Here is a 52,586-nt window from a genome sequence, read left to right on the forward strand (position 1 = left end):
CGAAACACCTGCTTATGAAGATGTAGAATACACATCTGCACAAGGTTGGGTAGGCGTTAATGCCTGGTCGTATCCGAGTCTTCCTACCGATGAAAACGGTTATCCATATTACACAATTTCAGAGAATACATCATTTGACGGACTAAGCGTTCAAGGAGGTAAGGTTGTTATCGACACAACAAACGGTCCGGTATATGTAAAAGTTAATCAATTATCATTCTCTACTGCTAATGATAAGAAAGGTTATATTGAAGTAGTAGGCGACAATCCTGCATATCTTATTTCACAAGCTCCGGGTGAGGTTATGGTAAACGTAGTTGACACAGGTGACGGTACATTTGATTTCGGTACAGGCGATTTGAAATGGATTATCGTTCCGAGTCAATGGGGTGACAGCTGGGTTTCAATCGGCAGTACAAGTGCAAACTCTATGATTTGCGCGGATATTTACTATGACGGTGAACCGCAGAATCTATCATTCAATGCTCCGACAAAGGGTGATATAGTTCTTGGCAGCGCACCTGTATCATTCGGTAATACATTTACTCTTGAGGGTGACATTTATTCTTACGGAACATCAAAGTTTGACTTTGACGGTAAGATTACAGGTGACATTGTAACAAAGGCTGAAACGGTAAGATTTGCAAACAGCGGTCAGTATGCTGACGAAAGAGTTACAGGTAATGTAAACGCAATCAATGCAACTTCATATGAAGTATCTTGCCATATGATAGGTAACACTGTAACAAGTGCGGAAACATTCAACATTTACGGCGGCGGTGCTAATATTGAAGGTACAGTATATGCTCCGAAAGCCGATGTAAAGATTGGTACAACATTAGGTAACGGTATTAACCGCGGTCAACTAATCTGTAATTCACTTGATATTTACGGTGATGGTGCGGTAATTTGGGGTCATGCAGGTAATACAACTCCTGACGTAACACCTGTACCGTCAGAAGAACCAACACCGGAACCAACTGAAGAGCCTACACCGGCTCCGACTGTTACACCGGGCGAAGAAGTGGATCTTCAAGGTCTTGGCTATGCGTATATATTCGGTTATGAACCTGCTATTCAAAGAGTAGACGTAACTGACGAAGAAGGTAATGTAGTCGGCGGTAAATGGGTTGCAGAAGTTAAGATGGCTCCTGACGACGCTGTTACAAGAGAACAGGTTGCAGCTATGATTACAAGAATGGTTGACCAAAAGTACGGTACAACAGATACAGTTTATCCTGTAACAGATAACATTGCAAAGCATGAGGGTACATGGTATGTAAGAGGTCTTGCATATCTTGCTCAAAAGGGTGCATTTGACGGTGTTGATTCAGTTGAAATCGGTGCAGTTACAAGAGGCGAAGTTGCAAAACTTCTTGCATACGGTTTGGGACTGACAAAGACAGGTGAAACTGAATTTACTGATATTGCTGATTCACAGTATAAGTCATATATCGAAACAGTAGTTGCTTACGGTTATATGAGCGGTACAAGTGATACAACATTTGAAGCTGACAGAGTTATGACAAGAGCAGAATTCTGTCAAATGTTCAATAATGTTATCGGACGTACAGATATGGGTCTTGTAGCTCAAGACGGTACAACAGTAACTCCTGAATTGTATTCAATCGTAGACCTTGACGGTCACTGGGCAGAAGAAGCTATGCTAAAGGCAACAAGTGCTTATGACGATAACGGTCTTATTGATACAGAAACAAGAATAGCTAATATCAGAAACGTACTTGATAAGTATGATTCACAAACTTGGTATTAATTAGATTAAAAACTCCGACTTCGGTCGGAGTTTTTTGTGTGGAAATATATTTTGTTGGAATGGTATCACAAAACACATTGTAGGGGCGATCATCGGTCGCCCAAAACGGAGAGTAGTGGACGGCACCATGACATCCTACAAAAGCCACCCATCAGACGGCTATGCCGCCGGCTCCCCTCAAGATGAGCCTTGTGAAATATGGCGGACAACGAAAAGTCTCTCCTTGAGTAGAGGTGTCACGATAGTGACGGAGTGGTGGCGAATCATACTATTTAAACTGTAAAAATAAAAACTTATTCCTATAAATCAAAAATGCACTATGTGTAATATTGACATAGTATTTTATTTAATGTATAATATATTTAGTAAAATTTATTTTTAAGAAAAGAGGAAAGAATATGGGTAAAAAGTATAAATTTTTAGCATTTGACTTTGGTGCGTCATCGGGACGTGCAATGCTTGCCACATTTGACGGTGAAAAAATCACTCTTGAAGAAAAGCGCCGTTTTTCAAACGACCCTGTTAACATAAACGGAGATTTGCATTGGGACGTTCTTAGATTATTCTTTGAAATCAAGCAAGGTATCTTAAAGTGTGCAAATTCGGGTGACAGAGATATTGACTGTATCGGTATCGACACATGGGGCGTTGACTATGGTTTGCTTGACGAAAATGACAAGCTTATCGGCAATCCTTATCACTATCGTGATACAAGAACAGAGGGTATGTATGACGAGGCATTTAAACTTGTTCCGAAAGAAGAAATTTTCAAGGAAACAGGTATTGCTTTTAACTGGTTCAATACAATATATCAGCTTTTGTCAGCAAAGCTATCGGGTGATACTTCACTAAAAAATGCAAAAACTTTGCTTATGATGCCTGACTTATTCAACTTCTTCTTAACAGGTGTTAAAAAGACTGAATACACAAATGCGTCAACAACACAGATGTACAACAGTGAAAAGTACGAATGGTCATACGATTTGTTAAAGAAACTCGGTATTCCGACAGATATTTTAACAGATGTTATATTCCCAGGTGAAATTGTCGGCAAAGTAAAACCGGAACTTGCAGAAGAACTTGGTATTGAACAAGTGCCTGTTGTTGCGGTTGCTTCACACGATACGGGAAGTGCCGTTGCTTCAGTACCGGTTGTTGACCAAAAAGACTTTATTTACATATCTTCGGGTACATGGTCACTTATGGGTGTTGAACTTGACAAGCCTAATACTTCGGACGGTGCATTCAACCATAACTTTACAAACGAGGGCGGAGTTAATAAGACAATCCGTTTCTTGAAGAACATTATGGGACTATGGCTAATCCAAGAATCAAGACGTCAATGGGACAGAGAAGGCGAACTTCTAAGCTTTGACGAACTTGAAAGACAGGCAAATGCGGCAGAACCTTTTGCAAGTCTTGTTGATCCGGATTATGCAGAGTTCCAAACACCGGGTAATATGCCTAAGCGTATAAAGGAATACTGTAAAAAGACAGGTCAGAAAGTGCCTGAAACAAAGGGCGAAGTTGTAAGATGTATCGCAGAAAGTCTTGCGTTCAAGTATCGTCAAACTGTTGAGGGTATGGAGGACGTTACAGGCAACAAGTACAATGTTGTTAATATTGTCGGCGGCGGTATCAAGGACAAGATGATTTGTCAATTTACCGCAAACGCAACAAAGCGTGTTGTTAGCACAGGCCCTGTTGAGGCTACAAGTATCGGTAACGTAATTGTACAGGCAATGGCTATGGGTGCGATTAAGGACATCAATGAAGGCAGAAAAGTTGTTCGCAATTCATTCGATATTAAAACATACGAGCCTCAGGATTCAGAAAAGTGGGATGCTGCTTACGAAAAGTGGAAAGAAATTATTAAAAACGCATAATTAAGAATAATTCATAAAAATTCTCATAGTATTTACTATGAGAATTTTTTTATTAGAAAAGTTTGAATAAAGTTGTACACAGAAATGTGAACAATTTTTTTAGATTTTTATTTAACGAAAGGAGAGAATTATATTAATTATGGAATTAGTAAAGGAGAATGTAACTGTAAATCAAGTTTCGTGCAAGGGCGACACGCAGGTACTTGTTGATGAGGACATAATCGTACCCGATGTGAAACCCGATATACTAAAAATTTTGCAGCTTGACGCAGTATCGTGTATTACGAACAAGGAAATTACAAACGGACGAGTAAATGTCACAGGCAGAGTTGATTTGAAAATTTTGTACATACCCGACAGTGACAGAGAAAAGGTAAAAAGTATTATAACGTCGTTTGACTTTACGCAAAATGTGGACAGCAAAAATATAACCGACGATATGACTGCAATTATAATGGCAAACGTGGATAGAGCCGAATTTTCGCTTATAAACAGTCGTAAACTGAGAATTAAGGTGATTGTGGGTTTGGACTATGAGGTTGTAGCCGAAAAGAATGTTGAGATAGCGGTTGAGGCGGAGGACTGCGATAATGCGGAATTGCTCAAGGAAAACGTAAAACTGCAAAATTGTATCGGACTGACGGAAACTGAATTTTCTGTAAAGGAATCAATAGAAGTTCCGAACGGTCAGACATCAATCAACGAGATATTGAAAGTCGATACAAAAATATCCGATTCGGAATATAAAGCGGTTACGGGAAAGATTGTTGTAAAAGGGGAAATAAGTGTATGCGTTCTGTATACCGACAGTGACTGTTGTATTCAGTTTATGGAAAGCGAAGTGCCTTTTACGGAAATTATTGATTGCGACGACGCCGGTGACGAAACGATATGCGATATTGATTACAGCATATCGGACGTAAGGTATCAGATTGCTGAGGATAATGACGGCGATAACAGAATTGTTGATATTGACGTAACCGTTACGGCACAGGTCAAGGCAACGGAAAATGTGGCGGTGGATATGATATGCGATTGCTATGAGCCGTTTACGAAAACTCAGCTTTTAAAGGAAGAAGTGGAACTTGAAGAAGTTGTGTCACGTCCGTCATCACAGAACACAATTCGTGAAATGGTGGAAATGGGCACGGGTACACCGTCCGTTTCCGGAGTGTATGACGTGATAACAAGACCGTATATCACAAAGGCACAGATACAACGCGGTAAACTTTTGGCAGAGGGTAAAATCGAGGCATATATTTTATATTTGACAGACAGCAACGAAAGCCCCGTTTACAGTATGAAAAAAGAATTGCCGTTCAGCTATATGCTTGACTGCGAAAGTACGTACAGTGACCTTATTCCGGAAATAAAAGCGGAAGTAAAGCACACTGCATATAATTTGAACGTGGCGGGTGAAATTGAAATCAGATGTATTTTATCGCTTAACGCAAATATAATCAGAAAAAGAAAAATCGAACTTGTGAATGAAGTGGTGACAGAACCGCTTGAAAACGGTGACAAAAACGGTATAGTGATTTACTTTGTTCAAAAAGGGGATAATCTTTGGGAGATTGCAAAACGATATGCAGTACCGCAAAGTGAAATTTTGAGGTTTAACAATATGGAGGAATCCGACAAACTTGAAATAGGAAACAGATTATTTATTCCGAGCATATAAAAACATAAATACAACTTCTATTTTTTAAAAATAGAGGTTGTATTTTCTTTTATTTTGCGATATAATTAAAGTTAGAATGGAAAAAGGAAGTAGTGCTTATGAAAATTTATAACACATTAACAAGACAAAAACAGGAGTTTGTCCCTATAAATAAAGGTGAAGTTAAAATGTATTCATGCGGTCCTACTGTATATGACTATTTTCATATAGGAAATGCAAGACCGTTTATCGTTTTTGATACAATGCGCCGTTATCTTGAATATCAAGGATATAAGGTGACATTTGTACAGAATTTTACAGATATAGACGATAAGATGATAAAACGTGCAAACGAAGAAGGTATAACGGTAAAAGAGCTTGGTGAAAGATTTATTGCGGAATATTTTAAGGACGCACAGGCAATCGGTATTCACAAAGCCACAATTCACCCGAAAGCAACGGAAAATATTGATGCGATTATCAATGTTGTAAAGAAACTTGTTGATAACGGTTATGCTTACGATGTTGACGGAAACGTGTATTTCTCTACAAAGAAATTTAACGAATACGGCAAGCTTTCAAAACAGCCATTGGAAGATTTGGAGGCAGGTGCAAGAATTGACGTAAACGAACATAAAAAAGACGTTATGGACTTTGCGCTTTGGAAAAAGCAAAAAGAGGGCGAACCTGCTTGGGAAAGCCCGTGGGGAATGGGCAGACCCGGTTGGCACATCGAGTGTAGTGCAATGGTGAACAAGTATCTTGGCGAAACGATAGACATTCATTCGGGCGGTCAAGACTTGATTTTCCCGCATCACGAAAACGAAATTGCACAGAGCGAATGTGCAAATGGAAAGCCTTTTGCAAATTATTGGATGCACAACGGATATATTAATATAAATAACAGGAAAATGAGTAAGTCACTCGGAAACTTCTTTACTGTTCGTGACATACTTAAACAGTATGACGGTGAAGTGGTACGTTTCTTTATGCTTTCGGCTCATTACAGAAATCCTATTAATTTTGATAATGAATTAATGGAACAGGCAAAATCTGCTGTTGAAAGAGTTTACACTTGCATAGACAATCTTGAATTTTTACTTCAAAACAGTGAGGACAGAGAACTTACAGACAGCGAAAAGGAGTATTCAAAAACTCTTGATGACTGCAAGACTAAATTTATTGCGGCAATGGACGACGACTTGAATACAGCCGACGCAATCGCGGCAATATTTGATATAGTTTATGCGTCAAACACCGCATTGTCAAATGAAAATAAGAATGCGAAAGTTGTTGTTGAAAAGACGCTTGACCTTATACATGAGCTTGGCGGTGTACTCGGTTTATTCCAAAAGACACAGGAAAAGTCGATAGACGCAGAGGTTGAAGAATTAATCGAAAAGCGTAACAAGGCAAGAAGTGAGAAGAATTGGGCTGAAGCTGACGCAATTCGTGATAAGCTTAAAGCTATGAATATTGAGTTAAAGGATACGCCGATGGGTGTAAAGTGGAACTACATCTCAGAATAAAAATTAGCCCACAGCGCTATTTTTTACTCGGGCTGGTCGCAGACCAAAGGTCTGCTGCTCGCCATGCAACCGGGGCGGTATCAAGTATACAGCACCCGAGTTTCAAAACAGCACTGTGAACAAATTAATCCACAGCACTTGCTGAAAAAATCCTTAAACTTGGGGAGGTAACTATGCTTACAACTAAAAAGCCGTCACAGTTTTCGCCTTTGGCGCTTGCCTATATAGGTGACGGAGTGTATGAACTTTTTGTTCGTACACGAATTATAGAAGAACACGAAAATCTTCCTGCCAACAAACTGCATAAAAAGACCGTTCAGTATGTCAAAGCACACGCACAGTCAAACAGTATAGACGCAATGCTTGAACATATGACAGATGATGAAACGGCGGTATACAAGCGAGGAAGAAACGCAAAATCGAATACAGTGCCGAAAAACGCAAATATGACGGAATACCGCAGAGCAACGGGATTTGAGGCACTTATAGGATTTCTGTATCTTTCGGGAGAAACGGAAAGACTTGACACACTTATGAATATCGCGTATGAAAATGCGTTAGATAATAATTAATTTAAGGGAGGAAATACGACACATGGATAAGAAAAGAGTCACAGAGCTGTCAATCATTGCAAACAATGTTCGTAAGCACGCTCTTACAGCCGTATACAGTGCGGCATCGGGACATCCGGGAGGTTCATTATCTGTAGCAGATGTTTTGACATTGCTTTACTTTGAGGTAATGAACGTAGATCCGAAAAATCCTAAAATGGAGGACAGAGACAGATTTGTTCTTTCAAAGGGTCACACAGCACCTGCACTATACGGTGTACTTGCAGAAAAAGGATTTATACCAAAAGAGGATATTAAGACATTCAGAAATGTAAACAGCTATCTTCAAGGACATCCTGATATGAACAAAGTACCCGGCGTTGATATGTCAACAGGTTCATTGGGACAAGGTGTGTCAGCCGCAGGCGGTATGGCACTTGCCGCAAAGCTTGACAACAAGGATTACAGAGTATATTCTGTTCTTGGTGACGGTGAGCTTGAGGAAGGACAGGTTTGGGAGCAAGCTATGTTTGCCGCTCATTACAAACTTGACAACTTTACGATTTTCGTTGATAACAACGGCTTACAGATAGACGGTGACATTTCTAAGGTAATGAATCCTAATCCTATCGATAAGAAATTTGAGGCATTCGGTTGGCACGTTATAAAGGTAAGTGCTCATAATTTTGAAGAACTTATGGCTGCTGTTGACGAGGCAAAGGCTACAAAGGGACAGCCTACCGCTATTATAATGAAGTCTGTTAAAGGCAAGAATGTTTCATTTATGGAAAATAACGCAGGCTGGCACGGTTCTGCACCTAATGAAGAACAGTACAATCAAGCAATCGCAGAGCTTGATAAAATAATCAAAGGATTGGAGGCGAGTCTGTAATGGCAAAGAAAGCTACAAGAGAATCATACGGAGCGGCGCTTGTAAAGTACGGTGAAAACCCTAACATAGTTGTGCTTGACGCTGACCTTTCAAAATCAACAAAAACAGAAATGTTCAAGAAAGCATATCCTGAAAGATTTATAAATATGGGTATTGCAGAAAGTAATATGATGTGCGTGGCAGCAGGACTTGCCGCAAGCGGAAAAATCGCTTTTGCGTCAACATTTGCAATGTTTGCCGCCGGCAGAGCCTTTGAACAGGTTAGAAACTCAATCGGCTATACAAAGCTTAATGTTAAAATCGGTGCTACTCACGCAGGCATTTCTGTCGGTGAGGACGGTGCGTCACATCAATGTCTTGAGGACATCGCTTTAATGCGTTCAATTCCTAATATGGTTGTTATAAACCCTGCCGATGATATTGAGGCTATGCAAGCTGTTAAGGCGGCTATTGACCACGACGGTCCTGTATATATGAGATTCGGTCGTCTTGCCGTTGAGGACGTAAACAGTGAGGACTACAAGTTTGAACTTGGCAAGGGCGTTCAACTAAAGGATGGTAAGGACGCAACAATTATTGCAACCGGTCTTATGGTAGGTATGGCACTTGAAGCGGCAAAAATGCTTGAAGAAGAAGGCATTTCCGCAAGAGTAATCAATATCCATACAATCAAGCCTATAGACGAAGAAATAATAACAAAGGCTGCTAAGGAAACAGGCGCTATCGTAACAGCTGAAGAGCATTACATTATGGGCGGTCTTGGAAGTGCCGTTACGGAAGTGGTATGTGCAAATGCTCCTGTACCTGTTAAGATTATCGGTACTGACAGATTCGGTAAATCGGGTAAACCGGCTGAATTATTTAAGGAATACGGTTTAACTCCTGAAAATATCGTTAAAAATGTAAAAGATGCCATTGCAATGAAATAATCATTGGAGGTAAAATTATGAAAAAGTTATTGCTTGTGTTAGCAAGCTTGGCTATGATAATAGGTTTGTGTGCTTGCGGCGGTGGCGGCGGACTTTTTGCAAAGCCGACACCTACACCGATACCTGAAATCGACCCGGCGACACTTATCACAACTGATGATGTTGCACTAAATGCCGGATATACACCTGTTATTGAGGAATCAGGTACAAGTCGTAACGGTAATGTTGCGACAGTGCTTTACAGAAGTGAGCCTATAGGTCAAAATGATACTGTAACGGTTAAGGTTACACAGTTCACAGATACTATTGATTATCAAATGCTTTTCGACCAGTACGAACAGGAAAAGTCAAAACGTTCTTCTGCTGAATTGGTTGAGGGTATAGGACAGGAATCGTATATAGCGTTTCCGACTATCCATGTGTACGACAGAGGCTGTATAATTGAGATTACAGCCGGTTCGGGCAGTGACGATAATCAAAAGACTTTGCTTAAAAATCTTGCGATTACTGCGGCGGGTCGCTTGGAAAGCATAATTCCCGACAACACAGGTCAAAATAAAGAATAAAAACGAAAAGGATATTACTTTAGAGTGGTATCCTTTTTATTTTGACAATTTATAAAAAAAATTACACAAAAGGGGTTGATTTTTTTTGGTAACTATGATATAATCAAAAAATTTGACATTTGGGGCGTTTTGTGTTATAATTATGTTGTTAAGATAGTGGTTAATGAGAAAGGCGGTAAGTAAAGATGTATAGTGTCGGCGATAAAGTTGTACATCCTATGCACGGTGCAGGTACAATAGAAGAAATCAAAGAAATAGAGATTGTCGGCAAAAAACGTCAATACTATGTTCTAAAGTTTGCCATAGGCAATATGGTAACAAATGTACCGATAGAAAACAGTGAAGAAATCGGTATTCGTCCTGTTATAGAAAAGCAGGAGGCAAAAAAGGCACTTCAATATTTTCGTGACGCGGAGCTTGAAGATGACGCGAATTGGAATAAACGTCAGAGAGATAATCTTATTAAGATTAAGTCGGGAGATATTTATCAAGTGATTTTGGTATTGAAAGAACTGATGTACCGTGAAAAAATAAAAGGTCTTTCAACAAGTGAAAGAAAGACTCTTACCAGTGCAAAACAGATTGTTGTAAGCGAACTTGTCCTGTCGGAAGTTGCCGATGTTAGTGACATTGAAAGCATTTTAAACGATACTGTTGACGCGTTGGTTTGATATGTGATTAAAAGTGCAGAGCTATGTTTTATGGCTCTGCTTTTATTTTGAAAGGATATATTATGAAAATAACAGCGGTTATAGTTGCAGGAGGCAAAGGCACAAGAATGGGTGCCGATAAAAATAAGGTTTTTCTTAAAATATTAGGACGTGAAGTGCTTTATTATACAATTTCGGCATTTGAAAAAAATGATAAAATTGATGATATTATAGTTGTCACAGGCAAAAATGATATAGAAGAATGTCAAATACTTGTTGACAAATACGATATAAAAAAGGTATCATATATAACAGAAGGCGGTGCGACACGTCAGGAGTCTGTTATGAACGGACTGAAAAAAGCCGAAGGTGATATTGTGCTTATACACGACGGCGCAAGAGCGCTTGTGACAGATGATGAAATTAATAATTCTGTTGCGGATTGTATAAAATTCGGTGCGGCGGCGGTTGGTGTTAAATGCAAGGACACGCTGAAAAGTGCGGACAGTGACGGTTTTATAGCAGGAACTGTTGACAGAGAAAAAACATTTATGATTCAAACTCCGCAGGTGTTTTATCTGGATAAGATACTTGATATGCACCAAAAAGCACTTGACGAAAATTTTGTCGCTACTGACGATTGTATGATTGCCGAACATTACGGTGTTAAGATAAAAATAAGTGACGGAAATTATGATAATATAAAGCTCACAACTCCCGAAGATATGATAATCGGTGAAAGAATACTCAGAAAGCGAGGTATTACGGAATGAGAATAGGACAGGGATATGACGTTCATAAGCTTGTAGAGGACAGAGATTGTATAATTTGCGGTGTTAAAATACCGTATGAAAAGGGACTTTTGGGACATAGCGACGCAGACGTGGCACTTCACGCACTTGCAGACGCAATTCTCGGTGCGGCGGCACTCGGAGATATAGGAAAGCATTTTCCCGACACAGATGAAAAGTATAAGGGTGCGGACAGCCGTATGCTTTTGAGAGAAGTCGTAAAGAAAGTGGCTGAAAAGGGATATTCCGTGGGTAATGCAGATGTTACGATAGTGGCACAAAGACCGAAGATGTTACCGTATATTGAGCAAATGAGAAAAAATGTTGCAGATGATTTGAATGTCGGTATTGATGATGTCAATATCAAGGCGACAACAACCGAAAAACTCGGCTTTGAGGGCAGAGGTGAGGGCATTTCCGCAACGGCGGTTGTATTATTGAAATAGGGGGATATATGGCTTGAATATTTACGATTTTGATGAAACAATTTATGACAGTGACAGTACAAAGGATTTCTATTTTTACTGCTTGAAGAAATACCCTAAAATATTGCTTAGTGTGCCGATTATGGCATGGACATTCTTTTTGTACATTTTGGGAGTTAAAACGAAAACGCAGTTTAAGGAAAAAATGTATAGATTTTTGACATATGTACCTGACATAGACAGTGCGTTAAACGATTTTTGGAATATAAATGAACACAAGGTTAAATCTTGGTACAAGGACAGACAAAAGGACGATGATATAATAATTTCCGCGTCACCCGAATTTTTATTGAAACCGATATGCGAAAGATTGGGTATAAAAAATCTTATGGCTTCAAAGGTTGATAAGCATACGGGATTGTATGACGGTGAAAACTGTTGGGGAGAAGAAAAGGTTAAACGTCTTTATGAGAAATTTCCAAATGCTAAATGTGAGGAATTTTATTCCGATTCGCTTTCCGATACACCGCTTGCCGAACTTGCGGATAAAGCAATGATTATAAGAGGAAATGAACTTATTGAGTGGAATGAGTATAAACCGTCAAAATTAAAAATGTTCTTGTCAAGAGAATTTTTGTCGTTCCTTATTGTCGGCGGAATTAATACGGTGAGCAATGTAATTTTTTCAACAATATATTCATTGTTTATTCCGAATACCACACTTGCATTTTTTCCCGGATATATAACGTCAAATGTGGTGTCGTATTTGCTGAACAGTAAGCTTACATTTAAAGAACGTTTGGGATTTGTTAAGTTTATAAAATTCTTTATATCGTATATTCCGAACTTCATAATACAGACAATTATCGTTTGGCTGTTTGATAATTTCATTCACGGTCCAAGCGTCATCGCTTACGCAATCGCCGCCATTATCGGCGTGCCTGTGACGTTTGTGTTTATGAAGATATTTACGTTTAAGAAAAATGATTGATATTGTAGGGGCGACCATTGGTCGCCTTTTTTGGTGGACGGTAATTCAAAAAAATATTATTCGTAGGGGCGACCATTGGTCGCCTTTTTTGTATGGTTGTTAAAAATATAAAACAGCCACCACTCTGTCACTGCGTGACACCTCTCCTCAAGGAGAGGCTTGTTGGCTCCCATCGAGGGGAGCTGTCAACGCAGTTGACTGAGGGGTGGCTTAAAATTTTATTTCCCTAATTTATAAAAATCATCAAAGAAAGTCGGGTATGACACGCACGCGCAATCGCTGTCGTCAAGTGTTGATTCACCGTCGGCGAGTTGTGCAAGCACTGTAAGGCTCATAGCCATTCTGTGGTCGCCATATGTTTTGAAATCAGCACCGTGAATACTCTTACCGCCGTTTATAATCATACCGTCATCGGTTTCGGTAATATCGATACCGCATTTATTAAATTCGTCAACTACCGCACGAATTCTGTTTGTTTCTTTCACCTTTAATTCCTGTGCGTCTTTAATAACCGTTTGACCGTCTGCAAAAACTGCCGCAACTGCGATAATAGGAAGTTCGTCAATAAGTCGAGGGATAATATCGCCGCCGACTGTTGTGCCTTTTAATGACGAAGAACGCACTGTAATATCCGCAACGGTTTCACCTGCCGAAGTATGTACATTTTCAAGTGTAATATCTGCACCCATATCCTTTAAAACGTCAATAATACCTGTTCTTGTAGGGTTTATACCGACATTTGTTACTGTAATTTGCGAGTTCGGCATAATTGCACCAAGTACCAAAAAGAATGCGGCTGAAGAAATATCGCCCGGAACATCAACATTAACTGCCGTAAGGTCGTTTGTGGGTTTTACGGTAATATCAAGATTATCAACTGTTAAATCCGCACCCATAGCACTTAACATAAGTTCTGTATGGTCACGTGATTTTTCAATTTCGTGAATAACCGTTTCACCGTCTGCATAAAGTCCTGCAAGGATTATCGCAGTCTTAACCTGTGCGGACGCAACAGGCATTTTGTAGTCTATACCGTGCAATTTTGTACCTGTAATATAAAGCGGACAATATTCATTTTCGATTTTTGCACCCATCATTGAAAGTGGTTGTACGACTCTGCCCATAGGACGTTTTTGAATAGACGCGTCACCCGTAATTGACGTATCAAAATTTTGGCCTGCCAAAATACCGCACAAAAGACGTGTCGTAGTACCGCTGTTGCCTGTATAAAGCATTTCATCAGGCTTTAAAAGACCTCTTAGACCGTTACCGTGAACGGTTACGTTTTCACCGTTTATATCTATATCAATTCCCATTTTTCTGAAACAGTCAATAGTTGAAAGACAGTCCGCACCCTTTAGAAAACCGCTTATTTCGGTTACGCCGTTTGCAAGCGAGCCAAGCATAACGGCACGGTGTGAGATTGATTTATCGCCGGGAACTTTAATTTGTCCAACGGCTTTTTTTATTTTCTGAATTACCATTTCTTATCCTCCGTATATTCCCGATAACAAGACAAGGAACATCTTAATTTAGTTATAAAATAATTATATCATAAATAGGATATAAAGACAAGTTAAAATGCGTGGAGGGAGTTATGAAAAAGCAGAGTTTTCTTACCGGTGCGGTAATACTTATGATAGCAAATGCAATATCAAAAATACTCGGTGCGGTATTTAAGATACCTCTTACATATATACTTAACGAGGACGGAATGGCGGTGTTTAATATCGCATTTGAGGTTTACATAATGTTTTTATCGTTTATCATTTCGGGTTTGCCGTTTGCAATATCGAAAATGGTTGCGGAATCAAATTCAAGAGGAGAATACAGTAAAACCCACAGAATAGTGAAAATTTCAACAATATTGCTTGTGTGTATAGGCATTGTCGGAAGTGTCGCGCTTTATTTCGGCTCACCGTTTTTTGCACTTGCAATGAAAGAAGAAAAGGCGATATATGCAATACAAATGATTGCACCGTCAATATTTTTCGTTGCACTCGGTACGGCATATAAAAGTTATTATCAAGGCGTTTCAAATATGATACCGACCGCACTTTCACAAGTAACAGAAGCGATTGTTAAACTTGCGGCAGGATATTATTTAGCTGTACTTTTTTTGAATTACGGCGTTGAAAAAACAGCCGGCGGTGCAATAATGGGTGTAACGGCAGGTGAGATTATCGCAACGGCGATACTTATGATTATGTATTTTTACGGCAGAGATAAAAAGTATGTAAAGTCCGAAAAGAGCGATACTGCGGAAATATTAAAAGAGCTTATGTCAATCGCATTGCCGCTTTTATGTGCGTCGGTGGTGGCGAATGCAATAAATGTGGCAGATACAACGCTTGTGCGGTCAAGACTGCTTGACGGCGGTTTTTCAAGTGATGAGGCAAGATTTTTGTACGGTGCGTACACCGGTTACGCACTTACCGTTTTTCATCTGCCTGTCGGAATACTTGCAACATTGGGTGTAAGCATACTCCCTGTAATAGCCGGAGCGATAGCCGTAAACAACACAAAAAAAGCACAAACCGCGACCGATATAGGAATACGTCTTGCGGTTATGCTTTCAATGCCTTGTGCGGTTATAATGTACTTGATGAGTAATGAAATACTTACTGTATTATTTCATAACAGTTCATCGTCCGCTATGCTTACGGCGATAGCACCGTGCGTTATTATGATGTGTGTGACGCAGATAACGTCCGCGATATTACAGTCGGCAGGGAAAATAATGCTGCCGTTTTTTACGGCACTTTGCGGAAGTGCGGTAAAGCTTTCAATGAGTTGGTATCTTATAGCTATGCCCGAAATTAATATATATGGTTCTGCGATAAGCTCAAATGCAGCATATATTCTTGTAATGATATTAAATTTAATTGCAATTCGTAAATGTTTGAGTTTAAAATTGAATATTACGGCAATAATTATAAAGCCCGCAATAGCGACGGTGCTTATGTTCGGTGTTATGTACATTTCATCGAACTATATTTCGGCGATATTGGGGGACGGATTCGTATATCTTGCCGTAATGTGCGGTATCGGTATGAGTGCGTATGTGCTTATGCTGTTTCTTACAAATGCAATATCGGTTAAAGAAGTACGAAAAATACTTAAAGGATAGACTTGTAAAAAATAATGCGGGGTGATATAATACAAGAGATTGAAGAAAATATGAAAGGGATTTGTTACTTATGAAAAAATATTCTATTGATGATTTACGCGATATAATGGTACAGCTAAGGGGCGAAAACGGTTGTCCGTGGGATAAGGTACAGACACATCAGAGCATAAAGAAAAGTATGATAGAGGAATGTTACGAGGCGATTGACGCGCTTGACAGCGGTGACGACCACGCATTCGCAAATGAACTCGGTGATGTGCTTTTGCAGGTTGTGTTCCACGCAAGAATTGCGGAAGAAAGAGGAGCATTTGACTTTGATGATGTGGTAAACGAAATCTGTACAAAGCTTATTACACGTCATACTCACGTTTTCGGCAAGGATAATGCGGTATCGGCAGAAGAAGCACTTGGACAGTGGGAGAAGAACAAGAAAAAAGAGAAAAATCTTGATTCATATACGGCGATGCTTGAGGACGTACCGCACTATCTTCCGGCACTTATGAGAAGTGAAAAAATACAGAAAAAAGCCGGCAGTGTAGGTTTTGATTGGGAAGAAACAGAACCGATATATGATAAGATTGCGGAAGAAACGGCGGAAGTTAAAGAGGCGGTTAAAAACGGTAATGCTGATGAAATCGAAGAAGAATACGGCGATTTGTTGTTTGCGGTAGTGAATTTGGGACGTCATTTGAAGGTTACACCTGAAATTGCACTTACAAAAGCATCTGATAAATTCGTAAATCGTTTCAAGGAAATGGAAGAAAAAGCAGTTTCGGACGGTAAGGATATGGCAGAACTTTCGGCAAAAGAGCTTGATGAATTATGGGAATTTGTAAAAAAGGCATAAATCTGCGAAAAAAAATAGGTGAAATTGGCTTAAAATGGTGCAAAGCTATTGACAGAACTGAAAAAATGTAATAGAATTAGTCAATGAACAGCCGATTAACAAAATTATGAAAAACGGCTGAATGAAACTTTTGAAAATTTTAGGAGGAAAAATCATGAACAAAACAGAACTTGTAGCAGCAGTAGCTCAAAAGGCTGAACTATCAAAGAAGGACGCTGAAAAGGCAGTTGCAGCTGTAACAGCAGCTATTACAGACGCTCTATGTGCAGGTGATAAAGTACAACTTGTTGGTTTTGGTACATTTGAAGTAAGAAACAGAGAAGCAAGAACAGGTAAGAACCCTCGTACAGGCGAAGCTATTCAAATCGCTGCATCAAAGGTTCCTGCATTCAAGGCAGGTAAGGCTCTTAAGGACGTTGTAAACAACTAATTTAAGCGGTTTTATGATTTTATTACAGGGGTGTCGCATATGCGGTACTCCTGTTTTGTTTTTCAAAAGGTAATTAGAATTTTCTGAATTTAATAAAAAAGGGAGAATAATATATGAGAATAGATAAATATTTAAAGGTTACACGACTTATAAAAAGACGTTCGGTTGCAAACGAGGCTTGCGACCAAGGCAGAATAACCGTAAACGGCAGAGTGGTAAAGGCATCATATGATGTCAAGGAAAATGATATTATCGAAATCAAGATGGGCGAAAGAATTATAAAAGTACAGGTTATGGCGATAGCCGAACACGTTTTGAAAAATGACGCGTCATCACTTTACAAGCCGTTGTCATAAATTAAAAACGAGGGACATATATTTAGTCAGAAACTAAAATCAGATTAAATATATGGAGGCGGTTTAAATGGCTCAAATGTCTAAAATCGAAAAAAGTATTTCTGAAAGCTTTGCGGAAAAGGAACACTCAATATCGCTTGTGAACAGGTCTAAAATGTCGCTTTCCGGAGTGAATGACGTATCTGAATTTTCGGACAGTCAGGTTATGCTGAAAACAAGTATGGGCGGACTTTGTATAAAAGGTAAAAATCTAAGTATAAATCAGCTTAATACCGATACGGGAATGCTTGACGTTAAAGGCGAGATACATTCGATACAGTATGTAAACAAAGGCAAGGACGGATTTTTTGCGGGTCTGTTCAAATGATAAGCCGAGAAGTATATGTATTTCTTGCGATGATTATATGCGGCGGTGCGCTGGCGGTTGTATTTGATATGCTCAGGGCAATGCGAATGGTTTTAAATCCGTCTGCGGTAATAGTTTCTGCAAGCGATATATTGTTTTGGATATTTGCGGCATTTGTCATAAGTGCGGCGGCGTGGAATTTCAACAGCGGAATATTTAGATTTTACGAACCGCTTGGGATAATTTTAGGCACTGTTTTCTACTTTTTGCTGTTTAGTAAATGGATTTTAAAGCTTTTTTTGTTTATATTTGAAAATATTTTGAAATTTACTAAGTTTATTTTCAAAATACTCTTGACACCGCCGAAGTTTTTGTATAAAATTTTAATAGTGCCTATAATTGGAGTTATAAAAAATAAACGACGGAAAGGTCATGATACCCATGATGAATGAATACAAAAACTTAATAATAAATTTTGTAAAGGAACATCAAAAGGGACTAAAAATAGCATTACTTGTATTTTTGGTAGGCGGAATGATATTTAAAGGTCTTATGCAAATTCCGCAGATAAATGCAAGTAAAGCGGAAGTTGCAAAGCTGACAAACCAAATCGAATACGAACAGGAACGTCAGAAGGAAATTGAAGAATTAAAAGGCAAAGTTAATACCGATGAGTACATAGAAAAAATGGCGAGCGAAAAACTTGGTTTAATAAAGAGCAACGCTAAGGTTTTTGTGGACGTATCAGGTGAACAACAATAAACAGAGAGGAAAAACAAAATAATATGGTTTCAGTAGGTAGTATATTAGAGGGCAAGGTTGTAAGTGTAATGCCGTTCGGTGCATTCGTGGATATCGGAAATAAACAGTCCGGTCTTGTTCACATATCCGAACTTTCTTCAAGATATGTTAAGGATATAAATGACTGCGTAAAGAAAGGCGATACTGTAAAAGTAAAGGTCATCAAAATTGATGAGTCGGGAAAAATCAGTCTTTCAATGAAACAGGCAGAAGAAAAAAAGGAAAGAGCTCCAAGACACAGACAAGAGAACAAAGGTCCTATACGTCCTGCTGATATAGATTGGAGTGCGTCATCATCGGACAGTTTGTCGTTTGAAGATAAACTTTCAAAGTTCAAACAGGACAGTGATGAAAAAATGCAGACATTAAGACGTAATAACGATTCAAAGCGTTCAGGCGGCTACAGCAGAAAGAACACTCATTCATTTTAATAGAATTTTGTAGGCGGAAAGGGTATTTTCCGCCTATTTTGCTATAAAAGCAAATAAGGAGATTCAGATGGAATTATTGAAAAACAACAAGAGAATATTTCCGCTTATTGGTGCGATTATAGTTTTTATACTTTCTTTTTCTGTACTTTATATGGGTGATAATATCGGACTTTCCGATAACGGCGATTTCAGGAGAGTACTGCTTGTAAATAATATGGAATATGAAAATGACAGCAATTATTATTATCTGTTCAAACAGGATTATAAGATGAAAGTCGAGGGCGCGGAATTTTGGGACAAGATAACGTATCTTTGTGAGTCTAACAACGAAGAAGATATATATTCATCACCGCAGTTTATAATCATAAAAGCGTCTAAGGTTATGAACTTTGTCGCAAACAAAATAACTTCGCGTGATGAAACAACATACAATATTGCGTATTTGGCATTTATATACATACTTATGCTGTCAACGGCGGCATGGGGAATATTTACGTTTTTTGCGGATGAACCGAGAAAAATGCAGATAGCTGTATTTCTGATATTTATATTTATATTTTGTGACGCGGGGTATTTGCTGTACTTCAATTCGCTGTACGGAGAACCGCTGCAATACGTGTCGCTTATGATACTTATTGCGTTGGGGCTTTTGATATACAAACGACCGACTATACCGAAAATAGCTTGCTTTTTTGTGGCACTGTACTTTTTCGCAGGTTCAAAACTTGCGAATGTGCCGTATTCGGTTATAGTTTCGGTGCTTGCACTTTCTTTTGCGTATTTGCGTAAGGGCAAGCTTTACAGAATCGGCGTGCTTATATGCGTTATTTTGGCGGCGGTTTGTATAACGAATTTGTATATGAGTATTCCGTCATGGATGCACTATGATACAACGTATCAGTCGGTATTTTTCGGTGCGGTCAAGGAAAGTGAAACGCCCGAAAAGGATTTAAAACAGCTAGGTATTGACGAAAAGTATTTACCGCTTGTTAATACTCATGCTTATATGGGTGACGGTGAATATCCGATTGATATAACAACAGACGAATTTCAGCACGATTTTTACGACAGAATATCAAAAGCGAATATTGTGTTTTTCTATTTAAGACACCCTGTAAGGTTCGTAAAGAAAATCGCTTTTTCGATAGAAAACGCGTCATGCTTGAGACCGCTTAATTCGGGTAATTCAGAAACGGTACTAATGCAGTATTCAAACCGTTTCAGTTTGTGGAGTAACCTGCGAGTGGCGACAAAGTTTTTGTATAATCCGTATATCGTGTTTGCAATGGCGATTATAATGACGTTGTATGTTATATTTGTACACATATATCTTGTTAAAAATCATAAAGAAACCGATGAAAAAAGGTTGTATATGATTATGGCAATGTATGTGCTTATAGTCGGATTGTGGATTAATATGTGTCTTCCGATTGTCGGAAACGGTGAGGCGGATATTATGAAACATATGTTCCTTTTTGCAAATTGTATGGACGTGCTTTTTGCGGTAATTATTTTAGGAATAGTAAATATGCAGCTGCGTAACAGGATTGCATCGATAGCGGCACTTGCCGTTGCGGTAGGAGTATTGCAGATTGAGCCGCCTAAGGAAACTATTGAATTCGGAACATATAACGGTCAGCCGCTTAAGTGGGAAGTAATGCAGGAATATGATGACGGCAGTAAGGTTATTGTTACCAAGGATTGCGTTACCGAAAGAATTTTTGATGACGAAAATAATATGTGGGAAACAAGCGATTTAAGACAGTGGCTTAATTCCGACTTTATAAGCGAGTTCACAATGGACGAACTTGCAAGAATTGAGCCGAAGGAAAACGAAGTTATGCTTACTTATAACGACAGAGGACTTGCGGTGAGCGGTGATCATACTCATTATTGGAGTGCTACAAGAAGTGAGGTTGCAGACCTTTCGGAAAGTGCGTATAAGTATTACGTTGATGATATGGTTTATATTCCGACACTTGATATGATGAAAACGATAGATGTACGCGGTTCGTATTGGATTTTATGCCCATACGGCTATAATGACAAAATGCAGAGATATATGAAGAATGACGGGTTTATTCTTCATACAAACGTAGATAATATAGATGGAGTGCGTGCGGCAGTAAGAATAAAAGCGGAGTAAATACAGAGGTAACATATATGAAAAATGAAATGAATTTGACAATGCTCACGGATTTTTATGAGTTTACAATGATGAATGGCTTTTTTGCCGAGGGATATAAGGATAAAATTGCATATTTCGATATGTTTTTCAGACGAGTTCCCGAAGACGGCGGTTTTGCCATAATGGCGGGCGTTGAGCAGATTATTGAATATATAAAAGAGATTAACTTTACAGCGGAAGATATTGAATATCTTCGGAGTAAAGGAATTTTTAAAGAGGAATTTCTTAAATATTTGGAGAATTTTAAGTTTGAATGTGACGTATGGGCAGTGCCTGACGGTACACCGATATTTCCTGGCGAGCCGATTATTACGGTAAGAGGTCCTGTAATACAGGCGCAGTTTGTCGAAACGATGATTTTGCTTACGATAAACCACCAGAGCCTTATTGCGACTAAGGCAAACAGAATTGTAAGAGCCGCACAGGGCAGAGCTGTTATGGAGTTCGGCTCAAGACGCGCTCAGGGTTACAGTGCCGCAACTATCGGTGCAAGAGCCGCGTATATAGGCGGTGTTGCAGGTACGGCTTGTACTATTTCCGATGAACTTTACGGAGTGCCGGCACTTGGAACAATGGCACATAGTTGGGTACAGCTTTTTGACAGTGAATATGAGGCGTTTTATGCGTATGCGAAGAATTATCCGACAGGCTGTACTTTGCTTGTTGATACTTATAATGTGCTGAAATCGGGTATACCGAACGCAATTAAGGTTTTTGATGAAGTATTAAAACCCATGGGAGCAAGACCTAAGGGTGTAAGAATTGATTCGGGCGATATAACGTATTTGTCTAAAAAGTGCCGTAAAATGCTTGACGACGCAGGTTATCCGGATTGTCAGATAGTTGCGTCAAATTCACTTGACGAGTATATAATTCGTGATATGCTTTTGCAGGGTGCTAAGATTGATATGTTCGGTGTGGGTGAAAGACTTATAACGTCTAAGTCAGAGCCTGTATTCGGCGGTGTGTATAAACTTGTGGCGGTTGAAGATAATGACGAAAATATTATTCCGAAGATTAAGATTAGTGAAAATGTTGTAAAGATTACAACACCGGGATTTAAACAGGTGCATAGATTATATTCAAAGAGCGACAGCCGTGCGATTGCGGACGTTATTACAATGCACGGTGAAACTATCGATAACAACAAACCGTACACAATATTTGATCCCGAACATACGTGGAAGAAGAAAACTGTTACGGACTTTTATTCACGAGAATTGCTAAAACCTATATTTGAAAAGGGTAAGTGCGTGTATGAATGTCCCGACCTTAATGTACTTCGCGAATATTGTAAAATGGAGATTGACGGACTTTGGGACGAGGTTAAGAGATTTGAAAATCCTCATACTTATTACGTTGATTTGTCGGAGAAATTGTGGAATTTAAAGCATACAATGCTTGAAGAATATCAAGATTGACAGAGGTTAAGAAAATAATGGATACGAAATTATTTCATACAGATGATAACGAAATTGCCGAGGCTGGCGAAATATTGAGAAACGGCGGACTGGTCGCATTTCCGACTGAAACAGTTTACGGTTTGGGTGCGTCAGCTTTTGATTCGGACGCAGCTAAGAAAATTTATGCCGCAAAGGGCAGACCATCCGATAATCCGCTTATAGTGCATATATGCGATAAAGGGCAGATAAAAGATATTGCGGAGGAAATACCGGAAAGTGCAAAGAAAGTTATAGATAATTTTATGCCGGGACCCGTGACAATTATTTTAAAGAAAAAATCGGTTGTACCCAATGATGTTACGGCAGGACTTAATACTGTTGCAATACGTTTTCCGTTACATGAAACGGCTCAGAAACTTATAAAAGCGGCAGGTGTTCCGATTGCCGCACCGAGTGCAAATCTTTCGGGAAAACCGAGTCCGACAAAGGCAAAGCACGTTGTAAAGGATATGACGGGAAGAATTGACGCTATAATTGACGGTGGCGAATGTAATGTGGGTGTGGAGTCGACAATCGTTGATTTTACAGGTGAAAAGCCGGTTATATTAAGACCGGGCGGCGTGACGTATGACGATTTGAAAGGCATAGGTCTTGACGTTGAAATAGATAAAAATATATTACATTCCATTGCGGCAGATGAAGTGCCGAAATGTCCGGGTATGAAGTATAAACATTATGCGCCTAATGCGGAAGTAACCGTTGTTGAGGGTGAAAAAGACGCGGTGCAGAGTAAGATAAAGGAACTTCTTGAACAGACTGAGGGGAAAGTAACGGGAGTGCTTACAATGTACGGTGCAGTGTATGATAAAGCAGTGATGCTTTCGGCAGGAAGTACAAATAAAGAGTATGCAAAAAACTTGTTTGCGGCATTGCGTGAATTTGATGAACTTGGCGTTGAAGTGGTATTTGCCGAATTTTCCGAAAAAGACGGCTACGGACTTGCAGTGAAAAACAGATTGTATAAAGCGGCGGCTCAGAGAGTAATCCACGTCTAAAACCGAAAAATCGCCCACAGCACCACTTTTGCTTGGGGCGGTACAATTAGTAGGGGCGATCATTGGTCGCCCGCAAGAAACACCCCACAGTCGACGTTGTCGACAGCTCCCCTCAATGGGAGCCTTGCGGAAATTAGCGAATACCCAAAAGCCTCTCCTTGAGGAGAGGTGTCACGAAGTGACGGAGTGGTGGCATGGCGGTACAATATGTAGGGGCGATCATCGGTTGCCCGCAAGAAACACCCCACAGTCGACGTTGTTGACAGTTCCCCTCAATGGGAGCCTTGTGAAAGTCAGCGAATACCAAAAAGCCTCTCCTTGAGGAGAGGTGTCACGATAGTGACGGAGTGGTGGCAAAGCGAGATACGTAGAGGCAATCATCGATTGCCCGAACAAGTGTGGTGGCATACCAAAATACGAAAGGAGATACGAAATTTATGAATATATTATTTGTATGTACAGGCAACACGTGCCGAAGTGCGATGGCGGCAGCGATAATGGACAAAATCGCTGTTGAAAACGACCTTGATGTATTTATCGAATCAGCCGGAATATTTGCCGAGGACGGTCAAGGTGCAAGTGAAAATGCGATTAAAGCACTTATGAAATACGGCATAGACTTATCAGGCCACAGAACACAGCCTGTAACGGAGGACCTTATAAAGCAATGCGATTTAATCCTAACAATGACAGAGGGACACAAGCAAATACTTGAGCCTTTGGCAAAAGGCAAGGTATACACATTACTTGAATATGCAGGTTCAAGCGGTGACATATCCGATCCTTACGGCGGTGACCTTGAAGAATATGAAGAAGTTGCACAAGAGATTTATGACGCGCTTGTAGACGTTGCGGAAAAAATCGCAGATATGCAAAGTAAAAAGTGATATGAAAAATATTACGATAACACGAATGACAGATGATGACGTTTCGGAAATTGCGGAGCTTGAAAAAAAGTGCTTTGCAGTTCCGTGGTCGGAAAAATCTTTTCGCGACGAAATGCAAAACAAACTTGCGGTGTATTTTGTCGCAAAGGATAACGGTAAGTGTATCGGCTATGCAGGGTTTTGGAACGTGTCGGGTGAGGGTGATATAACAAATGTCGCGGTACTTCCCGAATACAGAAAAAACGGAATAGGCAGTATGCTTATCAGTGAAATGATAAAAACAGCCGTTACATTAAAGCTGGAGCTTTTAACTCTTGAAGTCCGCAAAAGTAATATAGCGGCACAAGGGCTTTACAAAAAATACGGTTTTGATATAATAGGCGAGAGAAAAAGATATTACAGTGATAACGGTGAGGACGCTTGGATAATGACGAAAAGCTTTGAACCGTGTGAGGAGTGATAACGTGCTTATACTTGGAATTGAAAGTTCATGTGACGAAACTGCGGCAGCTGTCGTAAAAGACGGCAGAGAGGTTTTGTCTAACGTAATAAATACGCAGATAGCATTGCATAAAAAATTCGGCGGTGTTGTACCGGAGGTTGCGTCAAGACGACACATTGAAACGATTGACGCGGTTATAGACGGGGCATTGGAGGAGGCAAACGTAACATTTGACGATATTGACGCGATTGCGGTTACATACGGTCCGGGTCTTGTCGGTGCGTTGCTTGTCGGAGTATCAACGGCAAAAGCACTTGCGTTTGCACTTAACAAACCGCTTGTGCCGGTACATCACATAAAGGGACACATAATGGCTAATTTTGTGGCACACAAAGATTTAGAACCGCCGTTTGTATGTCTTGTTGCGTCAGGCGGACACAGTCATATTGTGAGCGTTGAGGATTACACGCATCTTGAAATAATGGGCAGAACACGTGACGATGCGGCAGGTGAGGCGTTTGACAAAATAGCTCGTGTGCTTGGTTTGGGTTATCCGGGCGGTCCGCTTATTGATAAACTTGCCAAAGAGGGTAATCCGAAAGCGGTTGATTTCCCACGCGTGAGAATGGATAAAAATTCGCTTGATTTCTCATTCAGCGGTGTTAAAACAGCGGTCATAAATTATCTTCACAAACTTGAACAAAACGGTGAAGAATATAATAAAGCCGACATTGCCGCAAGCTTTCAGGATGCGGTTACGGACGTTTTGTGTGAACACACGATAGAGGCGGCAGAACAGAAAAACAGCAAGATTATCGCACTTGCAGGCGGTGTTGCGTCAAACAGTGCGTTGCGTGAAAAAATGACAAAACTTGCAGGCGAAAAGGGCATAAAAGTTGTATATCCGGAGCCTATACTTTGTACGGATAATGCAGTAATGATAGCCTGTGCGGGATATTACGGTTATCTTGAAAAGAATTTTGCGGATATGACGCTTAATGCGATACCGTCACTTTCATTATAAGGGGACACTAAAAACAGGGACACTAAAAGGAATATTGAATATGGAAAAATTATTTGTTGATTTAGGAAAAAAATCATACGATATACTTTTTTCGGATAGCTTTAACGGCTTTGCAAAAGCAATGTCGGATATAAATGCACCGAAAAAATTACTTGTTGTAACGGACAGTAACGTAGAAAAACTATATGCCGACGAAGTAAACGATTTACTTATAAAAAACGGCTACGATTCAAAAATATACGCATTTACGGCAGGTGAAGAAAACAAGGGTATGGATACAATACTCGGCATATGCGGTGCGTGTATCGAACACGAAATGGACAGAAAAAGTATGATTGTTGCACTTGGCGGCGGCGTGGTAGGAGATATGGCAGGATTTGCCGCGGCAATATTTATGCGCGGTATTGATTTTGTGCAAGTGCCTACAACACTACTTTCACAGTCGGACAGCTCTGTCGGCGGAAAAACAGGTATTGACTTTATGGAAAGCAAGAATATTTTAGGTGCTTTTCATCAGCCGAAACTTGTGTACATAAATGTGGCAACTTTGAAATCACTTCCGAACGAACAATTCGTTTCGGGTATGGGAGAGGTTATCAAGCACGGAATTATAAGAGACAGCGAGTTCTTTGATTATATCGAGAAAAACAGCGACAAGATAAAAACACTTGACAATGAAACGCTTATAAAGATGGATAAGATAAATTGTTCGATTAAGGCTGACGTTGTTGAGCAGGACGAAAAAGAAAACGGACTTCGTGCAATTCTCAATTTCGGTCATACAATCGGTCACGCGGTCGAATCGGCATATGATTTTAAGATGACTCACGGTGAGTGTGTCGGAATCGGTATGGTCGGTGCATCGTATATTGCGTATAAACGAAATATGATTGATGAAAGTACATTAAATCGTATTGAGAACGTACTTGATATGTACGGTTTTAAAATTCGCGTTGATTTGCCTGAAAAAGAGGTTGTTTACGGCTATATGCAGAAGGACAAAAAGAAAATTGCAGGTAAATTAAAATTTGTTTTGCCGACAAAAGTCGGCGAGGTTATGCAGACGACTGATGTTTCAAAGACCGAAATATTCGCTGCATTCGATTATATTACAAAATAAGGAGATTATATATGCTTTGGCTTATTATTGCGGTGCTTATAATTATAGCCGATCAAGCGGTAAAATACTTGGTTGTTTCGGGTATGAATGTAGGCGATACCGCATTTTCGATACTGAATTTATTTGATATAACATATATTCAAAATAAGGGCGCGGCATTTTCATTACTTTCGGGAAAACTCTCGCTTTTGAGTATTATTTCGGTTGCATTTTGTATCTGTGCGGTAATATACTGGATAAAGAAAAAGCCGACACATCCGCTTTTGTGTACATCGATTACAATGATGTTTGCGGGTGCATTCGGCAATGCAATAGACAGAATTTTCAGAGGTTTTGTTATTGACTATATACAGACGTCATTTATAAACTTTCCGGTATTCAATATTGCCGATATAGGTATAACAGTCGGTGCGATATTGCTTGTGGTTTATTTTATTTGGTTTGATAAAGAGGATAAAAATGCAGACGTTAAAAATTAATGCGGCAGAGAAAAACAAAGGCGAAAGACTTGATAAATTCATTGCAGACAATTCGAATATTTCGAGAAGTTATGCGGCAAAATTATGCGAGGACGGTTTTGTGCTTTGCGGAGAAAAACAGCTTTTAAAGAAATATAAGATTTTGGGTACGGAGGAAATAACGATAAATGTACCCGAACCCGAAGAACTTTCTATTGAGCCTGAAAATATACCGCTTAATATCGTATATGAGGACAGTGATGTTATTGTTGTGAACAAACCGCAGGGACTTTGCGTTCACCCTGCACCGGGTAACGAGAGCGGTACGCTTGTAAACGGTCTTGTCTACCATTGCGGTGACGAACTTTCGGCAATTAACGGTGTGATCCGTCCAGGGATTGTGCATAGAATTGATAAGGACACGTCGGGACTTTTGATAGTCGCAAAAAATAATGAGGCACATTTGAAGTTGTCGGAACAGCTTAAAGAACGCAAAGCGATGCGTAAATATGTTGCACTTGTAAACGGCAATATAAAAGAGGACAGCGGCACAATAAATAAGCCTATCGGCAGAAATCCGTCTGACAGAAAGAAAATGGCTGTTGTATTCGACGGACGTGAGGCGGTTACGCATTTTAACGTACTTGAACGGTTCGGACAATATACACTTGTCGAATGTATCCTTGAAACAGGCAGAACACATCAGATAAGAGTGCATATGGCGTCAATCGGTCACAGCATAGTAGGCGACCCGCTTTACGGAATTAAAAAAGAAAAGTTCAATTTAAACGGTCAGTTGCTTCACGCAAAAACGATTGGTTTTGTACACCCGCGGACAGGCGAAATGATGGAATTTACAAGTGATATACCGGAGTATTTTGAAAATGTACTCGAAAAGTTGAGAAAAAGATAAACTTTTAATAAATACACTTGCAATTTAGTGACGAAAAAGGTATTATAATATTATATAAAGTTTTAGGAGTGATTACATAATGTTAGAATTGTGTGTTATTTTCGGCGGACAGTCACCGGAACACGAAATTTCAAGAAAATCGGTTACATCGGTTTTAAATAACCTTAATAAAGATAAATACAATATTTCAACAATAGGAATTACAAAAAACGGTGCATGGTATCTGTACACAGGTGACTATGCAAAGATTGAAAGCGGAGAATGGGAACAGGATACGGAAAACAAGAAGAAGGCAATTCTTTCTCCTGATGCAGAGGATAAGGCTATACTTGTTTTTGACGGCGATAAGGTTACGAAAATTCATCCTGACGTTATTTTCCCTGTACTTCACGGTGAGTTCGGCGAGGACGGAACAATTCAAGGTCTTTTTGAACTTTCGGGAATACCTTATGTCGGTATGGGCGTAATGGCGTCTGCAAACGGTATGGATAAGACTTCATCAAAAATCGTGTTTGCAAGTGCAGATATTCCGCAGGCTGATTGGGTTGTTGTAAATAAAACAGACAACTTTGAAGATAAGATGGATGAAATCGAAAACAAGCTTGGTTATCCTTGCTTTGTTAAGCCTGCAAGAACAGGTTCGTCTGTCGGAGTGGGTAAGGCTCACGACAGAAAAGAATTAAAAGCCGCACTTGAAAATGCCGCACAGTTTGACAGAAAAATACTTGTAGAAGAAAATATCGACGGTCATGAGGTTGAATGTGCCGTACTTGGTAATGAGGACGTAAAAGCCGCAACAGTAGGTGAAATTATGCCGACTGTTGAATTTTATGACTTTGACGCAAAGTACAACGACAACTCAACAGAACTTCAAATTCCTGCCGATCTGCCTAAGGAAACAATCGAGCAAATCAGAGAGTATGCCGTAAGAGCGTTTAAGGCACTTGACGGCAGCGGACTTTCAAGAGTTGACTTTTTTGTTAAGCACAGTGACGGAAGTGTTGTATTAAATGAAATCAACACACTTCCGGGATTTACAAACATAAGTATGTATCCGAAACTATGGGGTGCTGTCGGTATAGAATACAGCGAGCTTTTAGACAAACTTATCGAGCTTGCGGAAAAGAGAGTAAAATAATGGATAACAAATGTATAGGTGTTTTTGATTCAGGACTTGGAGGACTTACTGCCGTAAAGCAGATAATAAATGAGTTACCGAAAGAGGACATTATATATTTTGGTGATACGGGCAGAGTTCCTTACGGCTCGCGTTCAAAAGAAACGTTGCTTAAATATACAAGAGGTGACATACGTTTTCTTAACACATTTGATGTGAAAATTATAGTTATCGCTTGCGGAACTGCAAGTTCTGCGGCATTGCCTGCGATTAAGGACGAATTTGACGTGCCGATTATCGGCGTAATTGACGCGGCTGTTTATGCGGCGGTAAGAGCGACAAAGAACAAGAAAATCGGCGTTATAGGTACGGCGGGAACAATCAAAAGCGGTGAATACGAAAAGCAGATAAAGGCATATGACAGCGAGATGCAGACTTTTGCAAAGGCTTGCCCTATGTTTGTACCGCTTGTTGAAAACGGATATTTCGATACGGAGGTTACGAGAATTATCGTGGCGGAATATCTTGAAGAAATAAGAAATCAAGGTGTTGATACACTTATTTTGGGCTGTACGCATTATCCTTTGATTGAAAAGGTTATAAGAGAATATATGGGTGATGACGTTACACTTATAAATTCGGGCGCAGAGGTTGCAAAGTATTTAAAAAAGAAACTTACAAAAGAAAACCTTTTGCATGACGGCAAGTGTGACGAAAATCAATACAGATATTATGTAAGCGATGATATATCAAGCTTTGAGGAGCTTGGCGGAATTTTCCTTGAAAGAGAAATTAACGGACAGGTGAATAAGATTGACATTGAAAAATACTGATAACGAATATCGTATAACGGTCAGCAACAGACAGACGATTGATTCGGAAACCGACACAATAGAAGAAACGGCTTACGGAAATTACACCGAAAAAAACGGTAAGCAGTATATAACGTACAAAACAGAAAATGACGGAGATAAAATTTCGTCTATGATAAAAATAGACGGCAACGAGATACTTATAAAACGTACGGGAAGTGTAAATTCGTCAATGACGTATAAGGTTGATACAAAGAAAGAGTTTTTGTATCATTTGCCTTACGGCACAGTGCCGATGGAGATTGAAACGCAAAGAATAGTATCAAAACTTGACGAGAACGGCGGAACTATCGAGCTTGTTTATACACTTACGGTACAGGGCGAAAAATATTTTAACGATATGAAAATAACGGTAAGTAAGAGGTAGAGCATATGAAGAAGAAATTGACAGCGGCTGTTTTGTCTGTTGTTATGTTGCTTATGTCGGGAAGTGTTTTTGCGGCTGGAACAGAAACAGCGGAAGAATCAAAATACAGCGGTGAATACGGTGCATTTGAACAAATGGCAAAATACGTTGCCGAAAGATATATAGACGATTCACTTACGGAAGAAGAAATAATGAAACAGGGTCTTTCAAAGTTGCTTGAAAATAATGACCCATTGTTGGTGCAGTTGTTAAAGTCAATGCTTGAAAGCCTTGATGATTACAGTGAATTTTACACTCCGGAGGAGTATAAGGCATTTCAGGATAAATTAAATCAGAATTTTTACGGTATCGGTATATCAATGAAAATGTCTGATGACGGTTATGTTGAAATTGTGGGTTTTCTCAATGAGGACAGTAAGGCTGAAAAAGCAGGACTTAAAATCGGCGACAAGATTTGCAAGGTTGACGGCGAGGACGTTACGGGCTGGAGCATATCCGAAGTGCGTAACAAAATAATCGGCGAAGAAAATACAAGCGTCAGAGTTTCCGTGTTGCGTGACGGGGAAGAACTTGAATTTATAACAACGCGTGTTGCGGTACATGAAAATTCCGTTAATTCGGCTGAATTGAAGGGTAATATAGGTTATATTCAAATTACAACCTTTAATTCGACAACTACCGATGAATTTACAGATGCACTTGATTGGATGCGTGAAAAGAATATTAAGAAGATAATTCTTGATTTGAGAAATAACGGCGGCGGTCTTGTATCGTCATCAGTTGAGATTGCACAGCAGATTGTTAAAAAAGGTAAGATAATCGACGTTAAATTCAGAGATACAAAGTATAACGTTACATATGAATCAAAGCTTGATAAGCCTGAATTTGACTTTGCGGTACTTGTAAATGAGCATACTGCTTCTGCGTCTGAAATTCTTGCAAGTGCAATTCAAGATTCAAAGGGCGGTACTCTTATCGGAACAAAGACTTTCGGTAAGGCGGTAATTCAAAATACATATCCGCTTTCAAACGGTTCTGTTTTTAAACTTACAACAGGTCAGTATGTGACAAGAAACGGTAAGGAAATAAACCATATCGGACTTACACCTGATGTTGAAGTTGAAAATACCACAGACGGAATAGATACATCAAAGTATACGCCGTTTGATTATACAACAAAACAATCATACGGTAATTCGTCCGATAATGTTAAAGCCGCAAAGGAAAGACTTTATCTGTTGGATTTCTATAACGGAAATACGGACAGTGATGTATTTGACGATGAATTGAAAACTGCGATAAAGGACTTCCAAAAAGCAAATGATTTGCTTTCATACGGAGTCCTTGACATACCGACTCAAAAGAAAATTGAAAAAGTTTTTTCAAAGATTGAAGTGACAACAGACAATCAGTTTGAAAAAGCATACGAATTGATGGGCGGAAATTTAGAAGATTTGAATTAGGCATTACTTAGACAACAGAGCAAAAAGCTCTGTTGTTTGCGTTAAAGACTAAAAATATTCCCATAGACATTTTGGAATAATTAAAATTACTCTGAAAAGAATATAGTTAGAGTATTAAGAAATGTCCGGAGGAATAGATATGAATAGTGTAATAATGATAACACAGTTTTTCTTTACACTTGTTATAGGAATGTATTTTTTCACAAAGCTGAGGAATGAAAAAAGCGACAGTGAAACCCTTGCAAACAATTCAAAAAAAGAGGCTGAACACCTTAATTGTATGCGTCATATACATTTATCTGAACCTGTGACGGAAACGGCAAGACCTAAAAACGTGAATGAAATAATAGGTCAGGACGACGGAATAAGAGCGATAAAAGCGGCACTTTGCGGTCCTGACCCACAGCATATTTTGATATACGGACCGGCGGGCGTCGGCAAAACGGCGGCGGCAAGGGTGGCGTTGGAATGTGCAAAGAAAAGTAACGGCACACCGTTTTCAAAAAATGCGAAGTTTATCGAAACAGACGCAACGATAATGCGATATGATGAAAGAAGCATTGCCGATCCGCTTATCGGCTCGGTACATGATCCGATATATCAAGGTGCAGGCGCATACGGCGTTGCAGGTGTACCGCAGGTTAAAGAGGGAGCGGTGTCAAAGGCTCACGGCGGAGTTTTGTTTATAGACGAAATCGGCGAATTACAGACTTGCCAGATTAACAAGCTGTTAAAGGTGCTTGAGGACAGGAAGGTTATGTTTGAAAGTGCATATTACAGCGAAGAAAACAAAAAAATCCCAACGTATATACACGATGTATTCAAAAACGGCATACCTGCAGATTTCAGACTTATCGGTGCAACAACCAGAAAACCGGAAGAAATTCCCGAGGCTGTTCGTTCAAGATGTGTCGAAATTTATTTTAACCCTTTGACAAGGGATAATATAGAAAAGATAATTTACGGTGCGGCTGAAAGAATAAAAATCAATATAGAACAAAATGCGGTTGAGATGATTGCACGTTATGCGAAAAACGGCAGAGATGCGGTTAAAATTCTTCAAATGGCTAAAAATATTATATTTCTTGACAACAGAAGAAACGTAACTTTGGACGATATTGCGTGGATTTTAAAAACGTGTCATTATACAAACGGATATATAAGCAGTGATGAAAAAATAATTGATATATCGGTCATAAAACCTAAATAAAAAACTGTAAAAAACAGTTGAAAATTATACGAAAAAATTATATAATATAAGACTATTTACGATTTATGAGACATACCAAGACGTAAGTAAAGGTATTAAGCCATTTCTAAGCGTATTAAGCACATCGTGATTTTAGGGTAAATGACGTATTTAGACCTATTAAAACGTATTAAAACGTAGTGCGTTAGGGTAAATTTTAGGGTAAGCTAAGCCCCTCGTTAGGGTAAGCTAAAATGGCGAAACAAATCACTTAAATTACTATTTTAAACTAAAGAAAATATCAAGAATTTGGTCGGCAATTACAACAGGTTCAATCCCTGCATTCTTGAAAATCGTAAAAAAATAGGGTAGGGGAAACTTAATTCCTCTACCCTAAAATTATAGTGTGTTTTCTTTCAGTCTAAGACCTATTCGCTATGTGGTTATCACACAACCCTCCATAGAACTCCACAAGACACCGAAAGCGAACCGACATCTTGTTTCCACGTTCAAAACAACCTCAAGTGTTGTTTGTGTTATATACGATTATTGGATTTTATGCTACATCATAAACCCAGTAATAACCTGTTGTATTAAATCCGTGATTGGCTACATTTCTTTTACAATAAGCTTGAATAGTACCTTTTTTAATACCGGTTATATCTGAAGCTTCTTTTGAGTTTTTATATGTATGTACGATATTTTTATTGGCATCTAATTGATAAACTATCTTAGATGTTACATCTTTTGGTTTCTTATTCTTCATAGCAAGTATCATTGAGATATGTTTATCGTCATACATTTCTTCATACATCCAATGAAAACCTTTATGTGTAATTGCTTTAAAATTACAACAATTGATAATTTTTTCTCTGTCAAAACTTTCTTTATCAACATACGATATATTTTTAAAAGATGAAACAATTTTAAAATTGGAATCTAACTGTAAAAGTTTATGTTTGTTCATCCCTTCTCTTGCGTATCTATCAACTTGAGTATATGGGATATAAGACCAGATATATCCTCCTGCCTGCTTAACACCATTATTATTTCTGCAAACAACATGAATATCGGACACACAAATGCCCAATTCCTCAGAAGCTCTTTGTGCATTATCCCATTCTCTAAGAAAATTTCCGTCTTTATCATACTGGTAGACTTTCTTTGAGGCATGATGTGTTTCTCCATAGCATGTTCTACCACCGTCACCACCAGAAGCAAGATTATAAAACTTATCAGAGTTTACGGCATCATGATAAAAAATCCAATATTTTTCTCGTGCATTTAGCTTATCTCTTGTTTCGCATTCTTCTATGATTTCTTTTGAAAAATTTTCTCTGCCATATTTATTAATTGCTCTTGACAATAAGATTCCACTACCAAGATAAGTTTTCCAATGGTCATACTTATCATATTTCTTTTGACCTATATATTTTTTGTTATTTATATGATTTGTCGTTATGTAAATGAAACCGTACATACTTGATATTATTACCTCCAATTTCACCATTCTATTAAAAAAAATAGAGCCTGCTTAATTTAGCAGACTCTATAAAATTTAGTCAACTACCTTTAACTCTCTCATAACAGGCTCAACAATTGAATGTATAAACCCGTTGCCTCCTCTGGCTTCGTAGTCTTCAAACAATTCCCAAAATGCTTCTTTTTCCAACTCAGACCATTCACCAACCACACGATACTTATTATAATAATTGATAAGAGTGTCTTTCAATTCCTTAACTTTGGTCTCGTTGTTTTTTCGCTCCATATCTTCAAGATTAGTAGCAATACTATTGACAGTATTGGTAAGCATCGAAAGTTCTTCCTTGATAATCTTATCATGCTTAATTGATTGCTGAGTATCTTCTTCGTGCTTTTCGTGTAATTGCTTTAAATCCTGAACTGTCTCAACTAACAATTCGTGGTCAGCCTTTCGTTGTTTCATTGCTCCTATTGGTTTATTGAAAATGGCACATACTTTACATATGACCTCATAGAATGTTACAATGATTGTCATTATCATAAAACCAACAATAATCCACGAAGTCAAATCTATATTTTGTAATTCTGATATTACTTCCATTAGCCCTCCTTGGTGTCTTACTTAATAGTACCTTTGCTTTGTAAAATATGTAGAACATTTGCAAATTTAATACAATCTATCCCACGAACACTTATGTCGTTTAGTAAATTTATTACCGTATTCATATCTTCAATTTGAAATTCCACAGTTTTTTCAACATTTTCAGCCATTATTCAACACTTCCTTTTTCTGCTTTTAACTCATCAGACTGTTGTTGAGTTATCATACCTTTTACTACAAACTTATCTAAATCAACATCAGTGTAATACTTCTTTGGATAACCATAACCTTCAAGATAATATTTTCGTATCATATTGTAATACATTATTCTTCACCTCCGACAAGCGTTAACATAAGCTCAGCGTTTTGTTCCTCGAGTATTTCAGTCTCTGTTTTAACTCCCATATATACAACAAATGTACCATCACGTTTGTCAATAATATCACCTGCTACAACAAAATCTGTTAATGGATAATCTTGATCATATTCAACTTCAACTTCTTGATATACTGCTTCTTCAGTTTCAGTGGCTTCAGATACAAGTTGTTTTTCGATTCTTTTTTCTTTAAGACGTCTTATAATACTTGCACCATCAGAAAATGTATTTACAAGAGTATCGTATGTAACATTATCTTGTTTACCTATTGTTATTTCGATACAATTTCTTTTTATACCACGTGTTATATATGGTCTTTCATATATCTCTCCTTCTTCTTGAATTTGAGTATCATTTATAATTAACATGATATATCCTCCTTTATAAATTATATTTACTTGTTAATACTACAGTATATATTTATACTACAGTACTACTATTTTTTTTATATTTGTAATCAGCCATAGATCTAACTGTGGATGAACTATTTTTATAAACAACATTTGTGACATCAACTACAGTACTGCTATCTTTTTTATACGATATAACTTTAGTTTTATCAACAGATCCAGTCCATATAACAAAATCAGTACTAACAGTAACAGTATCACCAGGATGATAAATCCCGGATACATCATTTAATGTTTGTTGTGATTCTGCAAGCCATTTATTATTATTTTCTAAGTCATATCTCTCTAACGTAGGATTAAGATATGAATAGATATCTGCATCAGGAAATGTATATGTGGTTCCAGTAACTAATACAAATATTGGGAAATTTAATGTGCTTTCATCATATGGATTAAAATCGCCAAGATCCCACATTAATATAAATTTAATAGGTTCTAATGTATGAGCTCGTTTATAAATATCATTAAGATAAATTATTTCTCTATATGTTACTGAACCTGATTTAGTAACTTGAACTGAAAATGTTCTGCATGCTATTGCGTGAGCTACATTATAATAATTCATAACTGTGGTATTAGTAGATGTATCATATACATTACATGTATCACTATATTTATAAGATTTAACGATTGTTGTATTTTCAGTATCTGAAAATAGACCACTATTATAACCAGTTTTACTGACTTCAGTATTATAATATAATTTACTCAGTTTATTAGTAGATTTAAAATTAGCACTAGTTATACCTGTTTTCCAATCTCCAACAAATGCTTTAAATTTTGTTGGAGATGGATACATATTAAGAATATCTGATGATATATTATTTATATTTATATAATTATATGATTTTGATATATTATTACAATAATAACCAATAATACCACCAATTATAGTATTTGAATTAACTTGTCCATCTTGAATTTGTACTGATATGTTTTGTAAATACATATTATAATAATTTTCATGATCTAAATATCCTATTGCACCGCCTACATAAATACCGTGAGGACATACTAAATCAGTAATAACAATATTTGAATTATATATTTCATTATTACCTTCACCTACTACATAATATCCTATTAATCCTCCTGTATATTGTTTATTGCTTCTAATATATGTAGAAAGTGCATTTACATTATGTACTTTTGCATAAGAAGCAGATACTAAGATACTTCTGCTTAAAAAACATCCAAAATATGAATTGGATTCTACTGTAGATGAATATGATGCGTATGAATAGTATCCATCTATTATTTCAATATCATGTATACGTATTCTTCTATTATGAATTGCCAAAATAAAAGATGCATAAGTAGAAGATTTATCTATTATGCGTGGATTTACTAAATAAAAATTTCCTATTGATACTTCTTCAGTAGTACTTGGAGCTTCAGTATATCCAAATAGTCCTATTAAATCAGAACTATTAACTGATGTGTCAATATTCATATTAGAGATTTTATAATAATTTCCATCAAATGAGCGTTTAAATCGATGAGATGAATTACCTATAGGTGTCCAATAATGATCAGCCAAATCAATATCTGCTGTCAACTTAAAATATGATGTGGCATAGTTTGAAATACCATTATTAATACCATATGCTAAATAAGCTAATTGAGCAGCAGTTGCAATTTGATATGGATTTGTAGAAGTGCCATTACCTCCATTGAATGAACTTGCTTTATAATCTGTCCATAAACCAGTCGGCATTTATTATCCCTCCTTTAAATTTATTAAGATGATATTTTAAACCAAATATCCCCGACCGACATTGTTGACGGTTGAGACGTTGCTACATGTATTTTTGTATTATAACCAGTTGAAGTACCTACTACTTTGTATTTAGTAGTTGAACTATTAGATGATTGAAGCCATACTGCTTTAGATGTCTCAATACCTAAATGTATATTAGAACCTTTAAGTTCCATTGCATCATCATATACCTCAGCTATATGAACATAATCGCCATCACCAAAATTTAGTTTTGTACCATAATTAGTATTATTCTTAATAGTTACATTGCCCGATAAAGTACCGCCAGATGTTTTAAGAAAATCAGAAGTACTTGGAATATCAGACTTAGTGGCTATTTCATTGCCATCGTAATACCATTTGCCACCCTGACTACTGGATATATACAATGGGTCAGTAGCAGAAAATTCAAATCGTTTACTGCTTGTATTATGTACCATATAGTAAACAAAATCAAATCCGTTATCAATATTCTTTTGAAAAATATCATTAAGTCCTGATGTGATTTCAGTTAATGAAGCATATCCATTAAATAAACCTGTATCGGAAAATGCTACATCACCAGTTAAAGTTAAATTACTTAATGATAAAGTTTCAACAAATTCAAATTCAGCAGGAGCTGGAGATTTAATGGAACTAAGAAACATAGACGCATCGGCACTTAAAGTTTCTACACAAGCATCGAGGTCTGTTTTGTCGCTTGCACTCATCAACCCTGAACTTGAAGTAGTAGCATTACTATATGTTTTTTCAGTTCCCCATATAGCAGTGCCATTTGCCGACCATTTTAATATTTGACCTGACGAGCCTCCACTTGGTATGTGTTTATTACCCGATGTAGTAGGATGTATGTAGTTATTAGCATTTTCAGCTATACCGTCTAATTTAATCTTGTCGGTAGATAACATTAAACCATCATATTGTTCATTGACGGAATCTGGCAAATCACCAAAGTTTACTATTTCATTTCCACCATAATATACTGGAGTACTTCTATTATCAATTTCAACAATTTTATTATTAGAAGAATTCCATTTTAGAAGATTAAAAAAACTATACCTTGCTGATGATTTGTCTAGAAAAGTTGAATTCAAAGAATCTACTGTAGACTTATCTTCCTTACTCATAAATCCGTCAGTATCACTCGTAGCATTTGACGGAGTATCAATCAAATCGTTATAACTACCTGTAAAAGCAACTTTTTTTAAATCAGAGAACCATTTTTGAACTTTACCAAATAGAGTAGAACTCTTTTCATTTGAAACAATATTTTCCCTTGCTGAAGCCTCTGTAAAAGCCACAGTAGTGTCAGAAATAGCCCCATTTGAACTGAGCTTATTGTCTACATCAGTCTTGTCGGCTTTGCCTTTTACGTCCGTTTGTAGGCTTGAAATTGCAGTTTCATCTTCGGTCAACCTATCCTCTAAGACTTTACCATTGCCATCATATACTGCTTTGGTGTGTGATATAGGATATACTTTTTCGTTATTTTGTGTAAAATATTTTGCTTTAGCCATTAAGTTCCTCCTTTCTAATTTTCAATATCATCTATCACGTAAACAACGTGTTCTTTTATGTAATTTAATTCCGACTGCAACGATTGTATAGCACTCTGCAATGTGTTGATTGTTGCAACTGAATTATCCATTGAATTTACGGCATTGTCTACCTTTGTATTAAGAGCATTAACCTTGTCATATAGAGCAGATACAATAGCGGTGTCTTGCTTTGAAATTGTTTGGTCAATGTCCAATCCTTTAAGAACCGTTAAAGTGGCAGGAGTAGTTGTCAATTTGTATGAATTATCTAACTCAAATGCAATTGAAAACGACACTGTTCCTGCGTAACGAGTGACATCATTTGTAATAGTCCAGCCAAGCTTAATCGAATTATCTTCAACAGTAACATCAGTGACTTTGTAAATATTCACTTCTTTGCCTGCGTTTACAAAATAAATATAAGCAGTCTTATCGGTTAAATCTGTTCCATCAAAAGTGGTCGATGGAATACTAATATAAACTGTTTCTGCATTATTTTCAGTTGCCACACCTATTGTCTGTAATTCAGGCGGAACATCAATTAAACGTTTGTCCATATCTGCCGTTATTTTAGGTTCTGTATTAGGATTAACCATCATAACTGACGGGGTGTATGCGGATGTTTGATTTTTTAAGCTTTCCAAGCTTTCTTTAAGAGACATAGCCATTACGAACTTGCCTCCGTTTCTTCTAACGGTTCATAAGTAATATCATCGGTAAAAGATATGTCGCCTTTATTTCCATCTATCTCGTTCTCGATGTTATTTACAACTATTTTTAAACCATTTAAATCTAAAAATTTCTTTTCTTCCATTTTCTTTCCTCCAAAACGAGTTATATATTTTTGCAAAAACATATAGTATCAAGCAATACAAAAAGGGAAGAGTCGTCACCCTTCCCTTAGAAATATGTATTACTTTGAATTAATCAGAGAATAAATTATTCAGTCACTTTTGTAAATAGAGCATTTATTTCATCTGTTGAGATTGCTTCAATAGCAACAGATTCAAGATCAGCCACTTTTGTTTTTAGTGTTGAAATATCACTTGTATTTGTTTTTACTGCACCATCAGCAAGTTCTTTTACTTTTGTATCTGCAACACCAGCCGCATCAAAAGCCGTTGTTTCAGCATATGCGGCAGACTTTAAACCTGCAACTAAAACATCTGTGCCATCGACAGCGACTGTACCGTCTGTTTTACCGGTAGCAACCGACTGAATTGCAGAATCGGCTTTATCAATAGAAGCTTGTACATCAGTGCCTAATTTTGCTTTTGTAACTTGAGCATCACCAATCTTAGCAGTAATAACTGCACCGTCAGCAAGTTCTGTTGAACCTACACCACCAGCAACAATTGTGGCACTAACTTCTCTTGTTGCAGAATCAATAGCAATCTGAACCTGAGTTGCATTGGCTTTTGCAGTGTAAATGTCTACAAGCTTACCAACATTAATATAAACTTTGTCACTTGTTGCATTAGATAGTGTCAATTCAAGGTATGTGCCTTCATCCTGCCCTTCAGGGTTAACAACCACTTTACCACTTGATACGACCATATCCTTTGGAATATCAACCGTAGCAATAGTTGCACCATTCTGAGTGAAGGTATAAGACTTTGCATATCCTTCTGTTGTTACATCTGTAGTAACTACAACCGCGTCTGCTGCGATAGCAGATGTCTTGGCAGTGTCAGCCTTATCTACAATATAAGCTTTGATTTTACTGTCATATGTACCAAGACCTGCGTAACTTAAAAACTTTTGTGTTTCGTTTGCCATTCTAATTTCCTCCTTGAATTTAATGAAAGTGTATAAGTTATGTATATATTGAACCTCACATGGCTAAAGCCACGTGATTCTTGGGAACTTCCTACTACTGTAAGAATATTTACCAAGCTATCCCGATTGTTCCAACCGTTCATATGTATAATTACTAAGTTACTTTCAACAATCGAAATCCTTCATTAAGTATATTCTTAGCAGCATTTATATCTCTATCATGGTGAGAATTGCAACATGGACAATCCCATTCTCTAACACTTAAATCTTTTGTTTCTTTATTAACATATCCACAAGTATTACAAATTTGACTACTTGCATAGAATTTATCTACTTTAATAATCTGCCTTCCATACCAATTAGCTTTGTATTCTAATTGTCTTACAAATTCTGACCAACTAACGTCAGCAATAGACCTCGCAAGTCTATGATTCTTCATCATATTTGACACTTGTAAATCCTCCAAGCAGATTACATCATTATTTTTAATAATTTCAGTAGATAATTTCTGTAAAAAATCTTTGCGTTGATTTGCAATGTGTTCTTGAAGTCTTGCAACTTTTATCCTTGCTTTATTACGATTTGAACCACCTTTTGACTTTCGAGACAGTTCTCTTTGCACTTTTGCAAGTTTAGCTAATGATTTTTTAAGATATTTATGATTTGAAATCATTTTACCATTAGATGTTATACAAAATTCTTTAAGACCTAAGTCAATGCCAATTGAATTATTAGTTTTTTCTAATGGTTTAATATCTACGTCTGTACAACAAAGTGATACGAAATATTTACCACTTGCATTTTGTGATATAGTAGCATTAAGTATTCTGCCTTGTGGTACTAACTTGTTTTTCGTTTTTACCATTCCAAGTTTCGGCAACTTAATATGTTTATCACAATATTGGATATTTCCGTTAGTGCATTTTGATTTATAAGAAAATTTATGTGTTTTCTTGCTTTTGAATTTAGGATAACCGGAATGTTCTTTAAAGAATTTCTGATAAGCTGCATCTAAATCTTTAAGTGAAGATTGGAGAGCAGTGGAATCAACTTCTTTTAACCATTCCAATTCAGATTTAAGTTTTTTCATATCATTTGCACACTGCACATATGATAAAGATTTTTTCGATTCTTCATATAACTTAATTCGTTTTGCTAAATATGTATTATATACAAATCTACAACATCCAAATGTCTTTTGAATTAATTCTTCTTGTTGTTTATTTGGATAAATTCTATACTTATAAGCTTTTTCCACCGACTTCACCTCACTTTCTTTTCTGATTTTGAATATACCTTCTAATTTGTTCTTCTGTATTTTCTGATACTGTTGCCACAAAATATGAAGGATTCCATAAGTGCCCACCCCATAGTGTCTTCTTTAATGTTTCTCCAAATTCTCGCATAAGTATCCGAGAAGACATTCCTTTCATTTTTTGGACTATGTTGGGAATATAATGTTGTGGTGAACAATTGATTAACAAATGAACGTGGTCTTTGTCTGTATTACACACCAATACCTGAAAACATTCATAAGTCGCAACCATATTTAGAATTTCCATTAATCTTTTCTCAATTTTAGAATATAAGATTTTATGTCTATATTTCACACACCAAACAATGTGATATTGAATTGAATATACATATCCTCTGCCATGAGGAACTTCCATAATTATCACCTCATGTGTATATTCTCTCTTTAGCGGCGATTCATCTCACCACTGAAGTGGCGAGTGTTCTCGCCTTCATTAATAAAACGCATTGTTAGCCGGCATAATGCGATTTATCCTAAATTATTTAAATAGATTTTCTATCTCTTCATCAGAGATTGTTTGTTTTTCAGTATTTGTTATATTTTCAACGGTTTCATCAAGTTCATTCTTATCTATAAATTCTTCAATCTTCTTTGACGAATATGTTGTCTTATCAGAAATAACATCATCATTTATAAAATTGTCATGATGTTCAATAATCTGTCCTTGTAATTCGGTAATTTCTTCTTCCAAAGCAATCAACTGAGCAATACGTTGGTCAAGTGCCGCCATAGATTCTGACGGTATAAATTGAGCCCAGTTCTTTGTAGGAATAATTTTTACCCTACAAGATTGTGTTTTCAGAACAGGGTCTTGAACTACACCATCTTCGTCCATATAAACTTGGTAAAACGATAGTTGTAATTCAATATCCCCATTTTCAGCAGTCATTTTTGAGCCAATAGGAAGCAAATATTCTAAATATTGTTCATCAGCATATTCTACCAATTCCTCAGACAAAGTTAAAAATTCTTGCTTATACAAATGAGAAATAGGGGAGATATATTCCAATGATACAGTCGTAAAATTTCTCATATCATTTCCGTCATATGTTTGTGGAATTAAAAATTGAATTTTACCAACCATATTGTCATACTGCATAATTGCTTCTTTGTGAGCTCCATATAATCTTCTATCGTTTAATAGAGTAATCGTGTACATTAAACCCTCCCTCAAAGACCAAACGCATTACAACAAAGCACTAAAAAAACTCCGTTTTCTACTGTAGATTCGAAATCGGAGTCCCAATACTTAACGTCTGTAATTATGCCTTTATCACAAAGGCTATCAAGAAAATTTCTGCCCCAATGGTCTGTTTTTCTATTCTTGTATTTTTCTTTTGTACCGCCTGTAAGCTTATCAACCAAAGCCAATAGTGTAGCCTTAGAAATCCAGACATTTAGTTTATTAACCATCCCGTCAATATCTTCAATGACTTTTGTTCCGTCAGAAGAACCGCCGTCTTTAGATGCTAAAGAGATGACATTTGGTTGCGCCCAATGAATACTTGAATTTGTTTTCTCGCTTGTCCAAGTACCGCCTGAAAGCAAATCGAGAACTCTAACCGCCTTTGCATTTGTTAAGAAATCAGTAAGTACCCATTGAGATGCATCTGTAATAATACCCTTCGTTACCAACTTATCCAAGGCAATCTTTTGAGGATTTTCTGCTTGAACAGTAATTCCTCCGGCAACAGCAAATTTAATTTCATCAAGTGGATAATATCGACCAGGACAATTACTGTCGCCAATCTCTCTATGTCCAACTATCTTTGCATTTGGATAACAATTCTTTTTAAGATATTGACATAACTCAATAATAGATTTCTTTTGTGCTTGTGGCATTGTCTTTTCTTTTGTATGATAATCACCTTCAGCACAAATGCCAATAGAACAACTGTTCATACCTTGAACGTGAGCACCAACCACATCAAGAGGACGTCCACGATAAATTGTACCGTCTTTTCTTACAAAGAAATGATAACCGATGCCTGTCCAACCATTTGAGACGTGCCAACTGTGTATATCTTGTGGAGTACATTTAACTGCTTCTGCGTGATGTAACGCTATAAAATCTGTGCGTGGACGCTTTGTAAAGCCACCGTGCCATTTATAAGCAACTTCAATTATATTCATAGCAATCTTCCTTTCTTTAATTTTTGCACAAAAAAAAGAACATTCGTATAGAATGAATGTTCTTTTATTTATCACTGTTAGGCGTAGTATATGTAAGTGCCGTTTTGCTATCTGTAATGCCTGTTGTAGTTGGGTCAATAATAGCATTATAAACACTCGTTGCCATCAACAGCAATACATATGGATTAGAAAAAGCTGTCAATATTACATTGCCTACTGCTTGCCATGTAGTTAGGTCTTGCGCCGTAATTCCCATATACCCAAGTACAGGGACAAAAATAGCAACTACAATTTGTACCCAAAACATCGGATTTTTAATTCTTACTTTCCAGTTAATGTTTGTCATAATAAATCCCTCCTCTTAGAATGTTAATAACACTTCTATTTCTCCATTTGCACCATCAATAGATGCAACATATTTTTTTGTCACTTTACAAAATGCTTTCTTTAAAGCTGGTATATCTTGCGATAACATATACCCAACCTCATCATCATAAGGTAATTTGCCACTTAATGTGGCACCATCAGGATAATCCATATCATCTTGTCTATCGTTATTCAGTATAAATACTTCGTCCACATCACTTTTTATTAGTTTTCCGTAATACCCATCTTTAGCTGCCGAAGTGGAATATGTTGTTATGTCAGGGTGTAGTGCATAAATAAGAGTTCCTACTTCGCTTTGATTCTTTGAAGCATTATCGACAATTTCATTTATAGAATTAATAATACAATTTTTGTCAACGGTTTTTAGCATATCCAATGTTTGATATGGTAATGCTATTTTTTCAGAATTAATACACCAATCACAATCATAATTACTAATTACATATTGACTTGCCGGTTCTTCAGAAGAATCATTATAAACAACGTTTACTGTATAATAACATAAACTAAACTTCCACACTCTTGTTTCAATAGCATCTATAGTGTCTTGAGAAATTATTGAATTAGATGTTGTAAATTCTAAATGTTGCGTATCAAAATTAAATTCGCAATTAATATATGTCTTGTTTTCTGTAATAGGAATAAAAGAAACATTTGTCGTATTGTAAGGAAGATACCCCCTTTTTACAGTATTATCAAAAGGAATAATACCTTTGTCAAAAGTAATCTTGACTTCTTCTGAAGTTGTAGGATTTGTTAGTTTTGGGGCTGGCAATGTTAAATTCATAATATTACCGCCAACTGTCCACACAACTTGTTTACCATATACATCATCTCTAAGTCCTTCCGCCAAATCAATCATTTCAAGATTATCACCACTTGCATATTTATCAATGGCACTTCTCACATATTCTGTGGTTGCAACTTGTCGTGAATTATTTGATAGAGACGGAGTAGGTGCTGTCGGTGTTCCTGTAAAATTAGGTGAATTAATACTTGCATAATTTGAATAATCAAAACTGCCTGTCAAATTGCCGATATATAACCAATTATGATTGCCATTATCATCTCCTACACAAAAATACACTGAGAATGTATTTGAGTTAAGATAAAAGTCGCCTACATTTGCATCAACACTATTGTTTATTACAGGGGTACTTAAATTAGCGGTGTGTGTCAATACCTCACCATAATGCCAAATACCGCCTTTTGACATACCATTAAGTTCCTTTTTTATGTCATTCAAAGATACATTAACCTTCATATCAGTCCTTGCTAATTCATTAATGGCAGATATAAAACTTGACTTATCAATAGTCTGCAAATCAGCTAATCCGTTTATTTTGATAACTGTGTTCTGTGATACATTTTGATACGTATATGGAAAACTCTTAGATACATCGTTTAGAAAGTATCCTTGACCTGTATTAAATCCATAACTAAATTCTATCAATCCTAATACAAGCGTTGCAATATTTCCCTCAATAGAAGATGTAATATCATCTGATTTAACTAATTTAAAATCAAAAGTTTTCAACTGTACATTATAATCAACTACCGCAAAAAGTCTTGATATATCTTCACCGTACTCAATCTGATATGTTGCGATTGTTTTACCCTCTGATACAACCCTTGTTCCATTAAGAACAAAGGCGTTTGTCAAATTTTCTATATCAACGCTTAAAACACCAGAACCACCTTGCATAGTGACATCAACTTGAGCAGGATCAATATCAGAGGAAAGTGTATAACTATTTGTTGTACTTCCATATAATTCTCTGTTGATTTTATCATCCGCATTTTGTCTTGATAGACTTTCATTTTCCACCAAGGTAGTTATATCTTGGTCTCCAATTTGTCTATTGTAAATCTCATCACTTAAATCTGAATTAGTCTGTTTAATCCTATCGAGAACATCATCTATTGCACTCTTTACAATTTTGGCTTGAGGGGGGAGAGTGCTTGTATTGTCAAGTTTTGTTGTAACTTCATCTTCCATTACCGCATTATCAAATACATTCAATAATTGTTGCTTAAAATCTGCATTATCATCATTTGTGTCAATATCTTTAATTGCTGCAATTAAATCTCTTAACTCTTCAAGTTCATTTGTTTCAAATGACTGAATCAAATTCAATAAGTTTTGAATAGTCACACCTGCTTGAATAAAAATATGTGCATCTTCTTTTAAATCAATATGTGCCATTTAATCACTCCTTTCTACCAAATATGATAATCTACTTCAAATTTGCCACCCATTCGATGTGTACCAGCATCTAAATATATATCATTTATAATATTAAATGACAATACATTATTTTTAAATGTTATTGTATTACTATCTATATATTGAATAATATTTGGATAGGTTGCATAACCGTAACGAGCAAGTAAAGAATTGTATGATATTCTATATTTAAACTCATTATTGTCCCACCAAAAAATAATTTGAGATAATGAATTTGTTTCATTAATGCGTTTAACATTTAAAATGCCCCAATGCATTGTATTTGGAGCGTTGATATTTATAGAAACCGCAATGGTTTCTTTGAATGTGCTATTCCCACTACTTTCTGAAGCTTCTGCTTTTAGTTGTTGGTTTTCGTGGACACCATAAGAAACAACTGATACATATTCTTGAACATATTTTTCAATCGCATCTTTAAATTCACTCATCAACGTAACATTGCTTGTATCTATATGTAATGCCACTATTTATCACCGTCCTTTTCTGTTTGACATAGATATTCTGTTCTTGAACCAAAGGTTTGTCCAATATATTTTTTTAATCCTTGATTACTAATATACATTCGGACAAAATCATTTGGTTTGATTTTTATATTTGTATAGTTAGGTATATTTTCATATACTTCCTTTGTAGTCGTATCTTTCAATGTTGCGTGTAATCCGTCATCAGAAACGCTTTGCACTTTTAAATCCTCAAATGTTTCAATATTCTGATTTTTTAAATATGTTGAAACTTCACTTTGGATAATTTGACGTATCATATTTACATATGCAATAACTGTTTCATCATTAAAATCTATTTTTTCTTCCTCTTTGTCTATCAAAAGATCACCTCGTTAATATTTGTCATTGTCAAAGATGTCGTTGCACCACTATCCATATTCATTGAAATAGAGTCAATGACATAGTTTTCGTTGTTAATACCCAAGCTTGGATAATTAACCATAACAGACTGGTTGACATCGAATATAGGATTATATGTGCAAGATAAATTCAATGTTTTCGTACCACGACTAAAATTAATCAATTCATACATTGCTCGTGACATACACAATGAATCAGCATATAGTTTACTATCATTTATAACTTCTGGTATTTCGCCATTATACTGAATACAATAGTCTGATTTCAAATTCTTATTTTCGGCAATAGCACTGAATTGATAACCGTTGGCAATAGCACCTTTAACAACAACTTTATTTCTGACTTGTGATGTATTATAAACAACATTTGCCGACACAATATCTTTGTCGTTTTCCTCAAAACGATATACAACAGGGAAGTTAGATGATATAAACTCATTAACATTAGAACTAACAACCATATTGCCAAATTCGTTGTAGTAAACATCGGAAGAAATTGTTTCGCCCATACTTGTAAATATCTCACTGACTTTTGTACCGGCATCTTGCTTTATAGTGTAATATGTATTAACGTCCGTATATTCACTATTAAAAATAATTGGTTTTAAGTCAAATGGTTTGCCATTTCCTCTGTCGCTTGCCAATAGAGAAGTAAAAGCATTCTTCATTGGAACACCAACAGGAATGATTGTTTTTAAACTCGTCGTTCCATAAACACTGCCATCGAATAAGCCAAACTTATCACATAATGATAATGAGATTGTTTGGTTTGAATTTTCTCTTGATAATGTAGGGTCTTTAAAAACAAATACTCCTTGTTGTTTCCAATATATTGTGTCACCAATAACAATACCAGAATCAAATCTAAATTTGCTTCCCGTCCATATTAATCCCTTAATCGGTTTAGGCTTCCACTTATTATCTATATTTGCAAGAGTAATATTCATTGTACGTCTTTGACCAGTCTGATATGTAATACTTAAACTTGCCGACATTAAATCATCGCTTGCGTCCATTGATATGTTTTCATCTTCGTCCAACAAATACAATCTAAAAACAGGTATAACTATATCAGCTTTGAACACTTTGAGTATTCTCTCAAACCCAAGTTTGCTGAACGAATTTAGATATACCTGTTTTGTTATATTTGCAATATTAATATTATGGATACTGTCAACTACATATCCGTTCTTGTATATGTTCATGTTAAACCACCGTCCAAAAGGGGAGAAGCAAGGTATTCGTGATATTTATTGTCTGAATCAACTTCAACTGTATCTTTCAACAAAGCTCCTTCGCTATCCGCTAAATATTCATAATACAATGGATTAATCGGCAATGTCATACCCAACACATCAACCGTATCAATATCATTTAACTGATTAAATGTGAACGTAACAGAAACATCGTGATTGTCATTTGTATCATATTGAAATGTTGGATTAGCATCTGTATCTCCAATAGTAATCAATCCTCTTAAATCTATGAGCATTTTCAAACTGTTACTTGATACAAAATTCTCCCAATTTATAATGTCGTCATAAGTATCTATATATTGACTATCACCTGAGCAATCTATTTTGCCAAGTAATCCTGTAATAGACATCGTTCTCTGCTTTCGATTACCGCCAGTCGCTTTGCCATAGGCATTTTGGGTCTGATAAAATGTCTTATCCGTATTCAACGTGTAACCGTCATTAGTTAAATTAATATCTAATTGCCATATATTATCTTCGTCAATAGTATAAGTATTATCTTCTTCTGTAGGAACAAGTCCGATTACAGAGACTGTTCCTCTATGTAGTTGGATTTTATCCGATACAAGAGGAGAGATTGTTTTGACATTTACTTGCACACCATTAACGTCCATTGTATTATTACAAATACCAAAAATATAATATTGGTAATCACATAAATCTCCAACAGTGAAATCTTCTATCACACGTTGAGTAGGATTTTTAGTTTGGCATACTTTATGTAACGTATCTTGTTCGCCCAAGGTTTTATAAACTTGAAAATGGTCAATATTTTCATATGAACCATCAAAGTTACTTCCCACTAACGTATCATTAAAGTTTGCCAACAATTTTGTATCAGAATTCCAACTATAATTCCCATACGCTTGTGTTAATGTCTCTTTTAAATCATCAGAATGAGAGCCTTCGTCAATGCCAAAAGCATTGTATGTAACTCCGCCGAACAATTTTACTTTTGCCATTAACTATCACCTCCAACAGTCTTATTATCTTTTTGAGACATATTTTTTAAATAAACATTCTCAGTTTTTGTATCTATAATTACAAGCCATGTTTGTTCGCTCAAAGGTGTTTCCGTGTGATAATATAAATTATCGCCATAATTTATTTCACCGTTCATATACAAATAAGGAACAGAATAGTCCACTGTTTCTTTTGTCATGGCTTCATTTATTGCCTTTTTCTTATCTCCGACAGTCATATTGTCCCAATTTTCATATGGGGAGAACACTCGTCCGTACGAAGAGTATCCTGTACTTGGATTTTTTACTGATAGATAAAAATGCACACCATCCCACTTTAATGAAGTTGTTGTTCCATCATCCTCTGTAACTTCAAATATTGTACCGGTATAATCAGAGTCAATCCTGAATGTTGTATATATTGTACTCTTGCCAAACGATAATTCCTTTTCACCGTCTATAAAATCATATGTCAAAGAGTTGCCTTTATCCAAGTGACATACATTATTAGAGACAGTCAATGTAGTATCTATTTTATCAGTATCCTTATTATATGCAAGAAACTGATGTCCACCTTCAATTTCTTCATTAGCAATAATAGAATGTAATTCACTGAAATCAACAATTAAAGAATTATGTTTTCTGTATTCCTCAATTTTAATGTTCATAGGGTAGGAGATAGAATTATACTCTGCTTTAATATAAATTATTTTTTCAAATGTAGAGCCAACACTATCTGTTAAAGACAATGTTAATCTATACTCATTTCCACTGATAAATTTATCATATTGCCAATCTATATTGGTTGAATATATGTTGTTTGAATAAGAAACGGTTGAATATTTTGTATCCGATTCACGTCTTTCTAAAAGAAAACTATAATGACTAACACTTATTCCTTCGGATTGTAAATACTCACCAGTGATATGCAAATTGCTATATGATAAGGATAGGGGAGCAAGTTGCGTGTTTTCAGATAAATCTATCTCTCTTGTTACATTTGTTCCGTTCACACTTTCAAAGTTCTCGTACAATGTAATCGTAGGAGGTGTGTTTGTATCAAAGTAATATTGGTCTGTATCTATGTAATTACAATATATTGTATATGTATCATTGACAGAAACCTTAAGTTTACCACTTACAACCGCATAACCAAATTTAGGTTCACCATATGTATCTAAATCATCCGTTGAGTTGAACCATTTGACTGTCTTGTCGCCTCTCTCAGGGTCTTTTTTATATGCGTCATATTTTGGCAAAAAGTAATAATATTTTTTGATTTTTGCAAACGTATTCCCAACCTTAATATAGTAGTTCGCATTTTCATCATATCGTGTCCACAATTCTTTGTGTGGATTATTATCGGAAGTTTTTGTTAATGTACAATCCTTAAAATACATTTGCGTATGAGGATTTATCTTTAGAATTCGATTGCCATTCATTTCAGAACTATTCAAACCATAATATGTTCCTTGATTAGATCCTACGGACTCAGCACCTGATAAAATTTCCATAACAGTACCTTTACCAATCCAAGATGATGGAACATATGTTTTCTCCTTTGTAGGATCAAAACTGTCCTTTTCGTATATTCTCATCTTCCAAGTGTACATCTCGCCGGCACCAAATGAAAACGTGGTTTCATCACTTGTTCTATTGTTATCCGATTTGTATATCTTATATGTTGGAATGTTATTCTTAATAGGGTATGTAACCAACGAACTATAATTATTTTCTTGCAAATTTTGTATATCAAAATTATCAAAGTAATATTCATAATTGTTGTCATCTATCATTAATCGTGCTTTTGCAATCTTTCCGCTTGATTGTAATTCACATTGAAAATCAACTTTCTCATTTGGATTTACAACTTCTGCGTGTGGATATTGCAATGCTGGTTTTCTAAGCAAATGTTTCACCGTTACTGAAAACTTATAAAAAGTTATAAACCTTTATGTTTCATTCCTACTTCATCGTATATGCTTTTGACATGAT

At 36.9% G+C, this 52,586-nt stretch carries 56 protein-coding genes (1 of these 56 cut by a window edge); 34 read left to right on the forward strand and 22 right to left on the reverse strand.

Features of this window, described 5'->3' with window-relative positions:
- The 12 genes from LKE05_RS05865 to LKE05_RS05920 all read left to right on the forward strand — a co-directional run.
- Nucleotides 1-1,774: the 3' portion of an S-layer homology domain-containing protein gene (locus LKE05_RS05865; RefSeq protein WP_308456234.1), read on the forward strand. The gene continues 383 nt to the left of window position 1, outside the view; the window shows 1,774 of its 2,157 coding nt (coding positions 384-2,157); its start codon lies off the left edge, out of view; its stop codon occupies nucleotides 1,772-1,774.
- Nucleotides 1,775-2,172: 398 nt separating this feature from the next.
- Nucleotides 2,173-3,660 (forward strand): rhamnulokinase, encoded by a 1,488-nt coding sequence (locus tag LKE05_RS05870; protein WP_308456235.1) that lies wholly within the window; start codon nucleotides 2,173-2,175, stop codon nucleotides 3,658-3,660.
- A 139-nt stretch (nucleotides 3,661-3,799) separates the two neighbouring features.
- Complete coding sequence (locus LKE05_RS05875; RefSeq protein WP_308456236.1) at nucleotides 3,800-5,341, forward strand: DUF3794 and LysM peptidoglycan-binding domain-containing protein; 1,542 nt, start codon at nucleotides 3,800-3,802, stop codon at nucleotides 5,339-5,341.
- 98 nt (nucleotides 5,342-5,439) lie between these two features.
- A complete protein-coding gene (gene cysS / locus LKE05_RS05880) occupies nucleotides 5,440-6,849 on the forward strand; it encodes a cysteine--tRNA ligase (RefSeq protein WP_117966912.1) in 1,410 nt (469 codons plus the stop codon).
- A gap of 173 nt (nucleotides 6,850-7,022) precedes the next feature.
- Nucleotides 7,023-7,421, forward strand: a complete 399-nt coding sequence (locus tag LKE05_RS05885) for a Mini-ribonuclease 3 (protein WP_022229889.1) — start codon at nucleotides 7,023-7,025, stop codon at nucleotides 7,419-7,421.
- Entirely contained in the window at nucleotides 7,417-8,292 is an 876-nt protein-coding gene (locus LKE05_RS05890; RefSeq protein WP_308456273.1) for a transketolase, read from the forward strand. The genes LKE05_RS05885 and LKE05_RS05890 overlap by 5 nt, the downstream gene beginning before the upstream one ends.
- A complete protein-coding gene (locus LKE05_RS05895; protein WP_022229887.1) occupies nucleotides 8,292-9,221 on the forward strand; it encodes a transketolase family protein in 930 nt (309 codons plus the stop codon). Before LKE05_RS05890 ends, LKE05_RS05895 begins: the two co-directional genes overlap by 1 nt.
- A gap of 17 nt (nucleotides 9,222-9,238) precedes the next feature.
- The gene (locus LKE05_RS05900) at nucleotides 9,239-9,787 is read left to right on the forward strand and encodes a hypothetical protein (protein WP_308456237.1); all 549 of its coding nucleotides are present in this window, start codon (nucleotides 9,239-9,241) and stop codon (nucleotides 9,785-9,787) included.
- 185 nt (nucleotides 9,788-9,972) lie between these two features.
- Complete coding sequence (locus tag LKE05_RS05905) at nucleotides 9,973-10,458, forward strand: CarD family transcriptional regulator (RefSeq protein WP_022229885.1); 486 nt, start codon at nucleotides 9,973-9,975, stop codon at nucleotides 10,456-10,458.
- Between the two features lie 62 nt (nucleotides 10,459-10,520).
- Nucleotides 10,521-11,210 carry a 2-C-methyl-D-erythritol 4-phosphate cytidylyltransferase gene (gene ispD, locus LKE05_RS05910; RefSeq protein WP_308456238.1) on the forward strand — a complete coding sequence of 230 codons (690 nt, stop codon included), beginning with the start codon at nucleotides 10,521-10,523 and terminating at the stop codon, nucleotides 11,208-11,210.
- Nucleotides 11,207-11,674 (forward strand): 2-C-methyl-D-erythritol 2,4-cyclodiphosphate synthase, encoded by a 468-nt coding sequence (gene ispF / locus LKE05_RS05915; protein ID WP_022229883.1) that lies wholly within the window; start codon nucleotides 11,207-11,209, stop codon nucleotides 11,672-11,674. Before ispD ends, ispF begins: the two co-directional genes overlap by 4 nt.
- Before the next feature lie 13 nt (nucleotides 11,675-11,687).
- On the forward strand, nucleotides 11,688-12,644 hold the full coding sequence (locus LKE05_RS05920; RefSeq protein WP_308456239.1) for an HAD-IB family phosphatase: 957 nt from the start codon (nucleotides 11,688-11,690) through the stop codon (nucleotides 12,642-12,644).
- A 218-nt stretch (nucleotides 12,645-12,862) separates the two neighbouring features.
- On the opposite strand, the gene aroA is transcribed toward LKE05_RS05920, so the two are convergent.
- A complete protein-coding gene (gene aroA, locus LKE05_RS05925; RefSeq protein WP_308456240.1) occupies nucleotides 12,863-14,128 on the reverse strand; it encodes a 3-phosphoshikimate 1-carboxyvinyltransferase in 1,266 nt (421 codons plus the stop codon).
- Nucleotides 14,129-14,241: 113 nt separating this feature from the next.
- On the opposite strand from aroA, the gene LKE05_RS05930 reads away from it, so the two are divergent.
- From LKE05_RS05930 to LKE05_RS06035, 22 genes are all read left to right on the forward strand, one after another.
- The gene (locus LKE05_RS05930; RefSeq protein ID WP_308456241.1) at nucleotides 14,242-15,774 is read left to right on the forward strand and encodes a putative polysaccharide biosynthesis protein; all 1,533 of its coding nucleotides are present in this window, start codon (nucleotides 14,242-14,244) and stop codon (nucleotides 15,772-15,774) included.
- 70 nt (nucleotides 15,775-15,844) lie between these two features.
- Entirely contained in the window at nucleotides 15,845-16,621 is a 777-nt protein-coding gene (gene mazG / locus LKE05_RS05935; RefSeq protein ID WP_117966902.1) for a nucleoside triphosphate pyrophosphohydrolase, read from the forward strand.
- A gap of 154 nt (nucleotides 16,622-16,775) precedes the next feature.
- Nucleotides 16,776-17,051, forward strand: coding sequence for a non-specific DNA-binding protein Hbs (gene hbs, locus LKE05_RS05940; RefSeq protein WP_022230727.1), 276 nt, complete (start codon nucleotides 16,776-16,778; stop codon nucleotides 17,049-17,051).
- A 113-nt stretch (nucleotides 17,052-17,164) separates the two neighbouring features.
- Entirely contained in the window at nucleotides 17,165-17,407 is a 243-nt protein-coding gene (locus tag LKE05_RS05945; RefSeq protein ID WP_117966899.1) for an RNA-binding S4 domain-containing protein, read from the forward strand.
- Between the two features lie 67 nt (nucleotides 17,408-17,474).
- Nucleotides 17,475-17,774, forward strand: a complete 300-nt coding sequence (gene yabP / locus LKE05_RS05950) for a sporulation protein YabP (protein ID WP_308456242.1) — start codon at nucleotides 17,475-17,477, stop codon at nucleotides 17,772-17,774.
- Nucleotides 17,771-18,205, forward strand: a complete 435-nt coding sequence (yabQ, locus tag LKE05_RS05955; RefSeq protein ID WP_308456243.1) for a spore cortex biosynthesis protein YabQ — start codon at nucleotides 17,771-17,773, stop codon at nucleotides 18,203-18,205. The genes yabP and yabQ overlap by 4 nt, the downstream gene beginning before the upstream one ends.
- The gene (locus tag LKE05_RS05960; RefSeq protein ID WP_308456244.1) at nucleotides 18,195-18,515 is read left to right on the forward strand and encodes an FtsB family cell division protein; all 321 of its coding nucleotides are present in this window, start codon (nucleotides 18,195-18,197) and stop codon (nucleotides 18,513-18,515) included. Before yabQ ends, LKE05_RS05960 begins: the two co-directional genes overlap by 11 nt.
- 23 nt (nucleotides 18,516-18,538) lie before the next feature.
- Entirely contained in the window at nucleotides 18,539-18,985 is a 447-nt protein-coding gene (locus LKE05_RS05965; protein WP_022230732.1) for a S1 RNA-binding domain-containing protein, read from the forward strand.
- A 67-nt stretch (nucleotides 18,986-19,052) separates the two neighbouring features.
- Nucleotides 19,053-21,131, forward strand: coding sequence for a glycan biosynthesis hexose transferase WsfD (gene wsfD, locus LKE05_RS05970; RefSeq protein ID WP_308456245.1), 2,079 nt, complete (start codon nucleotides 19,053-19,055; stop codon nucleotides 21,129-21,131).
- A gap of 17 nt (nucleotides 21,132-21,148) precedes the next feature.
- A complete protein-coding gene (locus LKE05_RS05975; RefSeq protein WP_308456246.1) occupies nucleotides 21,149-22,594 on the forward strand; it encodes a nicotinate phosphoribosyltransferase in 1,446 nt (481 codons plus the stop codon).
- Between the two features lie 17 nt (nucleotides 22,595-22,611).
- The gene (locus LKE05_RS05980; RefSeq protein WP_022230735.1) at nucleotides 22,612-23,631 is read left to right on the forward strand and encodes an L-threonylcarbamoyladenylate synthase; all 1,020 of its coding nucleotides are present in this window, start codon (nucleotides 22,612-22,614) and stop codon (nucleotides 23,629-23,631) included.
- A 437-nt stretch (nucleotides 23,632-24,068) separates the two neighbouring features.
- Entirely contained in the window at nucleotides 24,069-24,518 is a 450-nt protein-coding gene (locus tag LKE05_RS05985) for a low molecular weight protein arginine phosphatase (protein ID WP_022230736.1), read from the forward strand.
- Nucleotide 24,519: 1 nt separating this feature from the next.
- Nucleotides 24,520-24,978, forward strand: a complete 459-nt coding sequence (gene rimI, locus LKE05_RS05990) for a ribosomal protein S18-alanine N-acetyltransferase (RefSeq protein ID WP_308456247.1) — start codon at nucleotides 24,520-24,522, stop codon at nucleotides 24,976-24,978.
- Nucleotides 24,968-25,984, forward strand: coding sequence for a tRNA (adenosine(37)-N6)-threonylcarbamoyltransferase complex transferase subunit TsaD (gene tsaD / locus LKE05_RS05995; protein ID WP_308456248.1), 1,017 nt, complete (start codon nucleotides 24,968-24,970; stop codon nucleotides 25,982-25,984). Before rimI ends, tsaD begins: the two co-directional genes overlap by 11 nt.
- A gap of 40 nt (nucleotides 25,985-26,024) precedes the next feature.
- Nucleotides 26,025-27,104, forward strand: coding sequence for a 3-dehydroquinate synthase (aroB, locus tag LKE05_RS06000; RefSeq protein WP_308456249.1), 1,080 nt, complete (start codon nucleotides 26,025-26,027; stop codon nucleotides 27,102-27,104).
- Between the two features lie 11 nt (nucleotides 27,105-27,115).
- Nucleotides 27,116-27,583, forward strand: coding sequence for a signal peptidase II (gene lspA / locus LKE05_RS06005; RefSeq protein ID WP_022230740.1), 468 nt, complete (start codon nucleotides 27,116-27,118; stop codon nucleotides 27,581-27,583).
- Nucleotides 27,564-28,475 (forward strand): RluA family pseudouridine synthase, encoded by a 912-nt coding sequence (locus tag LKE05_RS06010; RefSeq protein ID WP_308456250.1) that lies wholly within the window; start codon nucleotides 27,564-27,566, stop codon nucleotides 28,473-28,475. Before lspA ends, LKE05_RS06010 begins: the two co-directional genes overlap by 20 nt.
- Before the next feature lie 76 nt (nucleotides 28,476-28,551).
- Nucleotides 28,552-29,613: a D-alanine--D-alanine ligase family protein gene (locus LKE05_RS06015; protein ID WP_308456274.1), complete on the forward strand. Its 1,062-nt coding sequence runs from the start codon at nucleotides 28,552-28,554 to the stop codon at nucleotides 29,611-29,613.
- Nucleotides 29,613-30,425 carry a glutamate racemase gene (gene murI, locus LKE05_RS06020; protein WP_117967945.1) on the forward strand — a complete coding sequence of 271 codons (813 nt, stop codon included), beginning with the start codon at nucleotides 29,613-29,615 and terminating at the stop codon, nucleotides 30,423-30,425. Before LKE05_RS06015 ends, murI begins: the two co-directional genes overlap by 1 nt.
- Nucleotides 30,406-30,831, forward strand: a complete 426-nt coding sequence (locus LKE05_RS06025; RefSeq protein ID WP_022230744.1) for a YwiB family protein — start codon at nucleotides 30,406-30,408, stop codon at nucleotides 30,829-30,831. The genes murI and LKE05_RS06025 overlap by 20 nt, the downstream gene beginning before the upstream one ends.
- Before the next feature lie 5 nt (nucleotides 30,832-30,836).
- Complete coding sequence (locus tag LKE05_RS06030; protein ID WP_308456251.1) at nucleotides 30,837-32,294, forward strand: S41 family peptidase; 1,458 nt, start codon at nucleotides 30,837-30,839, stop codon at nucleotides 32,292-32,294.
- Nucleotides 32,295-32,433: 139 nt separating this feature from the next.
- Complete coding sequence (locus LKE05_RS06035; protein ID WP_308456252.1) at nucleotides 32,434-33,504, forward strand: ATP-binding protein; 1,071 nt, start codon at nucleotides 32,434-32,436, stop codon at nucleotides 33,502-33,504.
- Between the two features lie 535 nt (nucleotides 33,505-34,039).
- Here LKE05_RS06035 and LKE05_RS06040 read toward each other — a convergent pair.
- From LKE05_RS06040 to LKE05_RS06140, 21 genes are all read right to left on the reverse strand, one after another.
- A complete protein-coding gene (locus LKE05_RS06040; RefSeq protein ID WP_308456253.1) occupies nucleotides 34,040-34,993 on the reverse strand; it encodes an NUMOD1 domain-containing DNA-binding protein in 954 nt (317 codons plus the stop codon).
- Between the two features lie 48 nt (nucleotides 34,994-35,041).
- Nucleotides 35,042-35,566, reverse strand: a complete 525-nt coding sequence (locus tag LKE05_RS06045) for a hypothetical protein (protein ID WP_308456254.1) — start codon at nucleotides 35,564-35,566, stop codon at nucleotides 35,042-35,044.
- 17 nt (nucleotides 35,567-35,583) lie between these two features.
- Entirely contained in the window at nucleotides 35,584-35,736 is a 153-nt protein-coding gene (locus LKE05_RS06050) for a hypothetical protein (RefSeq protein WP_308456255.1), read from the reverse strand.
- Complete coding sequence (locus LKE05_RS06055; protein ID WP_308456256.1) at nucleotides 35,736-35,891, reverse strand: hypothetical protein; 156 nt, start codon at nucleotides 35,889-35,891, stop codon at nucleotides 35,736-35,738. The genes LKE05_RS06050 and LKE05_RS06055 overlap by 1 nt, the downstream gene beginning before the upstream one ends.
- Entirely contained in the window at nucleotides 35,891-36,310 is a 420-nt protein-coding gene (locus LKE05_RS06060) for a hypothetical protein (protein WP_308456257.1), read from the reverse strand. The genes LKE05_RS06055 and LKE05_RS06060 overlap by 1 nt, the downstream gene beginning before the upstream one ends.
- Before the next feature lie 52 nt (nucleotides 36,311-36,362).
- Nucleotides 36,363-38,069: a hypothetical protein gene (locus tag LKE05_RS06065; RefSeq protein WP_308456258.1), complete on the reverse strand. Its 1,707-nt coding sequence runs from the start codon at nucleotides 38,067-38,069 to the stop codon at nucleotides 36,363-36,365.
- A gap of 23 nt (nucleotides 38,070-38,092) precedes the next feature.
- The gene (locus LKE05_RS06070) at nucleotides 38,093-39,628 is read right to left on the reverse strand and encodes a hypothetical protein (RefSeq protein ID WP_308456259.1); all 1,536 of its coding nucleotides are present in this window, start codon (nucleotides 39,626-39,628) and stop codon (nucleotides 38,093-38,095) included.
- 14 nt (nucleotides 39,629-39,642) lie between these two features.
- Entirely contained in the window at nucleotides 39,643-40,317 is a 675-nt protein-coding gene (locus tag LKE05_RS06075; protein WP_308456260.1) for a hypothetical protein, read from the reverse strand.
- On the reverse strand, nucleotides 40,317-40,463 hold the full coding sequence (locus LKE05_RS06080; protein WP_308456261.1) for a hypothetical protein: 147 nt from the start codon (nucleotides 40,461-40,463) through the stop codon (nucleotides 40,317-40,319). Before LKE05_RS06080 ends, LKE05_RS06075 begins: the two co-directional genes overlap by 1 nt.
- Nucleotides 40,464-40,588: 125 nt before the next feature.
- Nucleotides 40,589-41,428, reverse strand: a complete 840-nt coding sequence (locus LKE05_RS06085) for a hypothetical protein (RefSeq protein ID WP_117967574.1) — start codon at nucleotides 41,426-41,428, stop codon at nucleotides 40,589-40,591.
- Between the two features lie 154 nt (nucleotides 41,429-41,582).
- Nucleotides 41,583-42,686 (reverse strand): IS200/IS605 family element RNA-guided endonuclease TnpB, encoded by a 1,104-nt coding sequence (gene tnpB, locus LKE05_RS06090; RefSeq protein WP_349164517.1) that lies wholly within the window; start codon nucleotides 42,684-42,686, stop codon nucleotides 41,583-41,585.
- Nucleotides 42,687-42,696: 10 nt separating this feature from the next.
- Nucleotides 42,697-43,101, reverse strand: coding sequence for an IS200/IS605 family transposase (gene tnpA / locus LKE05_RS06095; protein ID WP_308456275.1), 405 nt, complete (start codon nucleotides 43,099-43,101; stop codon nucleotides 42,697-42,699).
- A gap of 120 nt (nucleotides 43,102-43,221) precedes the next feature.
- On the reverse strand, nucleotides 43,222-43,902 hold the full coding sequence (locus tag LKE05_RS06100; protein WP_308456263.1) for a hypothetical protein: 681 nt from the start codon (nucleotides 43,900-43,902) through the stop codon (nucleotides 43,222-43,224).
- Nucleotides 43,903-43,913: 11 nt separating this feature from the next.
- Nucleotides 43,914-44,876: an N-acetylmuramoyl-L-alanine amidase gene (locus tag LKE05_RS06105; protein ID WP_308456264.1), complete on the reverse strand. Its 963-nt coding sequence runs from the start codon at nucleotides 44,874-44,876 to the stop codon at nucleotides 43,914-43,916.
- Nucleotides 44,877-44,940: 64 nt separating this feature from the next.
- On the reverse strand, nucleotides 44,941-45,222 hold the full coding sequence (locus LKE05_RS06110; RefSeq protein WP_308456265.1) for a phage holin: 282 nt from the start codon (nucleotides 45,220-45,222) through the stop codon (nucleotides 44,941-44,943).
- A 15-nt stretch (nucleotides 45,223-45,237) separates the two neighbouring features.
- A complete protein-coding gene (locus LKE05_RS06115) occupies nucleotides 45,238-47,469 on the reverse strand; it encodes a hypothetical protein (RefSeq protein WP_308456266.1) in 2,232 nt (743 codons plus the stop codon).
- Nucleotides 47,470-47,483: 14 nt separating this feature from the next.
- A complete protein-coding gene (locus LKE05_RS06120; RefSeq protein ID WP_308456267.1) occupies nucleotides 47,484-47,975 on the reverse strand; it encodes a hypothetical protein in 492 nt (163 codons plus the stop codon).
- A complete protein-coding gene (locus LKE05_RS06125; protein WP_308456268.1) occupies nucleotides 47,975-48,334 on the reverse strand; it encodes a hypothetical protein in 360 nt (119 codons plus the stop codon). The genes LKE05_RS06120 and LKE05_RS06125 overlap by 1 nt, the downstream gene beginning before the upstream one ends.
- Nucleotides 48,331-49,578: a DUF5048 domain-containing protein gene (locus LKE05_RS06130; RefSeq protein ID WP_308456269.1), complete on the reverse strand. Its 1,248-nt coding sequence runs from the start codon at nucleotides 49,576-49,578 to the stop codon at nucleotides 48,331-48,333. Before LKE05_RS06130 ends, LKE05_RS06125 begins: the two co-directional genes overlap by 4 nt.
- Nucleotides 49,575-50,591, reverse strand: a complete 1,017-nt coding sequence (locus LKE05_RS06135) for a hypothetical protein (protein WP_308456270.1) — start codon at nucleotides 50,589-50,591, stop codon at nucleotides 49,575-49,577. Before LKE05_RS06135 ends, LKE05_RS06130 begins: the two co-directional genes overlap by 4 nt.
- A complete protein-coding gene (locus LKE05_RS06140) occupies nucleotides 50,591-52,501 on the reverse strand; it encodes a hypothetical protein (protein WP_308456271.1) in 1,911 nt (636 codons plus the stop codon). Before LKE05_RS06140 ends, LKE05_RS06135 begins: the two co-directional genes overlap by 1 nt.
- Between the last annotated feature and the right edge of the window lie 85 nt (nucleotides 52,502-52,586).

Source organism: Hominilimicola fabiformis (genome assembly GCF_020687385.1).
GTDB lineage: Bacteria > Bacillota > Clostridia > UBA1381 > UBA1381 > Hominilimicola > Hominilimicola fabiformis.

Bases quoted from the DNA above. Each gene is read 5' to 3' on its own strand.
- LKE05_RS05975 (WP_308456246.1), top strand. From the start codon at position 21,149: ATGAAAAATGAAATGAATTTGACAATGCTCACGGATTTTTATGAGTTT.
- lspA (WP_022230740.1), top strand. From the start codon at position 27,116: ATGCTTTGGCTTATTATTGCGGTGCTTATAATTATAGCCGATCAAGCG.
- LKE05_RS06010 (WP_308456250.1), top strand. From the start codon at position 27,564: ATGCAGACGTTAAAAATTAATGCGGCAGAGAAAAACAAAGGCGAAAGA.
- LKE05_RS05980 (WP_022230735.1), top strand. From the start codon at position 22,612: ATGGATACGAAATTATTTCATACAGATGATAACGAAATTGCCGAGGCT.
- LKE05_RS06060 (WP_308456257.1), bottom strand. From the start codon at position 36,310: ATGTTAATTATAAATGATACTCAAATTCAAGAAGAAGGAGAGATATAT.
- LKE05_RS06065 (WP_308456258.1), bottom strand. From the start codon at position 38,069: ATGCCGACTGGTTTATGGACAGATTATAAAGCAAGTTCATTCAATGGA.
- hbs (WP_022230727.1), top strand. From the start codon at position 16,776: ATGAACAAAACAGAACTTGTAGCAGCAGTAGCTCAAAAGGCTGAACTA.
- LKE05_RS06070 (WP_308456259.1), bottom strand. From the start codon at position 39,628: ATGGCTAAAGCAAAATATTTTACACAAAATAACGAAAAAGTATATCCT.
- LKE05_RS06055 (WP_308456256.1), bottom strand. From the start codon at position 35,891: ATGTATTACAATATGATACGAAAATATTATCTTGAAGGTTATGGTTAT.
- LKE05_RS06100 (WP_308456263.1), bottom strand. From the start codon at position 43,902: ATGTACACGATTACTCTATTAAACGATAGAAGATTATATGGAGCTCAC.
- wsfD (WP_308456245.1), top strand. From the start codon at position 19,053: ATGGAATTATTGAAAAACAACAAGAGAATATTTCCGCTTATTGGTGCG.
- LKE05_RS05870 (WP_308456235.1), top strand. From the start codon at position 2,173: ATGGGTAAAAAGTATAAATTTTTAGCATTTGACTTTGGTGCGTCATCG.
- LKE05_RS05895 (WP_022229887.1), top strand. From the start codon at position 8,292: ATGGCAAAGAAAGCTACAAGAGAATCATACGGAGCGGCGCTTGTAAAG.
- aroA (WP_308456240.1), bottom strand. From the start codon at position 14,128: ATGGTAATTCAGAAAATAAAAAAAGCCGTTGGACAAATTAAAGTTCCC.
- LKE05_RS05965 (WP_022230732.1), top strand. From the start codon at position 18,539: ATGGTTTCAGTAGGTAGTATATTAGAGGGCAAGGTTGTAAGTGTAATG.
- LKE05_RS05900 (WP_308456237.1), top strand. From the start codon at position 9,239: ATGAAAAAGTTATTGCTTGTGTTAGCAAGCTTGGCTATGATAATAGGT.
- ispD (WP_308456238.1), top strand. From the start codon at position 10,521: ATGAAAATAACAGCGGTTATAGTTGCAGGAGGCAAAGGCACAAGAATG.
- LKE05_RS05985 (WP_022230736.1), top strand. From the start codon at position 24,069: ATGAATATATTATTTGTATGTACAGGCAACACGTGCCGAAGTGCGATG.
- LKE05_RS06075 (WP_308456260.1), bottom strand. From the start codon at position 40,317: ATGGCTATGTCTCTTAAAGAAAGCTTGGAAAGCTTAAAAAATCAAACA.
- LKE05_RS05875 (WP_308456236.1), top strand. From the start codon at position 3,800: ATGGAATTAGTAAAGGAGAATGTAACTGTAAATCAAGTTTCGTGCAAG.
- aroB (WP_308456249.1), top strand. From the start codon at position 26,025: ATGGAAAAATTATTTGTTGATTTAGGAAAAAAATCATACGATATACTT.
- LKE05_RS06080 (WP_308456261.1), bottom strand. From the start codon at position 40,463: ATGGAAGAAAAGAAATTTTTAGATTTAAATGGTTTAAAAATAGTTGTA.
- mazG (WP_117966902.1), top strand. From the start codon at position 15,845: ATGAAAAAATATTCTATTGATGATTTACGCGATATAATGGTACAGCTA.
- LKE05_RS06115 (WP_308456266.1), bottom strand. From the start codon at position 47,469: ATGGCACATATTGATTTAAAAGAAGATGCACATATTTTTATTCAAGCA.
- LKE05_RS06050 (WP_308456255.1), bottom strand. From the start codon at position 35,736: ATGGCTGAAAATGTTGAAAAAACTGTGGAATTTCAAATTGAAGATATG.
- ispF (WP_022229883.1), top strand. From the start codon at position 11,207: ATGAGAATAGGACAGGGATATGACGTTCATAAGCTTGTAGAGGACAGA.
- LKE05_RS05905 (WP_022229885.1), top strand. From the start codon at position 9,973: ATGTATAGTGTCGGCGATAAAGTTGTACATCCTATGCACGGTGCAGGT.
- yabQ (WP_308456243.1), top strand. From the start codon at position 17,771: ATGATAAGCCGAGAAGTATATGTATTTCTTGCGATGATTATATGCGGC.
- rimI (WP_308456247.1), top strand. From the start codon at position 24,520: ATGAAAAATATTACGATAACACGAATGACAGATGATGACGTTTCGGAA.
- LKE05_RS05885 (WP_022229889.1), top strand. From the start codon at position 7,023: ATGCTTACAACTAAAAAGCCGTCACAGTTTTCGCCTTTGGCGCTTGCC.
- LKE05_RS06085 (WP_117967574.1), bottom strand. From the start codon at position 41,428: ATGGCAAACGAAACACAAAAGTTTTTAAGTTACGCAGGTCTTGGTACA.
- LKE05_RS05945 (WP_117966899.1), top strand. From the start codon at position 17,165: ATGAGAATAGATAAATATTTAAAGGTTACACGACTTATAAAAAGACGT.
- LKE05_RS06040 (WP_308456253.1), bottom strand. From the start codon at position 34,993: ATGGTGAAATTGGAGGTAATAATATCAAGTATGTACGGTTTCATTTAC.
- murI (WP_117967945.1), top strand. From the start codon at position 29,613: ATGGATAACAAATGTATAGGTGTTTTTGATTCAGGACTTGGAGGACTT.
- LKE05_RS05960 (WP_308456244.1), top strand. From the start codon at position 18,195: ATGATGAATGAATACAAAAACTTAATAATAAATTTTGTAAAGGAACAT.
- LKE05_RS06130 (WP_308456269.1), bottom strand. From the start codon at position 49,578: ATGAACATATACAAGAACGGATATGTAGTTGACAGTATCCATAATATT.
- LKE05_RS06135 (WP_308456270.1), bottom strand. From the start codon at position 50,591: ATGGCAAAAGTAAAATTGTTCGGCGGAGTTACATACAATGCTTTTGGC.
- LKE05_RS06105 (WP_308456264.1), bottom strand. From the start codon at position 44,876: ATGAATATAATTGAAGTTGCTTATAAATGGCACGGTGGCTTTACAAAG.
- yabP (WP_308456242.1), top strand. From the start codon at position 17,475: ATGGCTCAAATGTCTAAAATCGAAAAAAGTATTTCTGAAAGCTTTGCG.
- LKE05_RS06045 (WP_308456254.1), bottom strand. From the start codon at position 35,566: ATGGAAGTAATATCAGAATTACAAAATATAGATTTGACTTCGTGGATT.
- LKE05_RS05930 (WP_308456241.1), top strand. From the start codon at position 14,242: ATGAAAAAGCAGAGTTTTCTTACCGGTGCGGTAATACTTATGATAGCA.
- LKE05_RS06035 (WP_308456252.1), top strand. From the start codon at position 32,434: ATGAATAGTGTAATAATGATAACACAGTTTTTCTTTACACTTGTTATA.
- LKE05_RS06030 (WP_308456251.1), top strand. From the start codon at position 30,837: ATGAAGAAGAAATTGACAGCGGCTGTTTTGTCTGTTGTTATGTTGCTT.
- LKE05_RS06110 (WP_308456265.1), bottom strand. From the start codon at position 45,222: ATGACAAACATTAACTGGAAAGTAAGAATTAAAAATCCGATGTTTTGG.
- cysS (WP_117966912.1), top strand. From the start codon at position 5,440: ATGAAAATTTATAACACATTAACAAGACAAAAACAGGAGTTTGTCCCT.